47 protein-coding genes (1 of these 47 only partly in view) are annotated in these 57208 nt (G+C 64.3%); 19 read left to right on the top strand and 28 right to left on the bottom strand.

Annotated elements, in window-relative coordinates; translation table 11 throughout:
- Positions 1-357, bottom strand: partial view of a translocation/assembly module TamB domain-containing protein gene (locus JAB1_RS28110; RefSeq protein ID WP_070282952.1) — the 5' end (the start) only. 4068 nt of this gene lie to the left of the window's left edge; only the first 357 of its 4425 coding nucleotides appear in the window; the start codon lies at positions 355-357; the stop codon falls past the left edge of the window.
- A complete protein-coding gene (locus JAB1_RS28105) occupies positions 357-2270 on the bottom strand; it encodes an autotransporter assembly complex family protein (protein ID WP_034784338.1) in 1914 nt (637 codons plus the stop codon). Before JAB1_RS28105 ends, JAB1_RS28110 begins: the two co-directional genes overlap by 1 nt.
- A gap of 221 nt (positions 2271-2491) precedes the next feature.
- On the opposite strand from JAB1_RS28105, the gene queC reads away from it, so the two are divergent.
- Together queC and JAB1_RS28095 are read left to right on the top strand one after the other, a co-directional pair.
- A complete protein-coding gene (gene queC / locus JAB1_RS28100; protein ID WP_034784336.1) occupies positions 2492-3214 on the top strand; it encodes a 7-cyano-7-deazaguanine synthase QueC in 723 nt (240 codons plus the stop codon).
- Between the two features lie 78 nt (positions 3215-3292).
- Entirely contained in the window at positions 3293-4210 is a 918-nt protein-coding gene (locus tag JAB1_RS28095) for a sterol desaturase family protein (protein WP_070283064.1), read from the top strand.
- On the opposite strand, the gene JAB1_RS28090 is transcribed toward JAB1_RS28095, so the two are convergent.
- The 5 genes from JAB1_RS28090 to JAB1_RS28070 all read right to left on the bottom strand — a co-directional run bounded on the left by JAB1_RS28090 (position 4194) and on the right by JAB1_RS28070 (position 9617).
- Positions 4194-4877: an AraC family transcriptional regulator gene (locus JAB1_RS28090; RefSeq protein WP_070282950.1), complete on the bottom strand. Its 684-nt coding sequence runs from the start codon at positions 4875-4877 to the stop codon at positions 4194-4196. The genes JAB1_RS28095 and JAB1_RS28090 overlap by 17 nt on opposite strands.
- 46 nt (positions 4878-4923) lie before the next feature.
- Positions 4924-6156 carry a RhtX/FptX family siderophore transporter gene (locus JAB1_RS28085; RefSeq protein WP_070282948.1) on the bottom strand — a complete coding sequence of 411 codons (1233 nt, stop codon included), beginning with the start codon at positions 6154-6156 and terminating at the stop codon, positions 4924-4926.
- Complete coding sequence (locus tag JAB1_RS28080; RefSeq protein WP_070282946.1) at positions 6153-6551, bottom strand: cupin domain-containing protein; 399 nt, start codon at positions 6549-6551, stop codon at positions 6153-6155. Before JAB1_RS28080 ends, JAB1_RS28085 begins: the two co-directional genes overlap by 4 nt.
- A 7-nt stretch (positions 6552-6558) precedes the next feature.
- On the bottom strand, positions 6559-8679 hold the full coding sequence (locus JAB1_RS28075; protein WP_254672291.1) for a TonB-dependent siderophore receptor: 2121 nt from the start codon (positions 8677-8679) through the stop codon (positions 6559-6561).
- A gap of 107 nt (positions 8680-8786) precedes the next feature.
- Positions 8787-9617: an AraC family transcriptional regulator gene (locus JAB1_RS28070; protein WP_175445129.1), complete on the bottom strand. Its 831-nt coding sequence runs from the start codon at positions 9615-9617 to the stop codon at positions 8787-8789.
- Between the two features lie 349 nt (positions 9618-9966).
- Here JAB1_RS28070 and JAB1_RS28065 point away from each other — a divergent pair, with 349 nt between their 5' ends.
- A complete protein-coding gene (locus JAB1_RS28065; protein WP_254672289.1) occupies positions 9967-12966 on the top strand; it encodes a CHASE domain-containing protein in 3000 nt (999 codons plus the stop codon).
- On the opposite strand, the gene JAB1_RS28060 is transcribed toward JAB1_RS28065, so the two are convergent.
- Positions 12967-13341: a hypothetical protein gene (locus tag JAB1_RS28060; protein ID WP_052140298.1), complete on the bottom strand. Its 375-nt coding sequence runs from the start codon at positions 13339-13341 to the stop codon at positions 12967-12969.
- A 212-nt stretch (positions 13342-13553) separates the two neighbouring features.
- On the opposite strand from JAB1_RS28060, the gene JAB1_RS29785 reads away from it, so the two are divergent.
- On the top strand, positions 13554-13790 hold the full coding sequence (locus JAB1_RS29785) for a hypothetical protein (RefSeq protein WP_139144712.1): 237 nt from the start codon (positions 13554-13556) through the stop codon (positions 13788-13790).
- An 84-nt stretch (positions 13791-13874) separates the two neighbouring features.
- On the opposite strand, the gene JAB1_RS28055 is transcribed toward JAB1_RS29785, so the two are convergent.
- Positions 13875-14513 (bottom strand): PEP-CTERM sorting domain-containing protein, encoded by a 639-nt coding sequence (locus JAB1_RS28055; RefSeq protein WP_139144711.1) that lies wholly within the window; start codon positions 14511-14513, stop codon positions 13875-13877.
- A gap of 359 nt (positions 14514-14872) precedes the next feature.
- On the opposite strand from JAB1_RS28055, the gene JAB1_RS28050 reads away from it, so the two are divergent.
- Entirely contained in the window at positions 14873-15382 is a 510-nt protein-coding gene (locus tag JAB1_RS28050) for a hypothetical protein (RefSeq protein ID WP_034784327.1), read from the top strand.
- A 70-nt stretch (positions 15383-15452) separates the two neighbouring features.
- On the opposite strand, the gene JAB1_RS28045 is transcribed toward JAB1_RS28050, so the two are convergent.
- From JAB1_RS28045 to JAB1_RS28025, 5 genes are all read right to left on the bottom strand, one after another.
- Entirely contained in the window at positions 15453-18608 is a 3156-nt protein-coding gene (locus JAB1_RS28045; RefSeq protein ID WP_070282943.1) for a CusA/CzcA family heavy metal efflux RND transporter, read from the bottom strand.
- A gap of 25 nt (positions 18609-18633) precedes the next feature.
- Positions 18634-19851 carry an efflux RND transporter periplasmic adaptor subunit gene (locus JAB1_RS28040; protein ID WP_070282941.1) on the bottom strand — a complete coding sequence of 406 codons (1218 nt, stop codon included), beginning with the start codon at positions 19849-19851 and terminating at the stop codon, positions 18634-18636.
- Positions 19852-19864: 13 nt separating this feature from the next.
- A complete protein-coding gene (locus JAB1_RS28035; protein WP_070282939.1) occupies positions 19865-21103 on the bottom strand; it encodes a TolC family protein in 1239 nt (412 codons plus the stop codon).
- 91 nt (positions 21104-21194) lie between these two features.
- The gene (czcI, locus tag JAB1_RS28030) at positions 21195-21569 is read right to left on the bottom strand and encodes a cation efflux protein, CzcI family (protein ID WP_070282937.1); all 375 of its coding nucleotides are present in this window, start codon (positions 21567-21569) and stop codon (positions 21195-21197) included.
- A 42-nt stretch (positions 21570-21611) separates the two neighbouring features.
- Entirely contained in the window at positions 21612-23159 is a 1548-nt protein-coding gene (locus JAB1_RS28025; protein WP_070282935.1) for a C13 family peptidase, read from the bottom strand.
- Positions 23160-23344: 185 nt separating this feature from the next.
- On the opposite strand from JAB1_RS28025, the gene JAB1_RS28020 reads away from it, so the two are divergent.
- Positions 23345-25300, top strand: a complete 1956-nt coding sequence (locus JAB1_RS28020; protein ID WP_070282933.1) for a GAF domain-containing sensor histidine kinase — start codon at positions 23345-23347, stop codon at positions 25298-25300.
- Positions 25301-25493: 193 nt separating this feature from the next.
- Here JAB1_RS28020 and JAB1_RS28015 read toward each other — a convergent pair whose 3' ends face one another.
- Positions 25494-26999, bottom strand: coding sequence for a DUF3369 domain-containing protein (locus JAB1_RS28015; protein WP_070282931.1), 1506 nt, complete (start codon positions 26997-26999; stop codon positions 25494-25496).
- A 436-nt stretch (positions 27000-27435) separates the two neighbouring features.
- On the opposite strand from JAB1_RS28015, the gene JAB1_RS28010 reads away from it, so the two are divergent.
- Positions 27436-27939, top strand: coding sequence for a DUF3016 domain-containing protein (locus JAB1_RS28010; RefSeq protein WP_070283048.1), 504 nt, complete (start codon positions 27436-27438; stop codon positions 27937-27939).
- Positions 27940-28102: 163 nt separating this feature from the next.
- Entirely contained in the window at positions 28103-28645 is a 543-nt protein-coding gene (locus JAB1_RS28005) for a DUF3016 domain-containing protein (RefSeq protein ID WP_254672287.1), read from the top strand.
- 13 nt (positions 28646-28658) lie between these two features.
- Here JAB1_RS28005 and JAB1_RS28000 read toward each other — a convergent pair whose 3' ends face one another.
- The 3 genes from JAB1_RS28000 to JAB1_RS27990 form a co-directional block, all read right to left on the bottom strand.
- On the bottom strand, positions 28659-29456 hold the full coding sequence (locus JAB1_RS28000; protein ID WP_083300057.1) for a transporter substrate-binding domain-containing protein: 798 nt from the start codon (positions 29454-29456) through the stop codon (positions 28659-28661).
- A gap of 41 nt (positions 29457-29497) precedes the next feature.
- Positions 29498-29941 (bottom strand): thioesterase family protein, encoded by a 444-nt coding sequence (locus JAB1_RS27995; RefSeq protein WP_034784316.1) that lies wholly within the window; start codon positions 29939-29941, stop codon positions 29498-29500.
- A gap of 131 nt (positions 29942-30072) precedes the next feature.
- Positions 30073-31521 carry a PQQ-dependent sugar dehydrogenase gene (locus tag JAB1_RS27990; protein WP_070282927.1) on the bottom strand — a complete coding sequence of 483 codons (1449 nt, stop codon included), beginning with the start codon at positions 31519-31521 and terminating at the stop codon, positions 30073-30075.
- A 258-nt stretch (positions 31522-31779) separates the two neighbouring features.
- Here JAB1_RS27990 and JAB1_RS27985 point away from each other — a divergent pair, with 258 nt between their 5' ends.
- Both JAB1_RS27985 and JAB1_RS27980 read left to right on the top strand, forming a co-directional pair.
- Complete coding sequence (locus tag JAB1_RS27985) at positions 31780-32886, top strand: S-(hydroxymethyl)glutathione dehydrogenase/class III alcohol dehydrogenase (RefSeq protein ID WP_070282925.1); 1107 nt, start codon at positions 31780-31782, stop codon at positions 32884-32886.
- Positions 32887-33011: 125 nt separating this feature from the next.
- On the top strand, positions 33012-33245 hold the full coding sequence (locus JAB1_RS27980) for a hypothetical protein (RefSeq protein ID WP_034784311.1): 234 nt from the start codon (positions 33012-33014) through the stop codon (positions 33243-33245).
- Positions 33246-33257: 12 nt separating this feature from the next.
- Here JAB1_RS27980 and JAB1_RS27975 read toward each other — a convergent pair whose 3' ends face one another.
- Positions 33258-34262 (bottom strand): helix-turn-helix domain-containing protein, encoded by a 1005-nt coding sequence (locus tag JAB1_RS27975; RefSeq protein ID WP_070282923.1) that lies wholly within the window; start codon positions 34260-34262, stop codon positions 33258-33260.
- A gap of 154 nt (positions 34263-34416) precedes the next feature.
- Between JAB1_RS27975 and JAB1_RS27970 the strand changes: the two genes are divergently transcribed.
- From JAB1_RS27970 to JAB1_RS27960, 3 genes are all read left to right on the top strand, one after another.
- On the top strand, positions 34417-37527 hold the full coding sequence (locus JAB1_RS27970) for a polymer-forming cytoskeletal protein (RefSeq protein ID WP_139144710.1): 3111 nt from the start codon (positions 34417-34419) through the stop codon (positions 37525-37527).
- Between the two features lie 88 nt (positions 37528-37615).
- Complete coding sequence (locus JAB1_RS27965) at positions 37616-38314, top strand: dienelactone hydrolase family protein (protein WP_070282919.1); 699 nt, start codon at positions 37616-37618, stop codon at positions 38312-38314.
- A 140-nt stretch (positions 38315-38454) separates the two neighbouring features.
- Positions 38455-38871, top strand: coding sequence for an SRPBCC family protein (locus JAB1_RS27960; RefSeq protein WP_071653432.1), 417 nt, complete (start codon positions 38455-38457; stop codon positions 38869-38871).
- A gap of 91 nt (positions 38872-38962) precedes the next feature.
- Here the strand turns inward: JAB1_RS27960 and JAB1_RS27955 are convergent, their stop codons facing one another.
- Positions 38963-40579 (bottom strand): M28 family peptidase, encoded by a 1617-nt coding sequence (locus JAB1_RS27955; RefSeq protein ID WP_070282917.1) that lies wholly within the window; start codon positions 40577-40579, stop codon positions 38963-38965.
- 135 nt (positions 40580-40714) lie between these two features.
- On the opposite strand from JAB1_RS27955, the gene JAB1_RS27950 reads away from it, so the two are divergent.
- The 3 genes from JAB1_RS27950 to JAB1_RS27940 all read left to right on the top strand — a co-directional run bounded on the left by JAB1_RS27950 (position 40715) and on the right by JAB1_RS27940 (position 46086).
- Positions 40715-41560, top strand: a complete 846-nt coding sequence (locus tag JAB1_RS27950) for an alpha/beta hydrolase (RefSeq protein WP_034784306.1) — start codon at positions 40715-40717, stop codon at positions 41558-41560.
- A gap of 271 nt (positions 41561-41831) precedes the next feature.
- A complete protein-coding gene (locus tag JAB1_RS27945; protein ID WP_071653749.1) occupies positions 41832-43988 on the top strand; it encodes a DEAD/DEAH box helicase in 2157 nt (718 codons plus the stop codon).
- A gap of 436 nt (positions 43989-44424) precedes the next feature.
- Positions 44425-46086, top strand: coding sequence for a PAS domain-containing methyl-accepting chemotaxis protein (locus JAB1_RS27940; protein ID WP_070282916.1), 1662 nt, complete (start codon positions 44425-44427; stop codon positions 46084-46086).
- Between the two features lie 81 nt (positions 46087-46167).
- Here JAB1_RS27940 and bamE read toward each other — a convergent pair whose 3' ends face one another.
- From bamE to JAB1_RS27920, 5 genes are read right to left on the bottom strand one after another with little or no spacing between them, the layout of a single operon-like run.
- The gene (bamE, locus tag JAB1_RS27935) at positions 46168-46476 is read right to left on the bottom strand and encodes an outer membrane protein assembly factor BamE (protein WP_070282914.1); all 309 of its coding nucleotides are present in this window, start codon (positions 46474-46476) and stop codon (positions 46168-46170) included.
- Positions 46473-47261: a hypothetical protein gene (locus JAB1_RS27930; RefSeq protein ID WP_070282912.1), complete on the bottom strand. Its 789-nt coding sequence runs from the start codon at positions 47259-47261 to the stop codon at positions 46473-46475. The genes bamE and JAB1_RS27930 overlap by 4 nt, the downstream gene beginning before the upstream one ends.
- A 48-nt stretch (positions 47262-47309) precedes the next feature.
- Positions 47310-47537, bottom strand: coding sequence for a MazG-like family protein (locus tag JAB1_RS27925; RefSeq protein ID WP_343216008.1), 228 nt, complete (start codon positions 47535-47537; stop codon positions 47310-47312).
- Positions 47444-48136, bottom strand: a complete 693-nt coding sequence (locus tag JAB1_RS29335; protein WP_083300053.1) for a GNAT family N-acetyltransferase — start codon at positions 48134-48136, stop codon at positions 47444-47446. Before JAB1_RS29335 ends, JAB1_RS27925 begins: the two co-directional genes overlap by 94 nt.
- Before the next feature lie 36 nt (positions 48137-48172).
- Positions 48173-49615, bottom strand: coding sequence for a cytochrome P450 (locus tag JAB1_RS27920; protein ID WP_070283043.1), 1443 nt, complete (start codon positions 49613-49615; stop codon positions 48173-48175).
- Between the two features lie 114 nt (positions 49616-49729).
- Here JAB1_RS27920 and JAB1_RS27915 point away from each other — a divergent pair, with 114 nt between their 5' ends.
- Entirely contained in the window at positions 49730-50587 is an 858-nt protein-coding gene (locus JAB1_RS27915; protein WP_070282910.1) for an AraC family transcriptional regulator, read from the top strand.
- Between the two features lie 98 nt (positions 50588-50685).
- Here the strand turns inward: JAB1_RS27915 and ilvB are convergent, their stop codons facing one another.
- A complete protein-coding gene (ilvB, locus tag JAB1_RS27910; RefSeq protein ID WP_070282907.1) occupies positions 50686-52446 on the bottom strand; it encodes a biosynthetic-type acetolactate synthase large subunit in 1761 nt (586 codons plus the stop codon).
- Positions 52447-52545: 99 nt separating this feature from the next.
- Here ilvB and JAB1_RS27905 point away from each other — a divergent pair, with 99 nt between their 5' ends.
- Both JAB1_RS27905 and JAB1_RS27900 read left to right on the top strand, forming a co-directional pair.
- The gene (locus JAB1_RS27905; protein WP_034784295.1) at positions 52546-53007 is read left to right on the top strand and encodes an Lrp/AsnC family transcriptional regulator; all 462 of its coding nucleotides are present in this window, start codon (positions 52546-52548) and stop codon (positions 53005-53007) included.
- Positions 53008-53100: 93 nt separating this feature from the next.
- On the top strand, positions 53101-55602 hold the full coding sequence (locus tag JAB1_RS27900; protein ID WP_071653431.1) for a TonB-dependent receptor: 2502 nt from the start codon (positions 53101-53103) through the stop codon (positions 55600-55602).
- On the opposite strand, the gene JAB1_RS27895 is transcribed toward JAB1_RS27900, so the two are convergent.
- Together JAB1_RS27895 and JAB1_RS27890 are read right to left on the bottom strand one after the other, a co-directional pair.
- A complete protein-coding gene (locus JAB1_RS27895) occupies positions 55599-56267 on the bottom strand; it encodes a response regulator transcription factor (RefSeq protein ID WP_254672284.1) in 669 nt (222 codons plus the stop codon). The two genes, JAB1_RS27900 and JAB1_RS27895, sit on opposite strands and share 4 nt — an antisense overlap.
- Positions 56264-57172: a histidine kinase gene (locus JAB1_RS27890; RefSeq protein WP_070282902.1), complete on the bottom strand. Its 909-nt coding sequence runs from the start codon at positions 57170-57172 to the stop codon at positions 56264-56266. Before JAB1_RS27890 ends, JAB1_RS27895 begins: the two co-directional genes overlap by 4 nt.
- Positions 57173-57208 lie beyond the last annotated feature (36 nt).

Raw genomic sequence — 57208 nt, 5'->3', positions numbered from 1 at the left:
CACGTGCAGTTCGCTGATGGCGATGCCTTCCGAGAAGAACTGGAATGGCGACCAGTTGATATCGATGTTGTCGGCCGTGATGTGCTGCGTCTTGCTGCGGTAGCTGACGTGGCCCAGGTGCATGCGGTTGTACAGCGAGCCGGACACGCCCGACACTTCGATTTCGCCGCCGCTGGCGCTGGCCACTTTTTGCACCAGCATCTGCAAGGTCGATTCGCGGCCCAGGAACCAGAAGGCGCCGCCCAGCAGCACGGCCAGGCTGGCGATGGCGATCAGCACATAACGCACCCAGCGGCGCGGTTTTTTCGCCGGCGGTGGCGGCGCGGCGTCGTGGGACTCGGTAGTAATATCGGACATCAGAAAGTGAATCCCAGAGAGAAGTGCAAACGGTAGGCGTGGACGGCGTGGCCATACGCCACGTCGACATTGATGGGGCCGACGGGGCTCTTGTAGCGCCCGCCCAGGCCATAGCCCGATTTCGGCGTCATGGCCGCTTTCACGGTATCGGCCGCGTTGCCGGCGTCATAGAAGGCGGCGATGGCCCACTTCGGCTTGAACCAGTACTGGTATTCGGCGCTGCCGGTGAGCATGTAGCGACCACCGATGGTGGCGTCGCCTTCCTTGACGCCCAGTTCCTGGTAGGCATAGCCGCGCACCGACTGGTCGCCGCCCGCGCGGAACAGGTAGACGGCCGGCACGCCGCGTTTTTCCTTCGAGCCCAGCGCGCCCATTTCGCCGCGCACGATCAGTTCGCCCTTTTCACCGAGCGGACGGTAATACACGGCCTTGCCGGCCACGCGCACGAAGCGCTCGTCCGTCAGCACGGGCAGCAGGGCGCCGCCCACCTGGGCGTTGATGACATAGCCCTTGGTGGGGAATAGCAGGCTGTCGAGGCTGCGCTTGGTGATGGCATAGGTCAGTGGCAAGCTCTTGCTGCGCGTCTGTTCCAGGCCGACGACGGTCTTGTCTTCGCTGAGGAACTCGAACGTCAGGCTGCGCTCGAGGTTGGTGCCACCCCAGTTGCGCTTGGCCGAGATGGTGGTCACGGCCGTGATTTCGTTGGAAATGTCGCTGCGCTCGAACGAGGCGCCCGCGCTGTCGTTGTAGCCGCGCTCGGTCGTGGGAAAGTAAAAATTGGCGTGGGCCGCCTGTTTCTTCGTTTCCATGGTGATCGCGCTCTTGAAGCGCGTGCCCCACACGTTCAGATTGTCATAGTTGAGCTGGGCGCGATTCCCCGTGTTCGTACTGAAACCGAGACCGGCGCTGACGTTCTGCTGCTTGTTTTCCGTCACGCGCACCACCAGCGGCAGCAGCGGCGCGGGGCCGCGGTTGGCCGGCTTGGCTTCGGCGGCGGCGCTGGCACCTTCGACCTCGGCTTGCTGGCTTTCCTGACCTGCCTCGATCTGCTCATTGAGGATGCTGCTCATGTCGGCGCTCACTTCCACGCTGGCAAAATAGCCCGTGTCCTGCAGGCGCGCCTGGAACGATTGCAGCGCCGATTCGCTGTAGTACTCGCCAGGGCGTATCTTGTCGAGGTTGCGGATGATGCTGGCATCGTAGCGCTTCAAGCCTTCGATGCGCAGTTCGCCGAAGCGCAGCTCGGGGCCGCTGTCGAGCACCACCAGCAGGGAGACCTTGTGCGTTTCCGGATCGACCACGGCTTGCGTATCGACCAGCTGGGCGCGCGGGTAGCGCGTTTGCACCACTTCGCGCAGCAGGGCGCGCTTGGCCGATTCCCAGTCGGATTGGCGAAACACGCTGCCCGTCTTCAGGGACCAGCTGCGCTTCAGGGCTTCCGTATCGTAGGGTTCGCTGGCGGCCAGCGGCGGCGTGGGGTCGAAGCCGCGCAATTCCAGCTCGACCTTGTCGATGGTCACCGGCTGGCCCGGGTCAAGGTCGACGATGACGACGGGTTTGGCGCCCGTCGTATCGACGCGCACCGTGACGACGGGCGTGTAATAGCCGGCCGTGGCGACGAGGTTTTTGGCTTGCTCGGGCGTATCGCGCACGAGGCGCTGCAATTGCTCGCGGTCCATGCGCGGGTTGCCGCGGAAGCGTTCCAGATCCAGGTTTTTTTCGAGCAACTCATCGAGGTCGCCCGGTGCGTTGACCTTGACCTCGTACTGCAGCGGGGCGGGCGCCGCTTCCGTGGAAGGGGTGCCGGCGGCCGCGTCTTGCGGACGCTCTTGCGTTTCCTCCTGCGCGCGCGCCTGGACGGCCGGGCATGCCAGGATGACACTGCCGGCGGCCGCCAGTGTCAGTTGACCCATTACTTTTGTCACTACTTGTGCCAAAATCCGTGGTCGTATCGCCTTGCCGGCAGCCGTATGCCGTATGGGTCGTGCAGAAAACATGGTGCTCCAGATGAGTAAATGCTGACTGCATGTTACCGGAATAGGTAAACTGATGGCGGACGAATAAGTATTTTTTGCATGGGGAATCCTGTTTCCCTGCGCACTATTGGACAGAATAAAACTGAAAGAAAGAAATTATGCTAGCAACGGACTCCGCACTGGTGCTCTTCAGCGGTGGACAAGATTCCACCACCTGCCTGGCCTGGGCCTTGAAACACTATAGCCGCGTGGAAACCATCGGCTTTGACTATGGACAGCGCCACGCGATCGAACTGACCGTGCGTCCTGGCGTACTGGAGCAGATGCGCCAGCAGTCGCCCGAATGGGATAGCCGCCTGGGCCAGGATCACATGATCGATCTGTCCCTGATTTCCGCCATTTCCGATACGGCCATGACGCAGAACGTCGAGATCGTCATGCAGGAAAACGGCTTGCCGAACACTTTTGTTCCTGGACGCAACTTGCTGTTCATGACCGTGGCCGCCACCGTGGCGTACCGCCGCGGCTTGACGGTGCTCGTCGGCGGCATGTGCGAGACGGATTTTTCCGGCTACCCGGATTGCCGTGACGACACAATGAAGGCCCTGCAAGTGGCCCTGAACCTGGGCATGAATACGCGATTGAAGCTGGAAACGCCGCTGATGTGGCTGGACAAGGCGCAAAGCTGGGACCTGGCGGAAGACCTGGGCGGCCAGCCCCTGGTCGACCTGATCCGCAGCGGCACGCATACGTGCTACCTGGGCGAGCGGGGCGAGCTGCACGACTGGGGCTATGGCTGCGGCACCTGCCCCGCCTGCGCCCTGCGCGCGAATGGCTACCAGCAATACGCGGCGAGAAAGGCTGCAAAGCAGGCCAAATAAGCAGCTTGCGCCGTTTCTTCAAGCAGCGGGGCGGGGGACAAGGCCATGCTGTGGTTTTTGCCACAGGAGTACCTTGCCATGAAATCCCTCTTTGCCGCGCTGTACGGCCCCGCGTTCTGGGCCGGCTTCATCGGCGCCGCCAGTTACCTGATTGCGGTGTGTCATTACTCTCTCTGGGTCTTGCCGCCCTTGCTGCTGCTGGCCCTGCTCACTTCCTTTCTTGCCGAACGCTATCTGCCGTATGACGGCGCGTGGAACCACGATCACGGCGACGGCTGGCGCGACAGCCTGCATGCGCTCGTCAATGAAGCGCTGTATCTGCTGGGCCTGGCTGCCTTTCCCTTGCTGGCCGGGCACCTGGCGCTGGGCGCATTCTGGCCAGTCCAGCTGCCGTTCTGGGCGCAACTGTTGATGGCGATCGTCATCGCCGATTGCGGCATCACGCTCGTGCATTACCTGAGCCACCGCTATTATTTTCTGTGGAAACTGCATGCCGTGCACCACAGCGTGCAGCGCCTGTATGGCTTCAATGGCTGGATGAAGCACCCGCTGCACCTGCTGCTGGAAGCGGCGGGCGGCATGCTGCCCTTGCTGCTGCTGGGCATACCGGAGCGTGTCATGGCCGTGCTGGCGTTTGCCGTGGCGATCCAGCTGTTGCTGCAGCATGCGAATGTCGACATGCGCATGGGCCCGCTGCGCCAGATATTCGCCTGGGCGCCATTGCACCGTTTTCATCACATGAAATACGGCACGGCCGGCGACGTGAACTTCGGCCTGTTTTTTACCTGCTGGGACCGCTTGCTGGGCACGCGTTTCGATGCACCGGGCTACCGCATGCGGGGCGAGGACCTGGGCATCGGCAGCCGTCCCGATTATCCGGCCGCATACGGGGCGCAACTGCTGGAACCGTTCCGCGTGGAAGAGGGCGTGCGGGCGCCCGAGTTGCCGGCCGGCTTGAAGCAGGCGCTGCATCGAAAACTTAGTCGAGCAGCTTGACGTCGAGCTGGCGCAAGCTGCGGTCGGCGCGCACGCCAAACAGGCTGCGCATGGTGCGCGAAAAATGCGCGGCATCGGCAAAGCCGGCGCCGTGGGCCGCCTCCGTCAGGGTACTGCCGAGCAGGATGAAACGGATGGCCAGGCGCAGGCGGCGCCACAGCACCAGGCGTCGCACGGGCAGGCCCAGCTGGGCGCTGAACAGGCGTTCCAGCTGGCTCAGCGACAAATGCGCCGCCTCGGCCACGGCGGCCGCGCTGACCTTGCCCGACAGCAGCGCATCGACCTTGTCCAGCGCCCGCCGCAAGCGGGGATCGGGCAAGCGTTCGCGTGGCTGCGCCTGCAGCGCGGCGGCCAGATTGTCCAGGCTGGGTACGCCGGCGCTGGCGGCTGCTGCCAGCAGGGCCGCGCCGCCCAGGCGCTGCGGCTCCGCATAGATGGTCAGCAGGGGCGCCGGCGCGGCCAGGATGGCGTGCGGGCGCAGGCTGTCGATCAGCAAGTCCCGCGCCGTGTGGACGATGCCGTCGAGCTTGGCCGTGAAGGGCGCGCCCGTGCTCAGCATCAACTGGTGCGCATAATGGGCGTGGCTGTCCGTGGCGCCCGCTGCGCCATGCAAAATGGCAAAGTCTGGCGCCAGCCATAGGGTTCCCTGCCAGCGGTCGTCGTGCAAGCGATGCTCCCGTGTCTGCAATCGCCAGCACTGTACAGCAGAGCGCTCAGGCCCGCTGGCGTTGCTGCGCCAACTGGCGCGCCAGCAGCATGGCCAGCAGGGCGCAGACGATGCCGAGCGTGAAACTGCCGCCGTAGCCGGCCGTGGCCGCCACGCCCGTCAGGGTGGACGAGGTGAGGATTTCACCGCCGTCGCGCATGCTTTGCACGGCCGTCATGTCCGTGCCCGCCTGGCCGCTCTGGTGGGCAAACTGCATCGCCATGGTCAGCATGGAGACCGATGCGCAGCCGGCGCCGAAGCAGCCCAGCGCCGTCGCCAGCCAGACTAGGCTGGACGGCAGGGGCGCCGCCATCGCTGCCAGCCACAGCCACAGCCACAGGCCGGCAGCGGCCGCCGAGACGCCTATACCCAGCAGGAAGATGCGCTGCGGGCCATGGCGGCCGATTAGCCAGGCGCCGCCGCCACAGCCCAGCAGCACGGTGATCATGCCACCGGCCATGCCCACCTTGCCGACATCTTCCAGCGGCCAGCCGGCGTCGACCAGCAGCAGTTTCGACAGGCCATAGCCGGCCACGGCTGTCATGGACGACAAAAAGGCGATGCCCAGCAGCGCCGGCGCACCGGGCCGGCGGATGAAGCCGCGCAAGCTGGCCTTGCCCGTTGCCGTGAGCGAAGCCGGCAGCGGGGCCGCGAGCGGCGTTTCGCGCCACAGCACGACGAGCGCCAGGCTGGCCGCACCGATCGCCGCCAGCGCCAGCAGCGCCACGCGTTGATCGAACATGCCCGACAGCATCAATACCCCGGAGCCGCCCGTGAAAAATCCCACCATGGTGCCGCCCACCTGCAAGGCGTTGGCGCGGCCCAGCGCGGCGCCTTCGAAGCGTTCGGCCAGCAGGCCGTCGGTGGCGATATCCTGCGTGGCGCTGGCCAGCGAACCCATCGCTGCCAGGGCGACGATCAGCGGCGCCGTGGCGGCCGACAGTCCCAGCAGGGCGGCGCCCAGCAGGCAGGCGGCGGCCAGGGCCTGCATCGGCAGCAGCCAGCTGCGGCGCCGGCCCACGCTGGCATTCCAGCGGTTGTCGACTTGCGCCGCCCAGAGAAATTTCAGGACCCAAGGCAAGCCCACCAGCGGCAAAAAAGCCAGGGCGTCGAGTGGCGCGCCGTCGCGGCGCAGCATGGCCGGCAGCGCTTCCATGGCCAGCCCCAGCGGCACGCCTTGCGTGAAGTACAGGGCCGCCACCATCAGCCACAGGTGCGCCCGCCGCAGTGCCGGCCTCATGCGGCACCGCCCACTTTGCGGTGTTCGCTGCCGATGCTGGGCGTGATGAACAGCAGGCGTCCGGGGACGTCCACCTGCAGCCGGTGCCAGGTGCCGCGCGGCACGATGCAGGCTTGCCCCGCCTGCAAGGCGACGCGGCGTTCCGCGCCATCGTCCGTTTGCAGCACCAGTTCGATGCTGCCTTCGAGCAGGCACAGGGTTTCGTCGCCGCGCGGGTGGCGCTCCCAATGGTCGCCGTGCACGGACTGGGTGTCGCTGACGTGCTTGACGCCGATGATCCAGTCGGCGCGGCTCTTGCCGCGTGCATGGTAGGGAATGGCCAGGGCCAGCGCATCGGCGTGCAGCGCGAGCAGGTGGCCATCGAGCGGGAAAATGTTCAAGGTGTTGTCGTTCATGGGGGCCTCAATACTGGGCGCGCAGGGACAGCATCACGCTGCGCGGCTCGCCATAGCGGTTGTTCCAGGCCGTGCCGGACAGGCTCTGGTAATAGTGTTTGTCGAACAGGTTGTTGATATTGAGCGCGGCCGTGAAGTGGCGGTCGATGCGCCAGCCCAGGCGGGCATGGGCCAGCGCATAGCCGCCCTGGCGCAGCGTCACGCCGCCCGAGGTGACGCTGTAGCGGCTTTGCGCCTGCACGCCCAGCCCGGCGCTCAAACGGCGTCCGGCCCATGGCAGGGTGGCGTTGGCCCACGCGCGCAGGATGTGGGCGGGCGCGAAGCTGGCAAACGGCTGACCCTGCGATGCGGCATCCTTCAGGTAGCGCGTCGTGTTGTAGCTGTAGCCGGCCGACAGGTTCAGGTCGGGCGTCAGCTGGCCGTTCGCTTCCGCTTCCAGGCCGCGGCTTTGCACTTCGCCGCCGGCGATGTAGTAGCAGACGTTGCCCGCGCAAGGGAAATTCGGATCTTCCTGGGCCCGCTTGTTCTGACGGATCTGGTACACGGCCAGGGAAACGTCGAGCTTGCCATTCGCCAGCGCGCCCTTGATTCCCGCTTCCAGGTTGTTGCCCGTTACCGGGTCCAGCGTCTTGCCGTCGACGGTGGCCTGGCTTTGCGGCTGGAACACTTGCGTGTAGCTGCCATAGCCAGACCATTGCGGCGACAGGGCGTAGACCAGGCCGCCATACGGTGTCAGCTGGGTATCCGGTTCCACGCGCGCCGTGCGCGTTTCCTGTTTCCAGCGGCTCAGGCGCGTGCCTGCGATGGCCGTCAGCGCGTCGCTCACCTGGAAGCGCCCCATGGCATAGGCGCCCCACTGGCTGACCTTGGTCGGGCCGCGCGAGGCATACGCGCTGGTGGCCGGTTCCGCCAGCGCGTACGGGTTCCAGTGGAAGACGTCATGGGTGCCCTTCGGCGTCGGCAGGAAGCTGGCGGAGAACTGCTCGCTGGACGTGTGCTGGACGTTGGCGCCCAACAACAATTCATGCTGGCGTCCGCCCAGGCGGAAGGGACCGCTGGCGTAGGCGTCCACACTGTTCTGGCCATTGTCGAAGCGGTAGGCGGCGCCCATCACGCTCGAGGATGGACGCTGGTCGCGGCGCGCGGCGCCATATGCACCCGCGTATTTCAGGAAGGAATCCCCGGACAGGTGATTGGCCTGCACCTTGGCTTGCCAGCCATTGGCAAAATGCTGCTCCAGGCTGGCGAAGACGCGCTGGGTATCCCAGTCGAACTGGTCCCAGGCCGCATCGAGATAGGTGGAACGGGGCAAGCCGATATCGCCGCCGTCCGCATAGCGGGGCACGCCTGCCATGTTGGTGATGGAACGGATGCGCTGTTTCTGTACACCCGCGCTGAGCGTGCTGCCCGGCGCCAGATCCAGTTCGGCGACGCCATACAGATTGCTGCTGTTCTGCTGCGCCACGTCATAGAAAAAGCCCCGTTCCTCGTGCGTGGCGACGACGCGCGCGCGCAGCGTGGCCGCGGCGTTCAGGGGGCCGCCGATGTCGGCTTCGCCACGGCGCCGGTCCCAGCTGCCGGCCGACAGCGCACCTTGCGCGGCGAAGTTCTTTTGCGGCCGCTTGGCCACCAGGTTGACGGTGGCGGCAGGGTTGCCGCTGCCATGCAGCAAGCCATTCGCGCCGCGCAGGATTTCCACGCGTTCCAGCATCGCCATGTCTTGCTGCGGACTGGCCATGTTGCCCATCAGCACGGGCACGCCGTCCTGTTCGAAGGAATCGATCTTGAAGCCGCGCGCATAGTAGGCCGTGGTCAGCAGCTGGAATGGCTGCACGGTGGTGCCCGTCGCCTGCTGCAGCACGTCGTCGAGCGTCTGCAGGTTTTGTTCCTGCATGCGTTCCTGGCTGATGATGCTCAGCGACTGCGGCGTGTCCTTCAGCGAGGCGCCCGTCTTGCCCATGCTGGCGCCCGCTTCGCGCGTGGCCGTGACGGCGATGACGGGCAGGCTGGCCTCGGGGGCCGGCGCGTCGGCCGCCTGCGCCAGGGGGCTGCAGCCGAGGGCGGCCAGGACGTGCAGGGCATGCCGGGGCCAGCGCACGCCGCGTGGGGGGAGGGGAAACATTGCCATGAAAAACCGGACCTTTCGTATTGAGAATCAATCTCAATATGGTAAGGATGGAGGGCGTCAGGACGTTAAGGATTGCCGCTGTTTTCCTGGCGATTGCGCGTATTGCGTCAGGCGCAGCGCAGGTCGCTGGGGGAAACGCCGTAGCGCTGCCGGAACACCTTGCTGAAATGCGAATCCGTGTAGCCGCAGGCATGCGCCGCGTCGGCTACGCTGATGTTGCCAGCCGCCAGCATGCGGTACGCCAGTTCCAGCCGCTGCTCGCGCACGTAGGCGAAGACGCTGGTGCCGAACTGCTGGCGAAAGCCCTGGCTCAGGGTGCTGGCGTTGGTGCCGGCCAGGCGCGCCAGTTCCGGCAAGGTGGGCGGTGCGTGCAGGCGCTGCAGCAAGATGTCGCGCGCCTGCTGCAGGCAGCGCAGCTGGCGCGTGCCGGGCGCCGTCTCGGCCGCGGCGCCGGTGCCGGTCAGGCCGTCCATCACGGCGGCCGTCAGTTCCAGCGCCTTGCCGGACAAATACAGCTGGCGCAGCGGACCGGCCAGCGGGCACAGCATGATTTGCCGGCCCAGCGCCTGCACGGCCTTGCCGGCATATCCGTTCGCCGTGGCCATGGTCTGCCGCGCGGCCGGAGCGATGCGCCGCGCCAGCGAACCCAGCTCGGCGCCGAAGGTGTCGTGCAAGGCCTGCATCGGCATGCGTACGCTCAGGTACTGCAGCGGTTGCCGTGCCGCATAGTGGTGGCTGACGGAAAACGGCGTGTCGCTCAGGCTGATATGGAAGGCCGGGCCTTCGACACTCACGGCGCCACCGCTTTGCAGTTGATAATCCAGCTGGCCGCCCAGGACCAGCACCAGTTTCAATCCTGCCTCATTGTGTTCGATGCTGTGCGCCGGCGCCGGAAAGGACAGGGTGCCCGCGCTGAGTTCCAGCGTTGGCGTGGCCAACGGTAGTTGCCAGGAAGTGTCATGGGAGGAAGGCGGCTGGGAGGGCATCGTCGAGGGTGTGGAGGAAAAGCGGGATGATCATTATAAATGAGAATCATTATCAGTTGCGATGGCGTCGACTTTGTGCTGGGAAAACTCAGTTGCAGCTTCGCAATTCGTGGTCTTTTTAATACAATATTCAGCATTGCAAGGGCGCCCGCTGTAACGTACTATCATTCTCATCGACTACCGATGGTAGTCGTGCGGCCCGCCGCCAGCCATGTTGCTGGCCGTGTAGCGGTTTGATGTCCGTCCTGCTTTTTCGCCTGCCATGTCTACACGCGCGTCTACGTCGTGGTTTGCTCGTTCAGTGTCGCACTGGCTGGGACCGCGCGCGTTGGCCTCGCTGGTGCTGGCGCTGTGCCTGGGATTGACGTATGGCGCCTGGCGCAATGCCGACGACGCCAGCGAACAGCAAGTGCAGGCCGATTTTGACTTCCGCGTGCGCGAACTGGTGGGCAACATCGTCGGCCGCATGCAGACCTACATCCAGGTGCTGCACGGGGTGCAGGGCCTGTATGCCAGTTCGCAGGAAGTCACGCGCCGCGAATTCCATGCCTATCTGGCGGTGCAGCAAGTGGACCGCCACTTTCCCGGTATTCACGGCATCGGCTACCTGCCGCTGCTGTCCGGCGCCGCCCTGGCACGGCATGAGGCCAGCGTGCGCGCGGACGGCTATCCCGGCTATGCCGTGCGTCCGCACGGCCAGCGCGATTGGCATGCGCCCATCACTTATCTGGAACCTTTGAGCGAGAGCAACCTGCTGGCCTTCGGCTATGACATCGGGTCCGAATCCGTGCGCCGGGCCGCGCTGGAGCAGGCGCGCGACACGGGGCAAGCCGCCATGACGGGCAAGATCCACCTGGTGCAGGATGGCGGCAGCGCCCGGGCGCATGGCTTCCTGGTCGTATTGCCCGTGTATGACAATGGCTTGCCGCACGCCAGCGTGGAGCAGCGGCGCGCCGCCTTGCGCGCCTGGGTGTTTGCGCCGTTCCGCATGGGGGATCTGATGGCGGGCGTGGGCGGCGAGGGCGCGCGCCAGCTGGATCTGGAAATCTATGATGGCGCGCAACTGGCCGAGGCGGCCCTGATGTATGACAGCTTGCCGGGCGCCTTGTCGTCTGTCGCCTCGGACAGCCTGGTGTCGCAGCAGGCGATCACCATCGCCGGCCATGCCTGGACCTTGCGCATGCGCGCCATGCCGGGCTTTGATGGCGAACTGCTGGCGCGGCCCCGCCTGGTGGCCTGGACCGGCTTGCTGGCCAGCATCGGGCTGGCGCTGGCCACCTGGCTGCTGGCGGCGGGCCGCGCCCGCGCCCAGGCGGCGCTGGCGCGCTCGAGCGAACTGACCGGCCAGCTGGAGCAGGGGCAGGCGAGCGTGCTGGCCATGGCCGAGGCGGCGCAGCGCAGCCAGGCCATGCTGCGCAGCATCCTCGATTCGACCATCGACGGCATTCTGGTCGACAATACCGATGGCCGCATCTTCACGTCGAACCGGCGCTTCCGCGACCTGTGGCAAGTGCCCGATGCACTCGACTGGCAAGCCGATGGCGCGGCGCTGGTGCGCCATGTGGAAAGCCAGCTGGAGCAGGCGGCGCCGTTCCTCGGGGCACGCGCCCACGCGCCGCATGGCCACCGCGAGCGGCGCGACGTGCTGCACCTGCGCGATGGACGGGTGGTCGAGCAATATGTGCGCAGCATGCAACTAGGCAATGAACAGGCGCGCCTGTGGACCTTCCGCGATATCAGCGAGCGCAGTCAGATGGAACGGCGCGAACATACGCGGCGGCAAGTGCTGGAAATGCTGGCCACGGGCGCGCCGCTGGAACGGGTGCTGGAAAGCGTGGTGCTGAGCGTGCAAGCGGACCATCCCGCCATGCTGTGCAGCATCTTGCTGCTCGATGAAAGCCGCCACCGCCTGGTGCTGGGCGCTGCGCCGAGTTTGCCTGCGTTTTTCAACCTGGCCAGCCATGGCCATGACCTCGATACCCTGCAGGGCGTGCATGGCATCGCCGCGCAAGCCGTGCGCGACGGCCAGCGCGTGATCGTCGGCGACCTGCATGCCGATGCGCAGGAAACGATGGAACTGGCGTGGCGGGCCCAGCTGCAATCGTGCTGGGCCGAGCCCGTGCGTGGCGGCTCGGGCAAGCTGCTCGGTGTGCTGATGGCGTATCACCGCCAGCCGACGCTGCCGGGCGCGGCGCATCTGGCGCGGCTGAGCGAGGCGGCGCACCTGGCCGGCATGGCCATCGAACAGGCGCAAGTGGCGCTGGCCCTGCGCGCCGGCGAAGCGCGTTTCCGCAGCCTGTACGACCATGCGCCCGTGGCCCTGTGGGAACAGGACTGGTCGGCCGTGCGCGCCGCGCTCGATGCCTTCGAACAAGCGGGCGTGCGCGACCTGGGCGCCCACTTCCAGGCCAATCCGGACGCGCTGCGGCAACTGGCGGGGCTGGTGCGCATCATCGATGCGAATGGCGCCGCGCTGGCGCAGGTGCGCGCCAACGAGGACGATCAGCGCCGCGGTGCGCTGGGCCTGGCGCAGAATTTCGACGACAGCGCCTTGCCCCGTTTCGGCGACGCGCTGCTGGCGCTGGCTGGCGGCGCCCACCTGTACGAGTGCGAGAGCAGCTTCGTGCGTCTCGATGGCGCGGCGCGGCAAAATGAATTGAGCTTGCTGGTGATGCCCGGCCATGCGGACAGCCTCGATTTCGTCATGGTGTCCTCGCTCGATATCACCGAGCGCAAGCGCATGAACGCGGAACTGCTGCAACTGGCCACCACGGATTTCCTGACCGGCTTGCCGAACCGGCGCCACTTCATGGCGTCACTGGAAAACGAGCATGCCCGCTTGCAGCGTGAGCTGGCCAGCTGCGCCAGCGTGCTGATGCTCGATATCGATCACTTCAAGCGCGTCAACGACGAGTATGGCCACGCCGTGGGCGATGCCGTGCTGCGCCACCTGGGCGCGCTGATGTGCCAGGCGCTGCGCAAGGTCGACGTACCGGGCCGCGTGGGCGGCGAAGAATTCGCCATCCTGCTGCCGGGCACCGACCTGTCGGCAGCGGCCGTGTTTGCCGAACGGCTGCGCCGGCGCGTGGCGGAAAGCTCGCTGACCATCGATGGCGGCATCGTGATCACCATCACGGTGAGCATCGGCATGGCCGCCATGGCCGGCACCGATGCCGATTGCGACGCCGTGCTGGCGCGCGCCGACGAGGCGCTGTACCGGGCCAAGCGGGGCGGGCGCAACCGTATCGAGCAGAATGACGGCGGCAGCGACGGCGTGCTCAGCAAGTTCATGGCGCAATGATTACAGGCTGTGCTGACGCGCTTGCGCCTGCTTGCGGTTGCGGCTGACGATCAGCCAGACGATGGCGACGGGAATGAGCAGCGGCAGCAGCACGGGCGTGCTCAATGCCAGCGCCAGTACCACGCAGAGCGCCACCACCGCGATCAGCACCACGCCCACGCCGGCCAGGACGACGCCTGTGATGACGGCGGCGCACACCACCGCAATGGCGGCGATCAGCAAGCCGCCGCCGGCAAACACCAGGCCGAACAGCCATTCCAGCGGACCGTCGACATCGTCGCCGTTGAACTGCATGTGCATGTCGCTGCCGCCGATCTTGTCGAGGAACAGGCAGGCGAGCATGACGATGAGGACGAAGGTGAGCAATTTTTTCATGGTGAGCCTCGGTGTGTGGGTGATGGGGTGTTGCATGATCACACTGTAGGGGCGCGCCCGGCTTGCCGCCAGCGGCGTGCGACAGGCCGTCATTTTCACGGTATGGAAGGCGCTGGAGGGACGAAAAACGCTGATCTGGAACAAGATTTCTTTTCTTGTAATGTGCGCAAGCCGTCCTATACTGAATACCTCAGTCTCGCAAGGAGGGCAACATGCTTTTGTTTGCAGATACCGGGGATCAATCGCTATCCTCCTCTGACCATCAAATCACGCGCCAGCGTAGCGCCACGCAGTCCTGCGCCGAGCCCGTCGGCGCGCCATCGGCGATACCGCCGATCATCATCACCCCATTCAACTACCATGCACCGCTGCCGGCCATCGACCCGCGCTGGGTGCCGCCCGGTCCTCCGCTGACCTGGCCCAACCGGCCTGCCATGTCCATGTGTTGAGGCGGCGATAAAGCGTTGCCGTCCATGCGATGGCTGGTTGTGAAAAAAGCCCGCGTCGCGGGCTTTGGCTTGCGCATGGCCGTGTTATGACGCTTTGCGGCGCAGCATGAAACCCAGCAGGCCCAGACCGGCCAGCAGCATGGCGTATGTTCCTGGTTCCGGCACGGCGGCGATGTAGGCGTGGTTGTCGCTTTCAAACGCGTTCGTGTTTGGCGAATGGAAGGCGACCGAGGTGAAGCTCGCCCCTTGGCCGGCCCAGGCGTTGATATACAGGCCGACGGACTGGTCGCCATTCGGACTGACGCCGCCCAGGGCGGCCATTTGCGAACCGGTCAGGACGACTGTGCTGTTGTCGCCCATGGTGAAGACGATGCTGTTGTACGTGTCGGGCGATCCCATGTAAAAGCCAAAATAGCTGAGCCCGCCGCTGAAGGTGGCCGTGCCTGGCGTGATCTGGCCATCCGAGACGCCGACGGAATAGAAGGCCGTCAAGTCATTCGGCGGTTGCGCGGCGTAGCTGGGGTGGTTGCTGGTAAACACGGCGCCCGTGTAGTTGCCGGGTAGTAAACCATCGTTGAAATTGATCGTCGTGGCGCCTGCGACCGAGGTGACAAGGCCTTCCCCTGCCAGTGCCGTGCCGCCGGCAGTGAAGGTGGGGACGGCGCTTGCGGTACCTGCGGCGACCGTCAGCGTGGCCAAGGCCAGCGTAGTCAAGATTTTCATGTGAGTCCCTCTGATAAGTATAGTTATATGCAGCGGTAATGGACGATAGAGATGCCTGGCGTGGCGGGGCAGTGCGGCGCGCGGGGACGAGGGACGTCGCGTGAGAAAAGAATTTCTTGGAGCCAAGCATTACTACATGCAATATTTAAATACAAAAAACACAATTCAGATTGCAAAATAATAATAGGTTTACTTGAGAAATATCAAAGCTCGATTACTAGAGTAAAGCTACTACATTGATAGCTTGTCTTCTTGCCGGGATCGACTATGGCGGGCCGCGCCTTACCTTGCGGCAAGGCGGCACGGGTGGGCGTTTTCGACTATCATGCTAGCCCCGACCTTCCATCACGAGCACCGCCATGAGTACCGATTTTCCCGACTTTTCCGACGAAGCAGCCGAGCAAGACAATGACGCCCCGATCCAGGAGCCGCGCCTGTGGGTAGGCAATGGCTGGACGGCGCGCGTGATCAAGAACGAGGAAGATGAGGGCTGGGCCGTGGCCATGATCAAGGATGGCGAACCGGAGCCGGCCCTGGTGGGCCCGTGGACCATGGGACGCGACAAGAAAAATCCGAAGCCGCTCGACGTCAACGCGTTCAACACGCTGGTCAAGACGGCTTCGGAAGTGCTGCGCCGCCATGAGCAGCAGCTGCATGCTCAATTGCACAAGAACCTGTTTGTCGCCACCGACGAGGGGCAAGTCAAGGTGATGTTCGACATCGTGCCCGACGAAGAGCACCCGTATGCGGAACTGAGCGCCTACGACGCCGACGGCGAGCAGATCGCCAAGGTGCGCACCTCGGCCGCCTTCAAGTTCAACGCCACATCAGCGGCGAACTGGATCGAAGGCGGCTACCGCCGGCCTTGACAGGCGTAGGTCGGATTAGGCCTGAAAGGCCGTAATCCGACGCCACCACCAGCGTCAATAATGTGCCGGATTACGCGCTTGCGCGCTCATCCGACCTACCTCTTGCGGCATACGCCAGCCGGTACAGCAGCGGCAGCACCAGCAGGGTCAATGCCGTCGAAGATAAAATGCCGCCGATCACCACGGTGGCCAGCGGACGCTGCACTTCAGCGCCCGTGCCCGTGGCGATGGCCATCGGCACGAAACCCAGCGACGCCACCAGCGCCGTCATTAGCACCGGCCGCAAGCGCGTGATGGCCCCTACACGTATCGCCTCCTGCAAGGGCATGCCCTGTTCGCGCAGCTGGCGGATATAGGCGATCATCACGAGGCCGTTCAGCACGGCCACGCCGGACAGGGCGATGAAGCCGACTGCGGCCGAGATCGACATGGGAATGTCGCGCAGCCACAGGGCGACGATGCCGCCCGTCAAGGCGAACGGGATGCCGCTGAACACCAATAAGCCATCCTTCACGTTGCCGAACATGGCAAACAGCAAGACGAAGACGAGGGCCAGCGCTACGGGCACCACCAGCTCCAGGCGTTTCGTGGCCGACTGCAATTGCTCGAACTGGCCGCCCCAGCTGGTCCAGTAGCCGGGGGGAATGGCCACCTGCGCTTGCAGCTGCTGCGTGGCGTCGGCCACGAACGAGCCGATGTCGCGGCCGCGCACGTTGGCGCTGATGACGATGCGGCGCTTGCCGTCTTCGCGGCTGATCTGGTTCGGCCCCGGCGCCACTTGCAGGCTGGCCACTTCGCCCAGCGGGATGAAGCGGGCGCGGCCTTCCGCCGCCGCGCCCAGGGGCAGGGCGATGGGCAGGCGTTTGAGTTGCTCCAGATCGCTGCGCAGGCTGTCGGGCAGGCGCACGACGATGTCGAAGCGGCGGTCGCCCTGGAACAGGGTGCCCGCCTCTTGCCCGCCGATGGCCGTGGCAATTGCCGCCTGCACGTCGGCAATGTTGAGGCCGTAGCGGGCCGTCTGCTCGCGGTCGATCTGCACCGTCAGCATGGGCAGCCCCGTCGTCTGCTCGACCTTCACTTCCGTGGCGCCCGGAACCTTGCCCAGCACGCCGGCGATCTTCGCCGCCGTGCCGTCGAGCACGGCCATGTCGTCGCCGAACAGTTTGACGGCCACGTCGCTGCGCACGCCGGAAATCAGTTCATTGAAGCGCAGCTGGATCGGTTGCGAAAACTCGTAGTTGTTGCCCGGCAAGCTGGTGGCCGTCGCTTCGATTTCCGCCAGCAATTGCTCGCGCGATTTCCCGGGTTGCGGCCACTGGTCACGGGGCTTGAGCATGATGTAGCCGTCGGAAATATTCGGCGGCATGGGGTCGGACGCGATCTCGGCCGTTCCCGTGCGGGCGAATACGCGGGCGATTTCCTTGTGGTTTGCCATCAGCTTGCGTTCCAGCTGCTGCTGCATGGCCAGCGATTGCGTGAGGCTGGTGCCGGGGATGCGCAGGGCCTGGATGGCGATGTCGCCCTCGTTCAGGCTGGGCACGAATTCGCTGCCCATGCGCGTGGCCAGCAAACCCGACAGCACTACGGCCACGGCCGCGCCCGTCAGCACGACGGGCGTGTTGCGCATCACCTTGTCCAGCAGCGGCGCATACCAGCGCTTGGCCGCGCGCATGATGGCATTTTCCTTTTCCGCCACCTTGTCGCCGATAAACAGCGCCACGGCGGCCGGGATGAAGGTGATCGACAGCAGCATGGCGCCCAGCAGGGCGATGACGACCGTCAGGGCCATCGGCGTAAACATGCGGCCTTCCACGCCCGTGAGGGCAAAGATGGGCAGGTACACGACCATGATGATCAGCTGGCCATACAGCAGGGGGCGGCGCGCTTCTTGCGATGCCGCAAATACTTCGTGAAAACGTTCCTGCAAGGTCAACGGCCGTCCCAGTTTCTGCTGCGCATGGGCCAGGCGGCGCACGCAGTTTTCCACGATCACCACGGCGCCATCGATGATGATGCCGAAGTCCAGCGCACCCAGGCTCATCAGATTGGCGCTCACATGGTATTGCACCATGCCCGTAAACGTGAACAGCATGGCCAGCGGAATCACCATGGCCGTGATGACGGCCGCGCGGATATTTCCCAGGAACAGGAACAGGATGGCGATCACCAGCACGGCCCCTTCGAGCAGGTTTTTCTTCACCGTATTGATGGCCTTGTCGACGAGCACCGTGCGGTCATACACGGTGACGGCGTGCACGCCTTTCGGCAGGCTGCGGTTGATCTCCAGCATCTTCTTGTCGACGGCTTGCGAGACGGCGCGGCTGTTCTGGCCGATCAGCATGAAGACGGTGCCGAGTACCACTTCGCGGCCGTTTTCCGTGGCCGCGCCCGTGCGCAGCTCGCGCCCCAGCACCACGTCGGCCACGTCGCGGATGCGGATCGCCACGCCCTGCACATTGGCGACAACGATGTTGGCGAGGTCGCTTTTTGATGCCACCTGGCCCGGCGCGCGTATCAGCAACTGCTCGCCCTGCCTTTCGATGTAGCCGGCGCCCACGTTGCTGTTGTTGCGCTCGAGCGCCGTCACCACGTCTTGCAGGCTGATGCCGTACGCGGCCAGTTTTTCCGGATACGGCGCCACCTGGTATTGCTTGGCGTAACCGCCGATGGCATTGATTTCCGTGACACCCGTGACATTGCGCAACTGCGGCTTGATGATCCAGTCCTGGATTTCGCGCAAGTCCGTCGGCGTGTAAGGCGTGCCGTCGGGCTTTTTCGCGCCGTCCTGCGTTTCCACCGTCCACAGGTAGATTTCGCCGAGGCCCGTGGAGACGGGGCCCATCTTCGGCGTGATGCCGGCCGGCAGACTTTCCTTCGCCTCCTGCAAGCGCTCGTTGATCATCTGGCGCGCAAAATAAATGTCCGTGCCATCCTTGAAGATCACGGTGACTTGCGACAGACCATAGCGCGACAGCGAACGCGTCTGTTCCAAGTTGGGCAAGCCGGCCATGGCCGTCTCGATGGGGAACGTCACGCGCTGCTCGGTTTCCAGCGGCGAATAGCCGGCGGACTGGGTATTGATTTGCACCTGCACATTGGTGATGTCGGGCACGGCGTCGATGGGCAGCTTTTGATAGCTGTAGATGCCCAGGCCAGCCATGGCGGCCACGGCCAGCATCACCAGCCAGCGCTGGTCGATGGCGAAGCGGATCAAGCGTTCAAACATGATGGTTTCCTTAGCCTTGACGTGATCAGTGTTCGTGACCGGCGGAGTCCTTGCCCAGCTCGGACTTCAGGACAAAACTGCCTTGCGCCGCGTAGGGCGTGCCGGCGGCCAGCCCCTGCTTGATGTGCGTCAAGGTGCCATCGCTGCGGCCCAGCACCACGGGCGTGGCCTGGTAGCCATCTTTCACCTGCACGAAGACGACGGGCTTGTCTTCCACCGTCTGGATGGCCGTGCTGTGCACGGTGACAGGCGCGTCCGCTTCGCCGGAGACCACTTCCACCGTGACGAAGAGGCCCGGGCGCCAGGCCATGTCCGGGTTCAGCAAGCTGATGCGTGCCTTGGCCGTGCGCGTCTGCTCGCCCAGCAGCGCGCCCACATAGGTGATCGTGCCCTGCGCGCTGGCATCGAAGGCGGACGCTTTCACTTCCGCCTTGCCTCCCATGCGCACGGTGGCCAGGTCTTTTGCCGGCACGGCGATTTCCGCCCACACGGTCGACAGGTCGGAAATGACGAAGATGTTCGCGTCTTCCTTGACGGCTTCGCCCAGGGTGATATGTTTTTCCAGCACCATGCCGTCGAACGGCGCGCGGATGTCGTAGCGGTTCAGCGGACCCTTGCTGGCCCCGGTCCCGGAACCACTGGCGCCCAGCGCGCTGAGCTTTTGCTGCGCGTTCTGCACGGCGATTTCCGCCTCGCGCCACGCTTGCTGCGCCTGCAGGTAATCCTGTTCGGCCGAGATTTTTTCGCGCCACAGCTTTTCTTCGCGCTCATACGTGGACCGGGCCAGCGACAGCCGCCGCTGCGCCGACAGCAGTGCGCTGCGCTGTTCCGACAGTTCCGTGCTGGCGATGACGGCCAGCACTTGTCCCTTCTTGACCAGCTGGCCCAGGTCCGCGTGCACGGCTTCCACCACGCCAGCCAGGCGCGGCACGACGTGGGCCGTGCGGTCTTCATTGAAGCGGATTTCACCGGGCAGGGCGACCGTCGTCTTGATGCGGCCAGGCGCAGCCGTGGCGATGACGACGCCAGCCGCGCGGCTTTGCGCAGCCGTCAATTCCAGGCGGCCTTCCACTTCATCGTGGCCATGTTCGTCTTTCTTTTCAGCATGTGCTTCCGCCTTGGCGGCAGGGGCAGGAGGAGCGCTGGACTTGCCCGTGCCGAGGATCAGAGCCGCCAGGACGATGCCGGCGGCGGCGATGGAGACGATGGCGATCGCCTGCTTTTTGTTCAGTGTGATATTCATGGTCGGAGATTCCTTACAGGGGAGCTGGTGTGCCCAGCAGGCGCTCGATGTCGGCGGCGGCGTGATGCGCTTCCGTCAGCGCGCGCAGGTATTGGTTTTTGGCTTGCAGCAAGGTGCGCTGGGCATCGAGCACGTCGAGGAAGGCGAACTTGCCGAACTCGAAGCCCTTGCTGGCCGCGTCGTAGGCGCTCTGGGCGCCAGGCAAGATGTCCTGGCGCAAGCTTTCCACGTCGAGCCGGGCCGTGGCCAGGCGTTCGGTGGCGGCGGCCACGTCCGTTTGCACGGCGATGCGGGCGGCGGCCAGCTCGTCGCTGGCCTTGTCGCTGCGGCGCAGTGCGTCGAGCTTGTTGCCCGCATTGCGGTCGAACAGGGGCAGCGGCAAGGCCAGGCCGATGATGGCCTGGTTGCGGCCCAGCTCTTCCGAACGCTTCATGCCGATACTGACCGTAACGTCGGGCGTGGCGCGCCGCTGTTCCACATCCAGCATGGCTTGCCGCTGGGCCAGCGCGCTTTGCGCCTGGCGCACGGCCGGGGCCTGAGCCAGGCGCGCCGCCAGTTCGCTGGCCGGGGGCAGCTCGGGCACGGTTTCCAGGCGTCCCTCCGCGAGGGTAAAACGTGGCGTGGCGTTGCCCCACAGGGAGGCCAGGCGCTTGCGGGCGCTGGCCAGGGTGCTGCGGGCCAGGTTCAGCTCCAGCCGCACGCTCGCTTCGGCGACCCTGGCGCGGGTTTCCTCGACCGGGGACGCCTTGCCGGCCGTCACCCGGCGCGCCGTGATGTCGCTGGCGCGCGCGGCCAGCGCCTGCGCGCTGTCGGCCAGGCGCAAGCCTTCCTGCGCCGCCAGCACGTCGACAAAGGCGGAAGTCACGGCGGCGCGGGTTTCCGCCTGCTGCAGCGACAAGCCCGCTTGCGCCAGGTCTTCGCCACGCTGGGCGACGGCGGCGCGCGCCCCCCGTTTGCCGCCCAGTTCGATGAGCTGGTTGAGCTGCACGGTGGTGCTGCGCGAGGCGCGCCGCGTGTCTTCCAGCACGGTTTGCAGTTCCGGATTGGGCAGGGCGCGCGCCTGTTGCAGGGCACCCCCTTGCGCCGCCAGTTCATGGCGGGCGGCGGACAAAGTGGCGTTGCCGCCCTCGGCCAGCAGCAGCGCGGCAGGCAAGGTCAGGGGGCCGGCAGGCTCCTGTGGAGCTTGCGCATGGACAAAGTTGCCAGCCAGCAGGCCGGCGGAGAGGAATAACAGATAGATGGATCGGTACATCGAATTCTCCAAAAGCATGGAAAAGAATTCGACGGGACGCGCAGGCTGGCGCCTGGCTTACTGCGAAAAGTGATTGAAACGTCCCGTCGGCCTAGGTGGCCGACGACCAGTCAGGGCGCTTGGGAGCGTCCGGGATGTGGGAAGCGTAAAAGAAGGGGGAAGTGTCCGCATTCACGGACGCCGTGTCGCCGATGGGCAGGGTGGAGCCGGCCGGCAGCCACGCATGGCCGATGCCGTGGCAGACGTTGCAGTCGCTGTGCGGCTGGCCTTTTTTCTGCTGGTCCGCCACTTTTTTGTCGCCAAAGGGCTGCTTGTCCGCATCGGCCTCTGCCTTGTGCTGGTGGCTGTGGTGTCCCAGGTGCTGCGCCGCCTTGCCTTCCTCGTGCAGGCAATACGCGCTCGCCGCAGCCCAGGACATCTGGAGCGGAAGCACGAACAGCAGCAAAATGAGGAAGAATCGGCGCATGGTGACGACTATTGTACAGAAAGGCGGGCGGCCGTGCCCATGTCAGCGTGCCTGGGCACGCCACGCCTTCAGCTGCGCGGCGATGGCCTTGCCCTGGAACAGCTGCGGCTCGGAATGCTCTTCCGTCTCCATGCCGCCTTCGCGGAAATCGGCTTCTTCACGGGCCTGCACCAGCACCTTGGCCTTGTCGAAGGCTTCGGCAAAGCCGGCGCTCTTGGGCAGCGCTTCCTTGAAATATGCTTCGCTGAAGTAGGTAAAATCGTTCTGGTCATCGCAGCCGAACGAGGTGCGGTCGCTGCGCGCGGCCGTGATGATGAGGGTGTTGTCATCCTTTAGTGGCGCAATGAAGCCGCCCGCATAGCAGGCCGAGATCACGATGACTTTCCAGCGGATGCCGCTGTGTTTGAGCATGGACGCCAGCTCTTGCGCGGGCAGGCTGTGCAGGTCCATGCCGTTTTGCGCCAGCGCCAGTTCGTGCTCGGGCGAGCCGTGGCTGGTGAGGAACAGGAACAGGATATCGTTATTCTTGTCCATCTTCGCGCCCAGGGCATCGAGGCTGGCGGCGATGCTGGTGCGCGTGGCCATCGGCTGCTGCGCCACCGTGTTGCGGCTGTTGACCAGCATCAAGGAGCGGCCTACGGTGCCATAGTCGCGGTCGAACTGGCGCTGCACGAAGGCCGTTTCGCGGTGAAACACTTCCTGCGCGCCGTCGCCGGCCACGCCCAGCAGGTACAGATTGATCTTTTTCGCCGCATCGCGCGGCAGTACACGGGCCAGGCTGCGTTCCAGCAAGGATTGCTGGCCGTACAGGGCCAGCTCAATATTGTCGCGCGTGAGCTTGTCCAGGGCCGGATCATCCAGCTGGCCTTCCGTCCAGTTGCCGCTGTCTTCTCGCCGTCCATCCGCCTGCGCCACTGCATAGTGCAGCACGCCCTTGCCGTCGAACTGGCCATTCTTGAAGCCGCCCCGGTATTCGTCGCCCTCGGCCGTGCGCAGCACGCCTTCGCCTTCGAATTTCCAGTCTTTCAATTCGCCTTCGTAATGGATGCCGTCGCTGGTGGTGACCCTGGCCTTGCCCTGCACTTGGCCCTGGACGAATTCGCCTTCGAAGACGGTGCCGTCCGTGTCGGTCAGCTTGCCGGCGCCATGCGGGCGCCAGTGCTTGAAATGGCCTTCAAAGGTGGCGCCATCGGCGCCCTGGAAGCGGCCTTGGCCCTCGAAGCTGCCCTTGACGAAGCTGCCCGCATAAATCTCGCCCTTGGGCGAGGTGTAGCGGCCGATGCCGTCGAAGGCACCCTGGCGGAAGGCGCCCGTGTATTCGACGCCGGAAGCCTGGCGCAGCTTGCCCTGGCCGGAAAACACGCCGCGCGCGAAGCCCCCTTCGTAAAACGCGCCGCTCGCGTATTCGAGCCGGCCCTGGCCATGCATCTTGCCCGCGACGAGGGGGCCGAAATAGCGTCCGCCATCGGCCGTTTCCGCCGCCGGCGCCTTGGCTGGCGCGGCGCACAGCGGCGGCATGCCCAGCGCGGCAAAGGCCAGCAGGCCGGCGAGGGTGTAGGGGCGAAGCGAGGCGCGTAGCGTGGCAGTCATGAGGACGGTCTGGTCTGTAGGAAGGGGCCTAGTCTGCCACTGTATTGCCATCGTGGCAAATGCGCGCGTGGCGTGTGTTGCTCTGCTTAAAGGCAAGATTCTCCGTTTTATGCCGTGCCAAGGCTGGGCTGAACTGATAATATTGATTTTCAGAACATATACTTGCACAAGGTACATAGTCACCCATGGAAAGCCGTCTCAGCCGCCTGGAAGCCGTCCAGACCGTGTTGCTGGAAATCGGGCAGCGCTCGAGCACCTGCAGCGATATCAGTGAATTCCTGCAGGCGGTGCATGCAGCCTTGGGGCGCATCATGTATGCGGCGAACTTTTACGTGGCGCTCAGCGACCGTGACGACGGCCTCGTGCGCTTTCCCTATTTTGTCGACGAATTCGACGCCGCGCCCGATCCGGACGAGGGCGTGCGCCTGGCCAGCGCCGCGCAGTCGCCCACGGCGTGGGTCATCGTCAACCGCAAGCAGCTGGTGATGACGGCCGACGACGACGCCATGCGCGCCATCGGCGGCGGCGCCTGGGGCGGCGGCACGGCGGCCGAGCACTGGATCGGCTGTCCGCTGCTGGACCAGCAGCACCAGGTGCTGGGCGCCATCGTCATCCAGAGCTATGACGCGCAGCACCGTTTCAGCCTGGAAGACCAGGCCCTGTTCGCGTTGATCGCCACGCACGTATCGAGCGCGCTGCAAGGCATGCAAAGCATGGACCGGCTGGAAAAGGCGGTGCAGGAGCGCACGGCCTTGCTGGCGCACGAGGTGGCCGAGCGGCGCCGCGCGGAAAACCTGCAGCACGCGCTGTATGAAATCGCCAACCTGTCGGCGCAGGCGGCCGATGCGACGACCCTGTACGCGCGCCTGCACGCCATCATCAGCGAACTGGTGACGGCAAAGAATTTCCTCATCGCCCTGTATCACCCGGACAACAAGGACATCACGATCCCGTATTTCGTCGACGAAAAGGATGCGCAGGCGCCCGTGAAACGCTTTCATTACGGCATTGGCATGAGCTCGTATGTGCTGGCGCGCCGGCAAGCCTGTCTGCTGGATGCCAGCAGCTATGCGGCGCTGGTGGCCAGCGGCGAGATGGACGAGCCGCTGGGCAATGTCGGCATCGCCAGCTGGATGGGCGCGCCCATGCTGCTGGGCGACCGGAAATATGGCGTGATCATCGTGCAAAGCTACGACACGTCCGTCGTATATGGCCAGGCGGAACTGGACGTGCTGGCCTTCATGGCCAGCCATGTGGCCGTGGCGATGGCCCGTATCCAGGCCGACAACGCCATGCGCCAGGCCAAGGAAGCGCTGGAAGAGCAGAACGCGGCCCTGAACAGCGCCCTGAGCGCCTTGCAGGAAGCGCAGTCGGAACTGGTGCGCCAGGAAAAACTGGCCTCGCTGGGCCGCCTGGTGGCGGGCGTGGCGCATGAAATCAATACGCCGCTGGGCATTTGCGTGACGGCTACCAGCCACCTGGTGCAGGAATTGAAGCTCACGCGCGAAGACCTGGAAGGGGGCCAGCTCGATGAAGATGGCTTGCGGCAATTTTTCGACATCATCGACCAGACCCTGCGCATCATGACGACGAATACGCAGCGCGCCGCGGCGCTGGTGCGCAGCTTCAAGCAGGTGGCCGTGGACCAGTCGTCGGACGAATTGCGCAGCTTTAACTTGCGCAAATACCTCGATGAAATCCTGCTGTCGCTGCAGCCCAAGCTCAAGGGCAAGCCGATCAAGGTGGACATCGATTGCGCGCCCGAGGTGCAGCTGCGCAGCTATCCGGGCGCCGTTTCGCAGATCGTCACGAACATGGTGGTCAACTCACTCGTGCATGGCTTTGCCGAAGGCGAACCGGGCAAGATCAAGATCAGCGTGCGGACGGCCGGCGAGATGCTGGAACTCGACTACAGCGACGACGGCATGGGCATGGACAGCGCCACCCTGGGCCAGTTGTTCGACCCCTTCTTCACGACCAAGCGGGGCTCGGGCGGCAGCGGCCTGGGCGCGCATATCCTCTACAACCTGGTGACGGGGCCGCTGGGCGGCACGGTGAAGGTGGTCAGTGCGCCGGGCATGGGATTGCATTACAAGATCCGTTTTCCACTCGGTTTCAATGATGTGTCCTTGAAAACCTAAAAACGGCGGGCCGGAGACGCGGGCCTGAGAAAATGCCGATGGCGGCGTTGCAGCTCCTTGCCGTACATGCGTACTGTCTGCGTCGCTGCGCCTTGCCCTCGACATTTTTCAGGTCCGCTTGGCCCGGAATGCCCGTGTTGGGGGCGCGGGCCGAAGCGTGTTTTGCCGGCGTGCGTACCGCTCGTGGGGCCTACTAGTCAGGAAAACGCTGATTCAGCGCCAGCGCTGCATCCAGATTTGCAATCAGCAATTCCACATACTGCGGGTCGAGGTGGTTGCCGCTTACTTCGCGCAGGTAGCCCACCACGCGCTCCAAGGGCCAGGCATCCTTGTAGCAGCGCTTGTGCATGAGGGCGTCGAAGACGTCGGCCACGGCGGCGATGCGCGCGTATTTATGGATGTGCTCGCCGACCAGGCCCTGCGGGTAGCCGCTGCCGTCGTATTTTTCATGGTGCTGGTGGGCGATCACGGCGGCCGCCTTCAAGAGCGGGCGCTGCGAGCCGTCGAGGATGGACATGCCCACCGTCGGATGCTGCTTCATGATTTCCCATTCGGCCGCGTCGAGCTTGCCCGGTTTGAGCAGCACGGCGTCGGGCGTGGAAATCTTGCCGATGTCGTGCATGGGCGCCGCGTGGCGCAGCACCATGGTTTCCTCTTCCGACATGCCGGAGGCCTGCGCCAGCAGCTGGCACACTTCGGCCATGCGGCGCACGTGGTTGCCGCCTTCGTGCGAGCGCGATTCGACCACGTCGCCCAGGCGCAGGATCAGCTCGGCCTGGGTATCGGTGATTTCCTGCGTCAGCAGGATGTTGTCGAAGGCGATCGCCACGCCGGAACAGAAGACTTCCAGCAATTGCGCGTCGAGGTCGGAAATTTCTTCCACGCCTTTCAACACCAGCAGCGAGGCCTTGCCGCTGCTGTTGGGAAAGTAGCCGACATAGGTGTCGCCGTGCAGGCGCGAGATCTTGTTGCTCTTGGCATCGTCCAGCTGTGACAGCAGGGACGGGCTGAGGATGCCGTCGTCCGTGTCGCCGATCTGCGCGAGGATTTCATAATCCTGTTCGCCCGAGATGGCGCTGGCGCCGCGCAGGCGCAGCAGCATGCTCGTTTCCAGGCGCAGCAGGGCGACGACTTGCTGCAGCAGGCCGCTGGCGAAGTCGCGCAGGTTGCGCTGCTTGAAAATGTGCGCCGAGGCGGCGATGACGCGCTCGAGTCCCTCGCGGTAATGGAGCTGGGCCTGGCGCGCCTCTTCCACCTTCATGATGTCGCGGTAGGCGCGCAGGGCGGCAAAGGTGGTGGTGAACAGCTTGGTGCGGTCCAGTTCCGTCTTTTCCTTGTAGTCGTTGATGTCGTAGTTGACGATCACCCGTTCTTCCGGCGCCTGTCCAGGCTGTCCCGTGCGCAGCACGATGCGCGTAAACTGGTTGCCGAGGTCTTCGCGCATCCAGCGCGCCACTTCCAGGCCGCTGTCTTCGCGTTCCATTACCACGTCGAGAAACACCAGCGCGATGTCTTCTTCGCGCGCCAGCACCTGCTTGGCCTCGGCGCCGCTGTATGCATGCACGAAACTCAGGGCGCGGCCTTCCAGGCGAAAACGGCTCAGCGTCAGTTTGGTGATGTCGTGGATGTCGGGTTCATCATCGACGAGCAGGACTTTCCAGGGAGGTAACTTGGGTGAGGCTGAAGACAAAAATGACATAAGGGCGAGTTCCGCTAAAAGGCATAACTGACGCAATGCTGAGACGCCCGCGCCAGGCTTGCCTGTGCGCCACTACTGGCGTTGCGCGTTTTTCGGGCGCATTTTATCGATTGTAGACTGACAGCCAAGTATTAACAACAAGCAAGAATAATTGACTAAATTCATGCAACATGCATATCAAAAAAGCACTTTAAATCCACGCTGGCGACACTATGTATACTTTATCGCTTAGGCAACTATATTTTCAAGACAATACTTTGTTTTAATTAATATTGCCAATGAATCTGGAAAAAAAAGTCTGTGTCGGCGCCATGTTCGTTACACGGCGCAAGAAAAGTAACAATGTATTAGTTTCTCTTTAGAATGAAACGCATCGCGCTATATTAAAACGTAAAGAATGGCCGGAGCGCCATCCACATTCCTGAAAGGACTCATCATGACAACGAAAACGACGCGTACCTTCATTGCTGGTCTTGCCTTGCTGGCGAGCACCGCCGCCTGGGCGGGCACGGAAGTGCATTTCACCAAGCCGGAACAATTCACGGACCTGTCTTTCGATCAGACGGAGCGTGAGAAAGTGCTCAAGGACTTGACGGCGCATTTCGAGAAACTGGGAGAGTCGCTCAAGCCTGGGCAAACCCTGAAGATCGATGTGACGGATCTGGACATGGCTGGCCGTGAAAATCCCGCCATGCGCTCCACCCAGGATTTCCGCGTGATGACCGGCGGGGCCGATTGGCCGCGCATGCGCCTGCACTATGTGCTTGAGCAAGATGGCAAGGTCATCGGTAGCGCCGATGCGGCTCTGTCCGATATGTCCTATCTGACGCGCATCAACCGCTATTCCAGCGGCGACAAGCTGCGTTACGAGAAACAGATGATCGACGACTGGTTCTCGAGCACGTTCGGCACGCAAGTGAAGCGTCCGGCACGCAAGTAAGCATGCCAGTCGGGAGGGCGGCCGGCGATTCCGGCTTGCCGTCCCGGGCACGCACAGACATTGCGCTACAGAAATTTTCACTTCAGGCTATAGTCGCTCCAGCTGCCGCGATGCGCGGCAGCATGGTACTACCTGGCAGTCGGACTTTCTGAAAGGGATGGATATGCGTATTTCCAAAGGCATGAAAACGTGGGTCGCTGCAATGGCTTTGCTTGCCAGCAGCGGCGCCTGGGCAGGAGTGCAGGTGAGCTTCGAGCAGCCTGACAAATATACCGACGTGCCGTTCAGCCCGAGCGACCGCCAGGTGGCTCTGGATGGATTGGCCGATCACTTCCAGTTTCTCGGCAAGAGTTTGCGGCCGGGACAGGAACTCAAGATTGAGGTGACCGACGTCGACCTGGCAGGCCGTGAAGATCTCACACGCCGCGGCGCCTCCACCATCCGCGTGATGGATGGCCGCACCGACTGGCCGCGCATGCGCCTGCGCTATACGCTCGCGCAAAACGGCAAGGTCATCGCCAGTGGCAACGCCTATTTATCCGATATGTCTTATTTGCAGCGTCTGGGCCGTTATTCCAGTACCGATGCACTGCGCTACGAGAAACAGATGATCGACGACTGGTTCAGGAATACCTTTGATATCAAGCCCCGGGGGCGCAGCAAGCCCGTTGTGATCTTGCCAGCGCCCGAAGTGCAGGGCAAGTAATCAACGCGGCTAATCAACGCAAATAAGCCTGTTCGATGCGCGCCAGCTGGCCGTTCTGCCGCAGGGCCAGCAGGGCGGCATTCATCTGCGCAACGAAGTCGGCCTTGTAGGCCGGGGTGTTGCGCGCGCTGTAGGCGATATAGGTGGCTTCGGACGACAATTCCAGCACTTCGTGCAATTGAAAGCCGTAGCTGCCCAGTTCGCCTTGCAGCTGGCGCGCCGTATGGCGTGCAGCGCCACGGTCGCTGGCGTAGCAATCGATGCGCCGCAAGGCCAGTTTTTTCAGGTTGGCCTCATTGCCCTTGGCTGCTTCCAGGCGCAGCAGCCCCTCGCGGGCCGGCGCCATCAGTTTTTCCGAGAGCAAAAAACCTGTATTGACGCCGATGGTCAGGCCGGCAAAGTCGGCGGGAAACCGCGTGCGCGGCGTGCGCATGACGGCATCATGGCAAAACAGGACCACTGATTCGCGGTACAGCATGGCCGAATACGGTTGCACGTACGGCCGTTCCGTTTTGCGTCCGGGTGGAAACAGGCCGAAAACCTGGCCCTTTTCCAGCGCGGCTAGCCCCCGTTTCCAGGGGCGTGGCTGCAGTTCCAGCCGGTAATCGGGCATCGCACTGGCTGCCAGGCGCAGGATGTCGATATACATGCCCTTGAAAACGCCGTTTTCCACATAGCTGTACGGTGCATAATCGTCGTCGCCGTACAGGATGACGGTTTGCGGCGCGGCATGGCTGATGCCGGGTGCCGCCATCGCGCAGGTGGCCAGCAGGCAGGCGCCGGCGTGGCGCAGGTTGATTTTGCATGTCATCCTGATAAGGATACAGGATGATGGCCAGAATGTACCGCGCCTCAGTCGATCCAGTTTACCTGCGGGAACTTGCTGCCGAAATCTTCCGCCATGGGCACGACCTGGCTGAGCTTATAGTTGAAGAACACAAAACCGGACTTGGCCATGGCGATCAGGGTGTTGTCGCGTGGGCGCGTGATGCGGAAGGTGATGTCGCCGCCATACTTGTTGAAATCCATGACGCCCACTTCGAACAGCAGCTGGTCGCGCGCATGGGCTTCGGCGCGGTAGGTGGTGGCCAGGTCGGTGACGATGATGCCGGTGCCGTCCGCTTCGATGTCGCGCACGCCATATTCGAACAGGAAGCGGGCGCGCGCCTCGGAAATCATGGAAATCATGGAATCGTTGCCGAGATGGTTGCCGGCATTGATGTCCGTCGTGCGTACCGTCAGTTGCGAGGAATAGCAGTACTGGTCTTCAGGAAATTCAAGTTTCAAACGGGCCATGGTGTTCTCTTGGTCTGATGCGCAGGGCGCGGCGGAAATATCAATTCTAGCCGGTTCCCCGCGTCCCGTCGAAAAATGCCCTCAGCAGCGTGCGTGCCGTCCGCTTCACTGGCACGCAGGTTTGCGTACGCCTATTTACGGACGATCTTGTACACCTTGCCCGTGCCGCTCAGCATGTACAGCTCGTTTTGACCATCCTGGCCGAACGACAGGATGTTGCCCACGTTCGCGATGCCCCAGTCTGTCACGGCCGATGCCGTGCCATTGCTGTAGCTGAAACTCTTCAGCCAGCCGCTGCAGTAGTCCGAATACAGGTACTGCCCCGCCAGTTCCGGCAGAGCCGCCCCCCGGTACACATAGCCGCCCGTGATCGAGCAGCCGCCGGCCGCATCGTGGCCGTATTCGATGGCGGGCAGGACCAGCCCCGCCTGGTTGCAGCTGGCACTGTTGTAGCAGTGCGCGCCTTCCATGATGTTCCAGCCATAGTTATTGCCCGCCTGGCCCACGGGACGCACATCGACCTCTTCCCAGTTGCCCTGGCCCACGTCGGCGAGGTACAGCAGCTGGGCCGGCACGTCGAAAGCGTAGCGCCACGGGTTGCGCAAGCCGTAGGCCCAGATTTCAGGGCGCCCGCCTGCCGCCGCAAATGGGTTGCCCAGCGGAATGGCATACGGTTGGGCGACGCTGCTGGCGTTGATGTCCAGGCGCAGCAGTTTTCCCAGGAGCACGTTGGTGTTTTGCGCATTGCCGGGCGGGTCGCCCGCGCTGCCGCCATCGCCCGTGCCCGCATACAGATAGCCGTCCGGTCCAAAGCTGAGCAAGCCGCCATAGTGGTTGCTGAACGTGGGGTGGGCAATCGTCAGGATGGTCAGCGCGGACAGGGGATCGGCCACGTTGGCGTTGCCAGCCGACACTTGCCGCCGCTCGATGACGATATCGCCGGCCAGGTTGGTGTAATACAGGAAGAAATAGCCATTGCTGGCGTATTGCGGATGGAAGGCCAGCGACAGCAAGCCCCGTTCGCCGCTCGTGGTGGTGAGCGTACTGATGTCGAGGAAGGGCGTGGCCAGCAGGTTGCCATTTTGCATCACGCGGATGCGGCCGGCCCGTTCGATGATGAACAAACGGCTGTCGCCGGGCGGCGCCGTGAGGAAGATGGGCGCGCTCAAGCCGCTGGCCACTTCCTGCAGCCCCAGGGCCAGCGGCGTGGCGGCCGCATACAGGACGCTGGCGCTGGCCGTCTCCCCAGCATTGACTTGCACCTGCTGCGTGACGGGCGTGGGCGCCAGCGTCCCCGTGCCTTGCGCCACGCTGGCGGCGCTGAGCGTGTAGGCGCCGGGCGCCAGGCCGGTGAGCGTGGTGCTCGCCGTCAGCGCCTTGCTGTATGACGCGGGACCACCCACCGTGACAGCGCCCGCCACGCCGGCAGGCAAACCGCCGATGCTGACATTCAGGCTGCCGGTGCCGGCGGCAGGCGGATGGTGGCCGCCGCCCCCGCCACACGATACCAGCAGGCTCAGGCTGCAGGCCAGCAGCAAGGCTGGCCAGGCAGGGGAAAACCGGGATAGGAAGTGGCGCATGTCAGTCTCCTGCGGGAACGATGAAACGGCTGCACGGTATGGCGCTAGGTTTGCTGCAAGAATGCGCGTTTTGGCGTCGGCATGATTGAGCTTGCGCAAGCATACCCCGCGTGGCGTCCGCACTTCCGTGCGCTGCTGCACCGTGCGGCGGCATCGGACAAATGCGCCGCGTTTTCAGACAAGCGCGGGTCCAGCGGTACCGCCGCGCCCGCAGCCGCCCGATAATGGCGCATCTGAAACCGAGCAGGAATGACACACATGAAAACCAAAGCCGCGATTGCCTGGAAGGCGGGCGCCCCGCTGACGATCGAAGAAGTTGACCTGGCCGGCCCGCGCGAGGGCGAAGTACTGGTCGAGCTGAAAGCCACGGGCATTTGCCACACCGATTACTACACCCTGTCCGGCGCCGACCCGGAAGGCATCTTCCCTGCCATCCTCGGCCATGAAGGCGCCGGCGTCGTCGTCGACGTGGGCCCGGGCGTGACCACCCTGAAAAAGGATGACCACGTCATTCCCCTGTACACGCCGGAATGTCGCCAGTGCAAGTTCTGCCTGTCGCAAAAGACGAACCTGTGCCAGGCCATCCGTTCCACGCAGGGCCGCGGCCTGATGCCGGACGCCACCAGCCGCTTCTCGCTGAATGGCCAGCCGCTGTTCCATTACATGGGCACCTCGACCTTCTCGAACTACATCGTCGTGCCGGAAATCGCTCTCGCAAAAATCCGCTCCGACGCGCCGTTCGACAAGGTGTGCTACATCGGCTGCGGCGTGACGACGGGCGTGGGCGCCGTGCTGTTCTCGGCGAAGGTCGAGGCGGGCGCCAACGTGGCCGTGTTCGGCCTGGGCGGCATCGGCCTGAACGTGATCCAGGCGGCGAAGATGGTCGGCGCCGACAAGATCATCGGTATCGACATCAACCCGGCGCGCCAGGCCATCGCGCGCAAGTTCGGCATGACGCATTTCATCAACCCGAATGAAGTGGAAAACGTCGTCGACGCCATCGTGCAACTGACGGATGGCGGCGCCGATTATTCGTTTGAATGCGTGGGCAACACGACCCTGATGCGCCAGGCGCTCGAGTGCACGCACAAGGGCTGGGGCAAGTCCTTCATCATCGGCGTGGCGGCGGCCGGCCAGGAAATTTCCACGCGGCCATTCCAGCTGGTGACGGGGCGCGAATGGCGCGGTTCGGCCTTCGGCGGCGCGCGGGGACGCACGGACGTGCCGAAGATCGTCGACTGGTATATGGAAGGCAAGCTCAATATTGACGACCTGATCACGCACCGCCTGAAGCTCGAGGATATCAATCAGGGCTTCGACCTGATGAAAAGCGGCGAATCGATCCGTTCGGTCGTGCTGTATTAAGCGCGCTGGATTGAGCTGAATGTACTCATTGCGCAACACTTGACGGACGGGGCAGGGCGGCAGGCTGTACTTCGCCGCCTGCCCCTGCTAGTGTGAAGACATCCGCCTTGCTTTGGGAGCCGTCCATGTTTGCCACTGCCTACCTCGCGACCTTGCGCCGCATGCTGCCCGTCTTCCTCGGCGCGGCCCTGTCTTCCCTGCTGGCCTTGTGGTGGAGCAATGCCGCCAGCCTCGCCACGCCCGCCATCTGGCTGGCGCTGCTGGCCACGTATCTGCTGTGCGCACTATTGTTTACACCGCTGGCCCGTCAGAGCCGCCAACTGGCCACGCGCCACGTGCGTCACGGCAAGCCGCGCTGATTCCCGCTGCACTTAGCGTGCCGTGCTGGAAAAGCGCTCGCGGTAGTCGCGCGGCGTGATGGCGAGTTTCTTTTGAAACAGGCGGCGCAGCCTCTCTTCGCTATGCAAGCCCGCCTGCACGGCCACCTGTTTTAAGGAAGACACATTGTCTTCCAGCAAGCGACGCGCCACCTCGAAGCGGGCCGTGTCGATGAATTCAGTGGGACTGGTACCCGTTTCGCGCTGGAACACGCGCGTAAAATTGCGCTCGCTCATGGCCAGCCTGGCCGCCAGCAGTGGAATAGTGAGCTCTTCGGCAAGATGTTCCATGATCCAGCCCTGCAACTGGCGGATGGTCGGATGCGTCGTCATCTGGCTCGACAGGTGCACGGAAAACTGCGACTGGCCGCCGGGCCGCTTCAAGTACACCACCAGGTCGCGCGCCACTTCCAGCGCGATATCGCGGCTGAAATCGTCTTCCACCAGGGCCAGCGCGAGGTCGATGCCGGCCGTCACGCCGGCCGACGTCCAGAATTTCCCTTCCCGCACGAAAATCGCATCGGCATTGACCTGTATCAATGGATAGCGCTGGCGCAAACTGTCCACGGCGCTCCAGTGCGTGGCCGCGCTCTTGCCGTCGAGTACGCCCGCCTCGGCCAGGAAGAAGCAGCCCGTGCACAGGGCCGCCAGGGTATCGATGCGGGGTGCCGCTTCGGCCACCCAGGCAGCGAGGGCGGGAATGTCCTGCAAGACTTGCTCGACGTGGTGGCAGCCGACGATGACGGCCAGATCGGGCAAGCGGCTGGCATCGAGCGCCTTGCTGGCGTGCAACGACATCAGGGTGTCCGATTCGACCGGGCCGATGGCCGTCGAGGCGATGCGCACGTCGTAGCCGCCGGGCAGGTTACGCAGGCGCAAATGGGTGTTGGCGTAGTCAAACACCTTCATGGCGCCGATGGCTTCGAGCGCCTTGAAACCGGGATAGACGATGATGTCGACGGTACGCAGTGGGAATTCTTTGGGGTTTTGCTTGATCATGCGATATGCGCGAGGGGGATAAATACTGCCATAATGCAACAACGGCGATGGCGTAGGTTAGCATGAAATAATCCGCGCGCCCGCTGGCTCCCCACCCATCGGATTCCTGGATATCGTGCGCTTACTCCATCTTTTTGCCGCCCTGACATTGCTGTTGGGCTCATCCCTTGCCCACGCGGTTACGCTCAACTTCAATGGCGGCGCCGTCAACGGCTGCACTCTGCCGGCGTCCAGCAACCAATATACTTGCGCCAGCCTGATCATGGGCAGCACCGACAACGTCGTCATCGCCAGCGGCTATGGCGTGACGGTCAACAGCGATGTGAGCATCGACTACAATCAGGGCCTGAGCATGAGCGGCACGGCGGCCCTGACCGCCAACAAGAATATCGACATCGGCAATGTCAATCCGCCCAACCTGAAGATCACGGGCGGCAGCCTGACGGCCAAGGGCGGCAATTTCAAGGTGGGGTCGCAGGGCGGCACCGTGCTCGTGGCCGATATCTCGGCGGCGTCCGTCTCCCTGGGCGGCACGCCCGTGAAGGTGACGGGCAATATCACGGCCACGGGCAATATCGACATTTCCTCCGGCTCGACGCTGAATGGCGCCATCAGCGGCGGCTCGATCAGCGGCAACTCCAAGGTCACGATCACGGGCAGCGTGAAGGCCAGCGGCAACGTCAGCATCGGCTCCAGCTCGACCATAACGGGACCCGTCAACGGCAGCAGCATCACCACCAGTTCCGGCGTGTCGATTACAGGCGACGTGACGGCTGTCAATGCGTTCAGCCTCGGTTCGGGCAGCAACCTGAATGGCACCACCAAGGCGCCCGTCGTCAGCATCGAGGCAGCGAACAGCCAGGTGCAGGGCGATATCACGGCCAGTACCTCGCTGACAGTCGGTTCGGGCAGCCAGGTGAAGGGCAACCTGACGTCGCCGACCATCGACCTGAAGGCGTCCGGCCTGCTGGTCACGGGCGACGTGAAAGCGTCCAGCTCCCTGAGCATCGCCTCCGGCAATGGCGTGAAGGGCAACGTCGAGGGCGGCAACGTCACGCTGGACTCGTCCAACGCGTATATCACGGGCAATGCGCTGGTCGACCACATCACCCTGGGCTGGCAGGGCCGGGTGCAGCAAACCATCACTTGCAAGGCGTATACGCCATCGAACCCGTGCAGTTGCGTGACGAACAACAGCGGCTGGGCCTTCAATGAACCGATGGGGCCGAAGTGCGGGCCTGGCACGCCGAGCGGGCTGCACCATTTCCAGATCGAGCATTCAGGCAATGCCCTGACGTGTGCGCCGCAGCCAGTGACGGTGACGGCGTGCGCAGATGCCGCCTGCAGCGCCAAGTACACGAACGGCGCGAATGTCACCGTCAGCCCCGGCGGCACGGCGACGCAGATAGGCAGCAGCGGGGTGGCAACGGCCAGCGTGCGCCAGTACACGGCCGGCACGGCCACCCTGAGCCTGACGAGCGTGCCCGGCACCACGGGCGCGCTCGTATGCAAGCGCACATCGGATAACAGCAGCAGCTGCGACATGAACTTTGCGGCGACAGGCTTGACGGTTATTCCCGTCAATCATGTTTCGGCCACGCAAAAGGCGTTCGACGTCAGCGCCGTGCAGGCTTCCCCCAATGCGCAGGCGTGCGTGCCGCTGTTCAAAAATACCAGCAAGGACCTGAACCTCGCCTGCAGCTATGGCAATCCTGCCGGCGGCACCCTGCCTGTCTTCGCGCAGGGGACGGGGGCCTTCGTGCCACTGGCCCCGAACAACAGCAGCGCCTGCAGCACGGCGGGCGCGAACGTCAACCTGGCGTTCAACGACCAGGGCGTCGCCACGGCCATCATGTCGTATGCGGACGTGGGCAAGCTGAATCTGAAGGCCACTTACACGGGGTCGGCCATTACCGGCGACGCCGGCTTGAGCATGACGGGCAACGCCGATGTCATCGTCGTGCCGGCCGCCTTCAGCGCCCCGGTCATTGCCAGCCCCCAGCGCGCGGGCGCACCCGTGACGGTCGGCATGCGCGCGCTCAATAACGCGGGCAACCTGGCGCCCAACTTTGGCAATGAAAAGACGGCAGAGACGGCGCTGCCGTCGCTGGCCAGCCTGGTCCGGCCGACGACAGGCGAGATCGCCGCGCCAGCCAAGCCGGCCGTGCTGGGGGGCGTGGTCTTCAAGAATGGCATCGTTACCAGCAGCGACATGAACTGGCCGGAAGTGGGAATCATCACCATCGCCTTCAATCTGGCCAACCCCAACGGCTACCTGGATGCCAACATTGCCGTACCGACCTTGCCCAAGGCGTCGGGCTTGAGCGGGGAGGTGCGCTTCATCCCGCACCACTTCATCACGGAGTTGATCAGGAGCAAGGATGCGGACCAGCCCAAGGCCAGCGACGGCATCGCCATTCCATGCGCCGCGCCGCTCACCTGCGCCGACGACGGGGAGAAAGGCCGCTACGCTTACTCGGGACAGGCGATAGGCGTGCGCGTGACGGCGCGCGCCCTGGGAGAGGCGACGAGCAAAAACTATGACGAACGCAACCCGAGCGTCCTGGCGCCCGTGCTGCTCGATGGCTGGGATGCGGCCACGGGTGCCACCGCCTTTCCGCCGAGTACCGCTGATGGCAGCAGCCGCCTCACCGATGGCAGCAAGGCGCAAACGACCGTTACCGGCGTGGCGCCCGCGAAATTCACCCTCGGCGTCGCTTCGCCCATGGTCGCCTACCGTTTTCCGGGCAAGGCAGGCGTGCCGCTGAAGGTGGCGCCCACCGACGTGCGCTTGCGCGCCAGCAGCAAGTATCCCGACGGCGCTATCGTCAATTCAATCTCGCCATTGGTACAGAACGAGGCACGGTTGACCGTGCTGTCGGGGCAATGGATGGTGCCCCACGGCTATGGCTCCGAATTGCTGCCCGTCAGGCTGGCCGTGCAAGTCCAGTACTGGAATGGGACGAAATGGATCACGAATCTGCTCGACAGCATCAGTGCCTTGAACAAGTCGCACGTGGTGCTGGCCAATTGCAAGAAAACGCTGGACTGCGCCAAGCTGGCCGTTGATGACCGGACCTATACCGTCACTCAAGGCACACTGCCGCAAACCAATCTTCTGACTTTGCTGGCGCCCGGCACCGACAAGGCCGGCAGCGTGGACGTTTCCGTGGGCAACCATCCTTACCTGGCCAGCACCGTGGGCACCGTCGTCTTTGGCGTCTTCAAGTCGGGTCCCGTGATTTACCTGCGCGAGATGTATTAAGCCTGGACAAAGGGCGGGCGCAGAAAGTGGGGAAAACCAGTAACATGCCTGGCTGTGGCATTCCCCCAACCTCAGACTGGAGTTTTCTATGAGCACAACATCGCAGTGGATCGATATCGCCGGCCCGGACGGCAGCTTCCAGGCTTACCTGGCCGTGCCGCACGTGGGCAAGGGCCCCGCCATCATCCTGTTGCAGGAAATTTTCGGCGTCAACGAGCACATCCGCGCCGTGGCCGACCAGTACGCGGCCGATGGCTACGTGGTGCTGGTGCCCGACCTGTTCTGGCGCGCCGGCGCGCACATCGAGCTGGGCTATGACGCGGACGGCTGGAAGCGCGCCGTCGAACTGATGCAAGCTACCGACAATCCGCATGCCGACGCCGATATCGCGGCCACCATCGCCGCCCTGCGCGCGCGCCCGGAAGTGACGGGCAAGCTGGCTTCCGTCGGCTACTGCTTCGGCGGCCGGCTGTCGTTCCAGGCGGCCGCGGCCGGTCTGGTCGATGTTGCCATCGCCTATTACGGCGGCGGCATCCAGAATAAGCTGGACCTGGCTGGCCGGATCCAGGTGCCGCTGCTCATGCATTTCGGCGGCCAGGACAGCCATATCCCGCCGGAAGCCGTGCAAAAGATCGCCGAGCGCTTCGAAGACCGGCAAGACGTGGAAATCCATATCTACCCGGGCGCCGAGCACGGTTTCAATTGCACCCACCGCGACAGCTACCAGCAGCGCGCCGCTGCCCAGGCACATGGCAATTCCTTGATTTTCCTGGCAGAAAATCTGTAAGACTGCCTCGCCAGGCTGGCCTGCTGCTATTTTCCGCCCAGCAGCAACGCCGCATGGGCGTTAAAATAGCGGCTGTGCCGGGCAACTCCGGCCGGCCGGGCACGGCGCCCGGCAAACCTGGATGAGGAACCGAATTAAAGATGGCCCAAGTAATTGTTTCTGTAACATTGGCGGCAAGCGCCGAACGCGTGTGGGATTTTATCGGCGGCTTCCAGTCGCTGGCTGAATGGTCTAGCTCGATCAAGACCAGCCTGTCCGAGCACGGCGGCCGCGTGCGCCGCCTGAAAACCACGGACGGCGCCATCATCGCCGAACGCCTGCAAAGCTACAGCGAAGCGGACAAGAGCTACAGCTACACCATCGTCTCGGGCCCGATCCCCGTCAAGAACTACCGTTCTACTTTGCGCGTCACGGGCGAACCGGGCGGCGCTTCCTGCGTGGCGGAATGGTCGAGCGAGTTCGACGCGGCCGAAGGCGTGGAAGAAGTCATGACCGGCGCGTTTCAACATTTGTACGAAACCGCATTCGTGGACCTGAAACGCATCATGGCAATTTGATTTGCCAGGGCTAACGGCAAATACTGGGGTCAGACCCTGAGGGTCTGACCCCGGCCTTTTTTGCTTTGCGGGTTAGTTCACCGCTATCTGCTTACCGTTTTACTTTTCCAAACGCCTCGCCCTTGTTCCATGTAGGAAAATTCTTGTCATTCGCTACTTCATAGCCGAGATTCAGGGTGAACTGCGCCTGCTGCACCATGCCCGACAGGTCCCATGACGGGTTGTACTCGTCCGTCACCTGGTGGTAATCCTTTTTAAAGGCGACCAGGCGCTCGCTCGATGCTTTCGGGTCCTTGACGAAATCGAAAGAACCATCGCCGGAGAACACGGCCGAGCCCACGTTGAAGGCGGGTATGCCGGCCTTGGCAAACGCAAAATGGTCGGCCCGGTAAAAGGCGCCGGACAGGTCGGGTATCGTTGGCGCCAGGCGTAGGCCCATGCGCTTGGCGACCTTGGCGGCACTCGCGTACAGGCTGCTGCGCTCGGCGCCGGCCACGCCGATGTCGTGCGTCTTGCCGACGAAGTTCATGCTGTCGAGGTTCAGGTCGGCGGCCGTCTTGGCCAGTGGCCACAGGGGCTTGCGCGTATAGGCCGTGCTGCCCAGCATGCCCGTTTCTTCGCCTGCCGGCCACAGGAAGATCTGCGTGCGGCGTGCCGGTTGCTTGACGGCTACCTGCGCCATGGCCAGCAGGGCGGCCGCGCCCGAGGCGTTGTCGATGGCGCCGTTGTAGATATGGTCGCTTTGCCCTGAGCGGGCGCTGCCTTCGTCGTCCTTGCCCAGGTGGTCCCAGTGGGCCGAGTAAATCACGGCTTCGTCCTTGAGTTTCGGGTCCGTGCCCGGCACGATGCCGGCCACGTTGAATTGCTCGATGCTGCGGATCTGGCTGTCCAGTGCCACCTTGACCGTGGCGTTCAGGGCCACGGGGCGGAATGCGCGCGTTTCCGCCTGCGCGCGCAAGGCGTCCAGGTCCTGTCCGCCGGCCTGGAACAGCGTGCGCGCCATGTCTTCCTGCAGCCAGCCTTCCATCGCATTGCCCGCGCCGGCCAGGTTGAAGCGCTCGTGGCCGAAGCCGTTGGCGGGCACCGACCACGGGTACGAGGCCGATGCCGTCGTGTGGATCAGCAGCACGCCGGCGGCGCCCTGGCGCAGCGCTTCCTCGTACTTGTAGACCCAGCGGCCGTACCAGGTCAGCGACTTGCCGGCAAAACGCTTGGGTTCGGCGGCGGTCGGTTGCGGATCGTTGACCATCATGATGACCAGTTTGCCTTTTAAATCAGCACCCTTGAAGTCGTCCCAGCGTTCCTCTGGCGCGCGGATGCCGTAGCCGGCGAACACGACGGGCGCGTCGAACGCCACTTTTTCCTGGCCATTCGCCGCGCCAAAGACGATGTCCTGGCCGAAGGCGGGAGACAAGGTCTTGCCACCCGCGCTGAAGGTCACCTTGCTCGATGGCAAAGCCTTGCTGCCGACGATGGTCAGCGCCTGGCGATACGTGCCATCCGGCAAGGGTTGCAAGCCGGCCACGGCCGCCTGCGTTTCCAGGTAGCGCACGGCCAGGTCGCCGCCGCGCTGGCCCGTGCCGCGTCCTTCGAGCAAGTCGTCGGCCAGGAAGGACAGGTGGGCGCGCAGGGGCGCTTCGGTAACGAGCGGTTGGGCGAGGGTAGCCGTGCTGAGCAGGCTGGCGGCGAGGACGAAGGGAAAACGCATGGCAACTCCAAAAGTGAATACGGGAAAACAAAGCAGCGGCAATCTTACTCTACCGCAATGCTCTGGCGTAGCGCGCGGCGCGCGCAAGGCGATTGAGGCCACAATGGCTGCTGGTCCACCGACAAGGAGCGTTCCATGACTACCCCTGACTTGCAATCGGGCAATACCCTGCGTACCGCCGACGGCACCCTGATCTACTACAAGGACTGGGGCAGCGGCCCGCCCGTCGTCTTCAGCCACGGCTGGCCATTGTCGTCCGATGCGTGGGAAGACCAGATGTTCTACCTTGCCTCGCGCGGCTACCGCGTCATCGCACACGACCGGCGCGGCCATGGCCGCTCCAGCCAGCCGTTCGACGGCAACGACATGGATACCTATGCCGACGACCTGGCCGCCTTGCTCGCCGCACTGGATTTGACGGGCGCCACCCTCGTGGGGCACTCGACGGGCGGCGGCGAAGTGGCCCGCTACATCGGCCGCCATGGCACGCAGCGCCTGGCCGGTGCCGTGCTGGTGGGCGCCGTGCCGCCGCTGATGCTGCAAACGGCGGAGAACCCGCTGGGCTTGCCGTTATCCGTTTTTGATGACATCCGCGCCGGCGTGCAAGCCGACCGCAGCCAATTCTTCCGCGACTTGAGCGAGGCCTTCTATGGCTACAACCGGCCCGGCGCCACCCCGTCGCAGGGCGTGCGCGACAGTTTTTGGCGGCAAGGCATGCAGGCGGGCATGCCGGCCGCCTACCTGTGCATCAAGCAATTTTCCGAGACGGACTTTACGGCCGACCTGGCCAGGTTCGACGTGCCGACCCTGGTGATCCATGGCGACGACGACCAGATCGTGCCGATCGCCGCCTCGGCGCGGCGCACTGCCGAGCTCATTATCGGCAGCAAGCTGCTCGTGTATGCGGGCGCGCCGCACGGCCTGGCGACGACGCACAAGGACCGGCTGAACGAGGACTTGCTGGAGTTCTTGCGCACCTGAAACGGCGCGGGCGCCATCGTCCCGAGGCGCCCGCCGTTGCTGTTGACGCATGGAACCGGCGCAGGCCGCAGATTGTTGTGTATCGTTTAATGTTGGCAAAATCACGCGCCAATTGCGTGCGGATCGCCGATTTTTCTGGCTTTTTTACGTAGATATGGTGCAAAAAACGGCGTTCTGCGGCATGCGGCCACCCGGTAAGGTCCAGTAAAGAGTAAACTAGCAGATACACTCTTTCGCATTGGGCGATTCGAGCGAACTTGTGAGTGATTTCATGTCTGATACACCAATTTCCTTATTTTCCGACCTTAACCTGAGCGAGCCGCTGATTCGCGCGCTCAAGGATGTCGGTTACGAAACACCGTCGCCTATCCAGGCGGCCACGATTCCATTATTGCTCGCGAACCGCGACGTGCTGGGCCAGGCGCAAACAGGCACGGGTAAAACCGCCGCCTTCGCCTTGCCGATCCTGTCGCGCATCGATCTGAAACAAAGCTCACCCCAAGCCCTGGTCCTGGCACCGACGCGCGAACTGGCCATCCAGGTCGCCGAAGCGTTCCAGGTGTATGCCGCCCACATCCCCGGCTTCCACGTGCTGCCGATCTACGGCGGCCAAAGCTACGGCCCGCAACTGTCGGCCCTGCGCCGCGGCGTGCACGTCGTCGTCGGCACCCCTGGCCGTGTCATCGATCACCTGGACAAGGGTTCGCTCGACCTGTCCAAACTGAAGACCCTGGTGCTGGACGAAGCCGATGAAATGCTGCGCATGGGCTTTATCGACGATGTCGAACGCATCTTGCAAGAAACGCCGGAAGGCCATCAAACGGCCCTGTTCTCGGCCACCATGCCTTCCGTCATCAAGCGCATCGCCACGACCTACCTGGTGAACCCGGCCGAAGTGACGGTTGCCGCCAAGACGGGCACGGCTGATAACATCCGCCAGCGCTACTGGCTGGTGTCGGGCATGCACAAGCTCGACGCACTGACCCGCATCCTGGAAGCGGAAGCGTTTGACGGCATGATCATCTTCGCCCGCACCAAGCTGGGCACGGAAGAGCTGGCCGGCAAGCTGCAAGCCCGTGGCTTCTCCGCTGCCGCCATCAATGGCGACATTCAGCAAGCCCAGCGCGAGCGCACGATCCAGCAGTTGAAAGACGGCAAGATCGACATCCTCGTGGCAACCGACGTGGCCGCCCGCGGCCTGGACGTCGAGCGCATCAGCCACGTCGTCAACTACGACGTGCCGCACGATCCGGAAAGCTATACCCACCGCATCGGCCGCACGGGCCGCGCCGGCCGCAGCGGCGAAGCGATCCTGTTCATCACCCCGCGTGAAAAGAACCTGTTGAAAGCCATCGAACGCTCGACCCGCCAGCCTATCGGCATGCTGGAACTGCCGACGATTCAGGCCGTCAACGACGTGCGTATCGCCAAGTTCAAGGAACAGATCAGCGAAACCCTGGCCCTGGGCGAACTGGAACAGTTCCAGTCGCTGATCGAGGATTTCGAACGCGAACAGAACATTCCCGCCATCGAAATCGCCGCCGCCCTGGCGAAGATGGCGCGTGGCAATGTCCCTCTGCTGCTGGACAAGAACAAGGCGCGCGAGCAAGCCACGTGGCAAGACGACCGTCCCGTGCGCCAAGACCGCTTCGAGCGCAACGACCGTCCGGAACGGGGCGACCGCTTCGACCGTAACGAGCGCAGCGACCGTGGCGAACGCCCGGCCTTCCCGAAAAAGGAACGCATCCAGCGTCCGGCCGACGCCGGCATGCAGACCTTCCGCATCGAAGTCGGTCATCAGCATGGCGTGAAGCCGGGCAATATCGTGGGCGCCATCGCCAACGAAGCGGGCATCGATTCGAAAAACATCGGCCGCATCGAAATCTATGACGATTACAGCGTCCTGGACTTGCCAGACAGCATGCCGAAAGAATTGCTGGACCAGCTGAAAACCGTGTGGGTGGCGGGCCAGCAGCTGCGCATCAGCCGCGACGGCGACGCGCCGGACCTGGCACCGCCAGCCGCGCCACGCAAGCCGTTCGCCGCCAAGTCCGCGCCAGCGTTCAAGGATGCGCCAGCGGACGCGGGCGAAGTTGCCCCGCGCGCGCCGAAGAAGGAACGTCCACGCCCAGGCGTGACGGCCTACCGCATTGAAGTGGGCCGCGAGCATGCCGTAACGCCAAGCAACATCGTCGGCGCCATCGCCAACGAAGCGAACCTGGAAGCCAAGCATATCGGCCGTATCGATATCTTTGACAACTACAGCGTGCTGGACCTGCCGGAAGGCATGCCGCCGGAAATCCTCGACCACCTGAAATCGGTCGTGGTCTCGGGCCAGAAGCTGCGCATCAGCCTTGACGATGGCACGACGGAGCGCAAGCCTGCGCCACCGCGTCCGAAGTCGCCACCCCGTAAAACGTACAAGTAAGCCATTCCCACGGGCGCTCCGGCGCCTGTGTCGCGGATTGGAGACAGTTCCCCCACTGGCGCATTCGCGCCAGTTTTTATTTTCCCTCAAGAAATGAACATGGTTGCCGCGTTATGGTTGGCAACTGGCGCCGCCATGTGCCGGTAATTGGCATGCCCCTCTGCGCATTTTTATCGGCACAAGCAGCGTATTTATCGACTGGTGCATCGATACATAATTTTTTATTAATTATTTTGTATGCGCGCAATTTAAATTTTACATTCAATAAAATCAATCAAGTTGAATCAAAGTAAATTCTAAAACATAAATGAATTGGCTTTTATTAAATTATTTGACTGGCGTCACTGTCGCCGAGGCGATATATCATGGGTGCTTGATGTGGTATATTGTTTTTATGTTTTTGTTATGCTAGTTGAAAAAAAATAGAGGAGCGACGATGCGGGTCAATACACCTATCACGCAAAATGAATACGTATTAAATGAAGGCATGACGATTGTTTCCACCACGGATTTACAGGGAAACATCAATTACGCCAATCAGTATTTCATTGAAGTCAGCGGTTTTTCAGAAATGGAATTGCTGGGTGCGCCACAGAATATCTTGCGTCATCCCGATATGCCGGCCGAAGCGTTTGCCGACCTGTGGGACACCATCAAGACGGGCATGCCATGGACCGGCATGGTCAAGAACCGCTGCAAGAATGGCGATTTCTACTGGGTCTTCGCCAATATCACGCCCGTCATCGAAAACGGCCGCCCGATCGGCTATATGTCCGTGCGCACCAAGCCCACGCGCGAGCAGATCAACGAAGCGGCAGCCCTGTATAAAAGTTTCAAGGACGGCAATAGTGCCAACCTGGCGATCCGCAATGGCCGCGTCGTGCGCCAGGGCTGGGTCGCCAAGCTGGCCGAGTGGCGCAAGCTGAGCCTGTCGCAAGACCTGGCCCTGCATTGCATCGTCTTTGGCGTGGTGCTGGCCATCCTCGGCTGCGCCGTGTGGAATATCGACGGCGACACGAGCACGGCCACGCGCAGCTGGCTCAGCGGTGCTGCCGCCGCGGCCGTGGCGCTGATGCTGTATTTCTGGGCCCATCTGCACAATTCCCTCGTCGCACCGCTGGGCGACGCCATCACCGTGGCGCGCAAGATGGCGGGTGGCGACTTGACGGGCGTCATCGACAAGGTGCGCGACGATGACATGGGGCAATTGATGGCGGCCTTGCGCCAGACGAATATCAATTTGCACAGCATCATCGGCGACGTGCGCGCGAACTTCGAGGATATCCGCATCACCACGGCGGAGATCGCCACGGGTAATATGGACCTGTCCAGCCGCACGGAATCGCAGGCGTCCAGTCTGGAGCAGACGGCAGCGAGCATGGAAGAGCTGACTTCCACGGTGCAGAACAGCGCCGACCACGTGGCCACGGCCAATGACCTGGCGGCGCAGGCGTCCACCGTCGCGGCCAAGGGCGGCACCATCGTCAGCGAAGTGGTCACCACGATGGACGAGATCAGCACGTCGTCGCGCAAGATTCTCGACATCATCGGCCTCATCGACGGCATCGCCTTCCAGACGAATATCCTCGCCTTGAACGCAGCCGTGGAAGCGGCGCGCGCGGGCGAGCATGGCCGCGGCTTCGCCGTCGTGGCCGGTGAAGTGCGCAGCCTGGCGCAGCGCTCGGCAACGGCAGCAAAAGAGGTGAAAAACCTGATCGACCATTCGATCGCCACCGTGAACGCGGGCAGCGTGCTGACCAGCAATGCGGGCGCCACCATGACGGAAGTGATCGCCTCGGTGGCCCGCGTGACGGAAGTGATGGACGAGATTTCCTCCACCACGCGCGAGCAGAACCAGGGCATCGGGCAAGTCAACCAGGCCGTCATCCACATGGATGGCATCACGCAGCAGAATGCGGCGCTGGTGGAGCAGGCGGCGGCCGCCGCCACCAACCTGGCGCAGCGCACCGACAGCGTGGCCCAGTCGATCGGCATCTTCAAATTGAAGACGTCGCCCAAGCGCAAGGCGGCTGGCGTGGGGCGCAGTCCCAGCGTGGCGGCCGGCGTGGCGTCGCGGGCCTTGCTGAAAGCAAGATAATTACCCCAACGGCGAAAGACCGGGGTCGTACGGGGACGCCGAGTCCTCAGGGTACGACCCCAGTTTGTTTTTTGGGTAGTTTTACTTCTTCACCCGGTACACCTCGCCGCTGCGCACCTTCCGCACCACCCCATCCCCGCCAAATAGAATCACATATTCTCCCTGCGCGCCCGAGGCGGCCGGGTAGGTGTACATCCACACTTCATTGCCGCTGTCGAAACGGATGGATATGCTGTCTCCCAGCGCGGCGCGCACCTGTTCGCGCGTGCTGCTGCCCGGCTGTACCGTTTGCTCCAGCGTTGCGTAAGGCACATTCTTGCTTGCCTGCAAGGCGCGCGTGCCGGAGCAGGCGGCCAGCAGCGCCAGCGCGAAGACACTGAGCCACTTCATGGCGCCACCTCGTCCATATAAGTAAATTCCAGCAGGGTATCGTCGGGCCAGCTGGCATCCCACAGGGGCGCGTAGTACGTGCGGTCAAGCAAGACCTGGCAATCGCAATAGGGCAGCGAGGCGGGCGTTTGCTCGCCGCCCGCATACAGCATGGTGAACGGCAGGGCCAGGCGGCGCTCGCCATGCACGAGGGTGACGCCGAACAGGGGACGGTCCGTGAAGAACAGATAATTGCCGTCCGGCTCGGAACACACCTTGTCCGTGCTGTAGAGCATGCTGGACAGCCAGGCAATGATTTGCGGGTCGTTCGAGATCAGGCCGGAATCCATGCCGGCGCGGCATTCCAGGCGCAAGTCGCCCAGGCGCCGCGTGCCGGGCGGCAAGCCGGGCGTGATGACTTGCGCGCGCCAGCTCATGGTGGTGGCCTTGCGGTTGGCGATCAGCACGGCGTCTTCGCGCGCCGCCTGCGCATGGCGCACGGGGGCAAAGCTGTTGTCTTCGGCCAAGGGCAAGGGGATGCTGACCGTGTCGCCAGCGATGCGCAGCTGCACGCCCGTCATGTCCACGCCGGGCTGGCGCGGCAGCAAGCGAAAGCGCAGCACGGCCTGCGGCGCCAGCGCATGGTCGCGCTCGAAGCGGTCCACGCCCTGCAGCATCTTGCGATACGATTTGTCGACAGGGTCGCGCGTGGCATCGACTTTGACTTGCGGCACGGGCGCGGTTTGCGCCAGGGCAACAGGGCCAGTGAGCAGGCAGGCAAGCAGCAGGGAAAGAGGCATACGCATGGCCCGATGCTACGCCTTTTTGCGCGGCAGCCACGCACGGATGACGGATCAGTATTCGCTGTATTTGCGCGCATCGCCACGCACCTGCTGCGCCGGGTATTTCTGCGCGTTGAGTTCCATCTTTTCCAGCACGGCCCCATGCAGGTCGACGCCGCTCTTGTCGGCCAGGCGCACCAGATACATCAGCACGTCGGCCAGTTCGTGGCGGATGCCCGTGCGCTTCGCTTCGTCCAGTTCCGCGTCCGCCCCCGTGGGCAGCCACTGGTAGTGTTCCACCAGTTCCGCCACTTCCACGGACAGGGCCATGGCCAGGTTTTTCGGCGTGTGGAATTTGCTCCCAGTCGCGTTTCGTCGGCAAAAGGGCGCGCAGGCGCGCGCGAATGTCGAGCAAGCTGTCGGTGGGGCGCGCTCATTGCCGCCGCCTGCAGCGTTTTTTTTCCCATGAAGACACTGAACGGATCGTCGGGATAGTCGCCGTACGGCCCGCGCCGCTGGTAGCCGTGGCGCGCGTACAGGGCGATGGCTTCTGGCTGGTGGATGCCCGTCTCCAAGGTCAGCAAGCGGCAGCCGCGCGCCAGCGCCTGTTCTTCCAGCAGGGCCAGCAGGCGCTTGGCCAGGCCCAGGCCGCGGCTGTCCGGGTGTACGTACATGCGCTTGACCTCGCCGAAAGCGGGCGTGACGACGATGGCGCCGCAGGCGCGCGCCGCACCGGCCGCATCGCGGGCGACGGCAAACAGCAGGGTCTCCGGCGGCAACGATGCCAGGTCCAGCGAGTAGACGCACTCGGCCGGGTACAGGGGCTGTTGATAGGCATCAAGCTCGGCGATCAGGGTTTGCACATCGGCTTGCTGCGGCGATTCCAGGCGGATAGTCATGAGGGAGGTCGAATGAATGGGACTTCCCCCATGGTATCACTGCGGCTGCGCCAGGCGCATGGTCAGGCCGATGGGCGACATCACAAAACCCATCAGTTCCTGCGCCTCGCCGCCATCGGGCGTATCGACGCCGGCGATGTCGAAGCTGCCCAGCAGCATGGCCATGGCGATCTTGATTTCCAGCAAGGCCAGATAGCGGCCCGGGCACGTGCGCAAGCCGGCGCCGAAGGGCATCGAGGCACGCTTGTTGTTTGCTTCGCCGCCTTCGGCCAGCCAGCGTTCGGGCTGGAAGGTCCCGGCATCGGGAAAGTGCGCATCGGATACCGTGTCGTTGCGCATCACGCACCACACGAGGGTGCCGGCCGGCACGGCGATGTCGGCGATGACCGTGTCGCGCAGCGCTTCGACGGGCAGGAAGGGCGCCACCGGTTTCAAGCGCATGGCTTCGCTGGCGCAGGCGCCCAGATAGTCGAGGCTATCCATCTGCTCGATCGTGAAGTGCGCCACGTCGGGCGCCAGGCGCCGCACTTCCTCGCGCGCCCGCGCCAGGGTGTGCGGATTGCATTGCAGCATGTAGATGATCCAGGAAATCGTGTTGGCCGTCGTGTCTTCACCGGCCAGCAGCATGGTCAGCACATTGCCGGCCACGTTGCGGTCCGTCACGCCGCTGCCTTCCAGGTCGGCGGCGGCGATCATGGCTTCGAGCAGGTTGGGCGGGTGTTCGCGGCGCGCCGGGTCGTGCGCCAGGCGCGTGCGCGCCTGCTGTACCAGGTCGGCCACGGCGGCGGAAAGGGCCGCCACGTCGCGGTCCAGGCGGCGGTCGACGGGCAGCTTGACATAGCGCCAGTACGGGAACATGGACAGGCTGCGCCGCGCCACGGCAGGCAGGATGTCGTCCATGTGGCGCTGGATCACGTCTTCGCCCGATTCGAGCGTATTGACCTCGGTGCCGAAGGCCAGGCCGGCGATGATGTCGACCGTGTAGCGTTTCAGGTCACCGTCCAGGTCGATCGCCTGGCCTTGCGTGGCGGAAAGATGCCAGCGCCGCTGCAGGCGCTGCGCCACCGTCACCAGCGCGGGGAAATAGGCCTTGATGGCGCCGGGCGCCATGCCGGCCATGACCATGCGGCGCTGGTTGCGCCACTCCGTGCCCTCGGCCAGGAACAGGCCGGGGATGCCGCCCATTTCCTCGGAGACGATGGAGCTGCTCAGCGGGCGGCGAAAACCGTCGGGCCGGTCGCGCAGCACGGCGCCGACGGCCTCGCTGTCTGCCACCACCAGCACCAGGGTGCGGCCGAACCAGGCGCGCATGTAGGGGCCGTAGCGCCGCACCCACGCTTCCACGTCGCGGTGGATGCGCGTGAGCTTGAGTTGCAGGCTGTTGCCGACGATGGGCAGGGCGAAGGGCCCCGGCAAGCGGCGGATCTGGCGCAGTGGGCGGGCAATGTCGGGTGCGGCGGCGTGGTCGAGTGGCGGCATGGCAAGCTCCTGTTTCAGTGGGAACGATGGCATGACTGTAGCGCGCTTGCGCGCCCGCGTCTTGAACGAATACGACATCGTGCGCGGCCAGAAATTGCCGGTACAATCGTCGCCATGCCTGCCGCCCCTACGCCCCTGACCCGTTTGATCGCGCCGCGCACCGCGCTCGCTTCCTGCGTGCGCGCCTTCCTCGTGCGCGACACCACGGCCTGCGCGCCCCTGCCGCCGGCGCAGCGCCTGAACCGCTTTCCCGCCGCGCCCATGTGCAGCATCATCTGGACCGTCGCCGGCGACGTGGAAGCGGCCGCGCCGGGCCTGTCGCTGCGGGACGTGCGCATGCCGCCCGCGCTGTTCGGCGGACCCCGTTCGTATCCGCTGGTCAGCTACAACCCCGGTCCCGTGCGTTCGTTTGTCGTGATGTTTTATCCGGCCGCCCTGCATGCGTTGACGGGCGTGTCGATGGATGCCCTGCTGGACCAGTTTCGCCCGCTCGACGCGCTGTTCGATGCCGACTGGCAGGTCCTGTCCGACGCCGTGCTGGCGGCGCCGGACGACGAGGCCCGCGTCAGGCTGGTGGAAGATTTTCTCGCGCCGCGCTGGCAGCTGGCGCGCAAGAGCGGCGACCATCCTGCCGGCGCCGTGCAGGACTGGGTGCGCCGTCTGGGCGTGCAGGCGGCATCGACGGGCCTGGCCAGCAGCGCGCGCAATGTCGAGCGCCGCATCAAGGCCTGGGCCGGCCAGCCCATGCGCACCTTGCGCCGCATGCGCCGCGCGGAACAGCTGTTTCTCGACGAACGCGGCGCCATCCTGCAAGGCACGGCGTCCTGGTCCGACGTCGCCGCCAGCGGCGGTTACGCCGACCAGGCCCATTTCTGCCGCGAGACGCGCGAAATCACGGGCTTGAGCCCCACCGAGCTGGCGCGGGCCATGCGCGACGATGAAAGTTACTGGATTTACAGAATCTGGAATTGAGGGCGTAGGTCGGATTAGCGAGGCCTGGTCTCGCGTAATCCGACCACATTGTTGCAAGACGCTGGTGTCGGATTACGCGGCTGCGCCGCTAATCCGACCTACCGCTCGCTGTACACCTTGCCCTTGGATAGGGTCACTTCATGGTGCCCCGCGCCGGGCGCCATCATGGGGAAGCAGTTTTCCGCGCCATGCACGCGCACGTCGAGGAAGTAGGGGCCGCTGGATTCCAGGCAGGCCGCCAGCGCCGCGTCGAGCTCCTCGCGCCGGCTCACCGTGTGCGCCTGCCAGCCGAACGCGCGTGCCAGGGCGACGAAATCGGGCAGCGCTTCCGTGTAGCTGTGGCTGTAGCGCTCGCCGTGGTGCAGTTCCTGCCATTGGCGCACCATGCCCATGTAGCCATTGTTCGATAACACCACTTTCACGGGCAAGCGGTGCTGCACGGCCGTGGCCAGCTCCTGGATATTCATCAGAATCGACGCATCGCCGCTGACGCACACCACGCGCTTGCCGGGATGAGCGATCTGCGCGCCGATGGCCGCTGGCAGTCCATAACCCATGGTGCCGGCGCCGCCCGAGGTGAGCCAGCGGCGCGGCTGCTCGAAGCGCATATGTTGCGCCGCCCACATCTGGTGCTGGCCCACGTCGGTGGCGACGATGGCGTCGACGCCATCGATGCTGTCCAGCGCCGCCTGCAGCCGGCGCATCAGCGCCTGCGGCGCGATGACGTCAGGCGTATCGTCGAATGCCAGCGATTCCTGCGCGCGCCAGCCCTCGATGCGTTGCCACCACGGCTGGCGGTCCGCCAGCAGGCGGCCGCGCAGCTGTGCCAGCAATGCCGCCAGCACGGGTGCGCAATCGCCGCGCAGGGCCACGTCGGCGCGCACCACCTTGCCGATCGACGCCGGGTCGATATCGACGTGGATGATTTTCGCGCCGGGACAAAAGGCGTCGAGCCGCCCCGTGACCCGGTCATCGAAGCGGGCGCCGACGCAGACGATCAAATCCGCATGATGCATGGCCAGGTTGGCTTCCAGGGTGCCGTGCATGCCCAGCATGCCGAGGAAGGCCGGGTGCGAGGCGGGAAAGGCGCCCAGGCCCAGCAGGGTCAAGGTGCACGGCGCGGCCGCCAGCTTCACCAGCTGGCCGAACGCGGCGCAGGCATCCAGGCCGGAATTGATAAGCCCGCCGCCGCCATAGAATACGGGCTGGCGCGCACCGGCGATCAGGCTGGCGGCTTGCTCGATATCAGCCGCGCCGGGCAGGGGGGCAGGGACGGCGGCGACGGACGGCAGCGGCGTGCCGGCCGCGACCCGCGCCAACTGCATATCCTTGGGAAAATCGATCAGCACGGGACCGAGCCGGCCCTGCGTGGCCTGCGCGTACGCTTCCTGCACCACGCCAGCCGTCTCGTCGGCCGCGCGGATTTGCCGGTTCCACTTGGTGACGGGGCGCGAAATGCCCAGCGCGTCGCATTCCTGGAAGGCGTTTGTGCCGATGCTGGTGGTGGCCACCTGGCCGCTGATGCAGATGAGGGGAACCGAATCGCACAGGGCGTCGAGCAAGCCCGTGGTGGTGTTGCTCATGCCGGGGCCGGACGTGACGAAGACGACGCCGGGCCGGCCCGTGCTGCGCGCATAACCTTCGGCCGCATGCACGGCTGCCTGTTCGTGGCGCACCAGCACGTGGCGCAAGCGGGGCTGCGCGTGCAGCGCATCGTACAGGGGCAGCACGGCGCCGCCCGGGTAGCCGAAGACAGTGTCGACGCCCAGGGCCAGCAGGGTGTCGATCAGGACGCTGGCGCCGTTGCGCGGCGCAGTATCGGTGGCGGGAGCGAGGAGGGGAGCGGGATCGGGTTTCATGTGTCTATTTTCTGCTTGCTCCGACAGAAAAGGCTACTGGTTTTCTCGTATAGAATGTAATCTTCAGCAAAATTTGCTGTGAAATAAGGATATGACAGAATGAAGCTGGATAAATTCGACCTCGCCATCCTGACGGCCCTGCAACAGGATGCCCGCATCAGCTTGCATGAGCTGAGCGCCAAGGTGGGCCTGACCTCGTCGCCATGCTGGGCCCGCATCAAGCGCATGGAAGACGATGGCGTCATCGAAGGCTATACGGTGAATGTCAACGCGGCCAAGGTGGGGCTGGCGGACACCGTCATCGTGCAAGTCACGCTGGACGACCATTCCGACCAGGCCCTGTTCGAATTCGGCCACGCGCTGGCCATGATCCCGGAAGTGCTGGAAGCGTTTCTCGTCTCGGGCGACTACGACTACTATTTGCGCATTGCCGTCAGCGACACGCGCGACTATGAACGCCTGCTGCGCGAGCGCCTGTATAAAATTCCCGGCATCCGCCACAGCAAATCCAGTTTCGTGTTGCGCCAGCTTAAACAGAGCTACCTGCCCTTGCAACGCTAGTTCCCCCGCACGGCGGGAGTTTTTCCCTAGTGCATCCCCTGTGGCTGTCCGATACTGGACGCAATAAAAACCACGATAAAACTGGGGATACGCATGAAACTGACTTTATTGGCTGCCGCTGCCATGGCGCTGTGCCAGGCGCAGGCCGCCGACCTTGCCGCTGACGCCAGCCTGGCCGCGAGCCTGGCCACCTCGGGTGACTTGCCCACCGTCATCATTACGGGCAGCATGCCGCTGCCCACAGTGGAGCAGCCGCGCGATGCCTTGGCCGCGCCCGTGCAGACGGCCAGCGCGCAGCAGATCGCCCGCAGCGGCGCGCTCGATATTTCCGCTTTCCTGCGCCGCAACCTGGGCGGCGTGGTTGTCAACGAGGTGCAGAACAATCCGTTCCAGCCCGACGTCAGCTACCGCGGCTACACGGCTTCACCCCTGCTGGGCACGCCGCAGGGGCTCTCCGTGTATCTGGACGGCATGCGGCTGAACCAGCCGTTTGGCGACGTCGTCAGCTGGGACTTGATCCCGCGCATGGCCATCGAGTCGCTGACCCTGATGCCGGGCTCGAATCCCCTGTTCGGCTTGAATACCCTGGGCGGCGCGCTGGCCCTGCAAACCAAGGATGGCAGGGGCAGTCCCGGCACCGCCATCGAAGCGCGCCTGGGTTCCGACAAACGGCGCGCCGTCGAGGTCGAGCATGGCGGCAGCAATGCGCAAGGCTGGCACTGGTATGTGACGGGCAACCGCTTCAAGGAAGACGGCTGGCGCGACGATTCGCCGTCCGACGTGCGCCAGGCGTTTGGCAAGCTGGGCTGGAGCGATGCGCGCACGGACATCGCCGTCACCGTGGCCCACGCGGACAATGCGCTGACGGGTAACGGCTTGCAGGAACAGCGCCTGCTGGCGCGCGACTACCGCAGCGTCTACACCAAGCCCGATTTGACGCAAAACAGGTCGACCCTGCTGAACCTGACGGGCAAGCACCAGGCCGGCGCTGGTTTGCTCTTGTCCGGCAATGTGTACTACCGCAAGATCGACACGCACACGTTTAACGGCGACTTGAACGACGAGTCGCTCGACCAGTCCGTCTACCAGCCCGGCGCGGCCGAGCGAGCGGCCCTGGCAGCGGCCGGCTACACGGGCTTTCCCGCCAGCGGGGCGAATGCCGGCAACACGCCATTCCCCAAATGGCGCTGCATCGCCAACGTGCTGCTGAACGATGAGCCGGCCGAAAAGTGCAATGGCATGCTCAATCGCAGCCATACGCGGCAGGAAAACTATGGGTTTTCCGGCCAGGTCACCGCGCTGGCCGACGTGGCGGGAGCGCGCCATGCCGTCACGGCCGGTGCCGCCTACGACACGAGCCATGCCACCTTCCGCCAGACGAGCCAGTTTGGCTATCTGAATCCCGACCGCAGCATCACGCCCGTGGATTTCTTTGCCGATGGCACGCAGATCGATGACGATGGCACGCCCGTCGACAACCGGGTCGACTTGAGCGGGCGCATGCGCACGTGGAGCGTGTATGCGAGCGACAGCATGGCGTTCAATCAAGACCTGACCCTGACCATCTCCGGCCGCTACAACCGCAGCACGGTGCGCAACCGCGATGCCATCACGCCCGGTGGCGGCAGCGGCTCGCTCGATGGCGACCATCGTTTCAGCCGCTTCAATCCCGCCATCGGCCTCGCCTATGCGCCGGCCGGAGGTACCGGCGCGTATCTCGGCTACAACGAAGGCAGCCGCACGCCGACGGCCATTGAACTTGGCTGCGCCGACCCGGAAAACCCATGCCGCCTGCCCAACGCCATGGCCGGCGACCCGCCATTGAAACAGGTGGTGACGAAGACGTGGGAGGCGGGTGTGCGCGGCCAGTGGCGCGACGTGGCCCGCTGGAGTGCGGGCGTGTTCCGCGCGGAAAACCATGACGATATTCTGTTCGTCGCCGACAACCAGGCCGGTTTCGGCTATTTCAAGAATTTCGGCAAGACGCGCCACCAGGGCGTGGAACTGGCGGTCGACGGCAAGGCGGGCGCGCTGGACTTCGGCGTCAATTACACGTGGCTGCAGGCGACGTACCAAAGCAGGGAAACCGTCAACGGCAGCGCCAACAGCAGCAGCGATGCGGAGGCGCCCGGCCTGGAAGGCAATATCGTCATCGCGCCGGGCAACCGGATTCCTTTGACGCCGAGCCATATCCTGAAGGCGCACGTGGATGTCCAGGGCGGGCGCGACTGGACGGTGGGCCTGGCCATGACGGCCGTCTCCAGCGCGTATGCGCGCGGCAATGAAAACAACCAGCACCAGGCGGGCGGTCCATCGTACTTGGGCGCGGGCAAGAGCGGCGGCTATGCCGTGGTCGAGCTGAACGGCAAGTACCAGCTGACGCCCCGGCTCAGCGTGTTCGCCCAGGTGAATAATCTGTTCGACCGGAAATATGCGACAGCGGCCCAGCTGGGCGCGACGGGTTTCGATGCCAGCGGCAATTTTGCCGCCCGGCCATTGCCCGCCGTGAACGGTGAGTATCCGATGGTCAATGCCACGTTTTATGCGGCCGGCGCGCCACGCAGCGTGAACGTGGGCCTGCGCTACGCGTTTTAAGGGTGGATATGCTCAATGACGCCGTTGCGCAGCGCAAGGTGGACAAGGGCGGCGGGGCCGGGCACGTCGAGCTTTTCCTTGATGCAGGTCTGGTGGTTGGCCACCGTCTTGCTGCTCACGTGCAGCAGGCGGGCGCAGTCGGCGGCGCTGCGGCCTTCGGCCAGCAGGCGGAAGATTTCGAATTCGCGCTGGCTCAGGCTGCTCAAGCGCTGCGCTTCCATGCGGGCCGTGCCTTGCAGCACGCCCGGTGCGCTGTGCGGGTCCAGGTAGCGCCGGCCCGCGTGGGCGGCGCGCACGGCGTCGACCAGGTGTTCCGGGTCGGCCTGCTTGCTGACGAAGCCGCAGGCGCCGCCGTCGAGCGCGCGCGCGATCAGCTGCGGCGTGTCGTGCATGGTAAACACCAGCACGCGGGCGCCGGCATCGCGGGCGAGCAGCTTGCGCAGCAATTCCAGGCCGCCGATGCCGGGCATGGACAAGTCCGTCACGCACACGTCGGGCGCCTGCTCCAGGTGCAAGCCATATGCCGTCTCGCCATTGCCCGCCTCGGCCACGACGGCGATGTCGCCGCCCTGTTCCAGCAGGCGGCGGTAGCCCGTGCGCACCACCGGGTGGTCGTCCACCAGCATCACGCGGATCGGCCGTATGCTGCCGTGCATGGCGCTCATGCCGCGCACCGTGCCGCCAGGGCCACTTCGATGCGCAAGCCCTTGCCCAGCGCGCTGATCCAGCGGATATGGCCGCGCAAGCCAGCCACGCGCTCGCGCATGCCCAGCATGCCGTAACCGGATTCCTGCTGCATGTCCTGGCGCAAGCCCCGGCCATTGTCTTCGATGGCCAGGTGCAGCACGCCGCGCGCATCGGCGCGCAATTCCACCGTGGCCTGGTCGGCACCCGCGTGGCGCGCCACGTTCGTCAAGCCTTCCTGCACCAGGCGGTAGATGGCGGTGGCGGTGCTGTCGTCGAGGCCGGCGGGGATGGCGTGCGCCGCGAAATGGCAGGCGATGCCGTGCTGCTGGGCCCAGCTGTCGCACAGCGCCTGCAGGGCTGCTTCCAGGCCCAGGCTGTCGAGCACGGGCGGGCGCAGCCGGCGCAGCATGGTGCGCACCATCGCATGCAGCGCTTCCGAGGAGCGGGCGATGCTGGCGGCGCAGGCCTGCACGTTGGCCTGGTCGCCATCGCGCGCGCGCAGGATGTAGCTGGCGGCGGCGCGGATGGCCGTGCAGTCTTGTCCCACTTCATCGTGCAGCTCGCGCGCGAGCGCGCAGCGCTCCTCTTCCTGCGCGCGCAGCAGGCGCTGCGTGAGGGCGCGGTTTTGCGCCAGCAGCAGCGCCACCTGGCGTCCGCGCCGCACGGCAAAGCCGGCCAGCGCCAGCACCAGCAGCAACAGGCTCAGGATCAGTTCATCGAGTTGCCAGTGTTCCTGGCGCCAGAGCGCGCGCGTCAGCCGTTCGGCCAGGTCCAGCCTGGCGGCCAGCAGGAAAAAAGCCAGCGCCAGCGTGCCGCACGCGATGATGCGCCGGGCCGGCAGCGTGCCTGAGCGGCCGCTGCCGGCCAGTTGGTAGTGTTCCATGATGCTGCTCCCTGAGCACGGTCGATCTCTTTGTTG

Source organism: Janthinobacterium sp. MP5059B (assembly GCF_001758645.1).
GTDB classification, from domain to species: Bacteria; Pseudomonadota; Gammaproteobacteria; order Burkholderiales; family Burkholderiaceae_D; genus Janthinobacterium; species Janthinobacterium lividum.
This window is presented reverse-complemented; position numbering and strand designations above follow the sequence as displayed.

What these genes read in the sequence shown, in the direction of transcription:
- JAB1_RS28035 (WP_070282939.1), bottom strand. Translation starts at nt 21,103, where the DNA reads ATGTACCGATCCATCTATCTGTTATTCCTCTCCGCCGGCCTGCTGGCT.
- JAB1_RS27985 (WP_070282925.1), top strand. Translation starts at nt 31,780, where the DNA reads ATGAAAACCAAAGCCGCGATTGCCTGGAAGGCGGGCGCCCCGCTGACG.
- JAB1_RS27965 (WP_070282919.1), top strand. Translation starts at nt 37,616, where the DNA reads ATGAGCACAACATCGCAGTGGATCGATATCGCCGGCCCGGACGGCAGC.
- JAB1_RS28015 (WP_070282931.1), bottom strand. Translation starts at nt 26,999, where the DNA reads ATGTCATTTTTGTCTTCAGCCTCACCCAAGTTACCTCCCTGGAAAGTC.
- JAB1_RS27905 (WP_034784295.1), top strand. Translation starts at nt 52,546, where the DNA reads ATGAAGCTGGATAAATTCGACCTCGCCATCCTGACGGCCCTGCAACAG.
- JAB1_RS28060 (WP_052140298.1), bottom strand. Translation starts at nt 13,341, where the DNA reads ATGAAAAAATTGCTCACCTTCGTCCTCATCGTCATGCTCGCCTGCCTG.
- JAB1_RS27930 (WP_070282912.1), bottom strand. Translation starts at nt 47,261, where the DNA reads ATGCGTATGCCTCTTTCCCTGCTGCTTGCCTGCCTGCTCACTGGCCCT.
- JAB1_RS28105 (WP_034784338.1), bottom strand. Translation starts at nt 2,270, where the DNA reads ATGGGTCAACTGACACTGGCGGCCGCCGGCAGTGTCATCCTGGCATGC.
- queC (WP_034784336.1), top strand. Translation starts at nt 2,492, where the DNA reads ATGCTAGCAACGGACTCCGCACTGGTGCTCTTCAGCGGTGGACAAGAT.
- JAB1_RS28000 (WP_083300057.1), bottom strand. Translation starts at nt 29,456, where the DNA reads ATGACATGCAAAATCAACCTGCGCCACGCCGGCGCCTGCCTGCTGGCC.
- JAB1_RS28085 (WP_070282948.1), bottom strand. Translation starts at nt 6,156, where the DNA reads ATGAGGCCGGCACTGCGGCGGGCGCACCTGTGGCTGATGGTGGCGGCC.
- JAB1_RS27900 (WP_071653431.1), top strand. Translation starts at nt 53,101, where the DNA reads ATGAAACTGACTTTATTGGCTGCCGCTGCCATGGCGCTGTGCCAGGCG.
- JAB1_RS27955 (WP_070282917.1), bottom strand. Translation starts at nt 40,579, where the DNA reads ATGCGTTTTCCCTTCGTCCTCGCCGCCAGCCTGCTCAGCACGGCTACC.
- JAB1_RS28005 (WP_254672287.1), top strand. Translation starts at nt 28,103, where the DNA reads ATGCGTATTTCCAAAGGCATGAAAACGTGGGTCGCTGCAATGGCTTTG.
- JAB1_RS27950 (WP_034784306.1), top strand. Translation starts at nt 40,715, where the DNA reads ATGACTACCCCTGACTTGCAATCGGGCAATACCCTGCGTACCGCCGAC.
- JAB1_RS28050 (WP_034784327.1), top strand. Translation starts at nt 14,873, where the DNA reads ATGAGTACCGATTTTCCCGACTTTTCCGACGAAGCAGCCGAGCAAGAC.
- JAB1_RS28010 (WP_070283048.1), top strand. Translation starts at nt 27,436, where the DNA reads ATGACAACGAAAACGACGCGTACCTTCATTGCTGGTCTTGCCTTGCTG.
- JAB1_RS27995 (WP_034784316.1), bottom strand. Translation starts at nt 29,941, where the DNA reads ATGGCCCGTTTGAAACTTGAATTTCCTGAAGACCAGTACTGCTATTCC.
- JAB1_RS27895 (WP_254672284.1), bottom strand. Translation starts at nt 56,267, where the DNA reads ATGAGCGCCATGCACGGCAGCATACGGCCGATCCGCGTGATGCTGGTG.
- JAB1_RS28020 (WP_070282933.1), top strand. Translation starts at nt 23,345, where the DNA reads ATGGAAAGCCGTCTCAGCCGCCTGGAAGCCGTCCAGACCGTGTTGCTG.
- JAB1_RS27940 (WP_070282916.1), top strand. Translation starts at nt 44,425, where the DNA reads ATGCGGGTCAATACACCTATCACGCAAAATGAATACGTATTAAATGAA.
- JAB1_RS27975 (WP_070282923.1), bottom strand. Translation starts at nt 34,262, where the DNA reads ATGATCAAGCAAAACCCCAAAGAATTCCCACTGCGTACCGTCGACATC.
- JAB1_RS28040 (WP_070282941.1), bottom strand. Translation starts at nt 19,851, where the DNA reads ATGAATATCACACTGAACAAAAAGCAGGCGATCGCCATCGTCTCCATC.
- JAB1_RS28045 (WP_070282943.1), bottom strand. Translation starts at nt 18,608, where the DNA reads ATGTTTGAACGCTTGATCCGCTTCGCCATCGACCAGCGCTGGCTGGTG.
- JAB1_RS27920 (WP_070283043.1), bottom strand. Translation starts at nt 49,615, where the DNA reads ATGCCGCCACTCGACCACGCCGCCGCACCCGACATTGCCCGCCCACTG.
- JAB1_RS27990 (WP_070282927.1), bottom strand. Translation starts at nt 31,521, where the DNA reads ATGCGCCACTTCCTATCCCGGTTTTCCCCTGCCTGGCCAGCCTTGCTG.
- JAB1_RS27945 (WP_071653749.1), top strand. Translation starts at nt 41,832, where the DNA reads ATGTCTGATACACCAATTTCCTTATTTTCCGACCTTAACCTGAGCGAG.
- JAB1_RS28080 (WP_070282946.1), bottom strand. Translation starts at nt 6,551, where the DNA reads ATGAACGACAACACCTTGAACATTTTCCCGCTCGATGGCCACCTGCTC.
- JAB1_RS28055 (WP_139144711.1), bottom strand. Translation starts at nt 14,513, where the DNA reads ATGAAAATCTTGACTACGCTGGCCTTGGCCACGCTGACGGTCGCCGCA.
- JAB1_RS27890 (WP_070282902.1), bottom strand. Translation starts at nt 57,172, where the DNA reads ATGGAACACTACCAACTGGCCGGCAGCGGCCGCTCAGGCACGCTGCCG.
- JAB1_RS29785 (WP_139144712.1), top strand. Translation starts at nt 13,554, where the DNA reads ATGCTTTTGTTTGCAGATACCGGGGATCAATCGCTATCCTCCTCTGAC.
- JAB1_RS28025 (WP_070282935.1), bottom strand. Translation starts at nt 23,159, where the DNA reads ATGACTGCCACGCTACGCGCCTCGCTTCGCCCCTACACCCTCGCCGGC.
- JAB1_RS27980 (WP_034784311.1), top strand. Translation starts at nt 33,012, where the DNA reads ATGTTTGCCACTGCCTACCTCGCGACCTTGCGCCGCATGCTGCCCGTC.
- JAB1_RS28075 (WP_254672291.1), bottom strand. Translation starts at nt 8,679, where the DNA reads ATGGCAATGTTTCCCCTCCCCCCACGCGGCGTGCGCTGGCCCCGGCAT.
- JAB1_RS29335 (WP_083300053.1), bottom strand. Translation starts at nt 48,136, where the DNA reads ATGACTATCCGCCTGGAATCGCCGCAGCAAGCCGATGTGCAAACCCTG.
- czcI (WP_070282937.1), bottom strand. Translation starts at nt 21,569, where the DNA reads ATGCGCCGATTCTTCCTCATTTTGCTGCTGTTCGTGCTTCCGCTCCAG.
- JAB1_RS28095 (WP_070283064.1), top strand. Translation starts at nt 3,293, where the DNA reads ATGAAATCCCTCTTTGCCGCGCTGTACGGCCCCGCGTTCTGGGCCGGC.
- JAB1_RS27915 (WP_070282910.1), top strand. Translation starts at nt 49,730, where the DNA reads ATGCCTGCCGCCCCTACGCCCCTGACCCGTTTGATCGCGCCGCGCACC.
- bamE (WP_070282914.1), bottom strand. Translation starts at nt 46,476, where the DNA reads ATGAAGTGGCTCAGTGTCTTCGCGCTGGCGCTGCTGGCCGCCTGCTCC.
- ilvB (WP_070282907.1), bottom strand. Translation starts at nt 52,446, where the DNA reads ATGAAACCCGATCCCGCTCCCCTCCTCGCTCCCGCCACCGATACTGCG.
- JAB1_RS27960 (WP_071653432.1), top strand. Translation starts at nt 38,455, where the DNA reads ATGGCCCAAGTAATTGTTTCTGTAACATTGGCGGCAAGCGCCGAACGC.